The 56,326-nt window shown below is 68.0% G+C and carries 57 protein-coding genes (2 of these 57 only partly in view); 21 read left to right on the top strand and 36 right to left on the bottom strand.

From position 1 onward, the window contains the following. Positions 1–556, top strand: partial view of an MFS transporter gene (locus AWC17_RS17465; RefSeq protein ID WP_244193501.1) — the 3' end only. It extends 1,058 nt beyond the left edge of the window; 556 of the gene's 1,614 nt are visible here — the last part of the coding sequence; its start codon lies beyond the left edge, outside the window; its stop codon occupies positions 554–556. Positions 557–634: 78 nt separating this feature from the next. On the opposite strand, the gene AWC17_RS17460 is transcribed toward AWC17_RS17465, so the two are convergent. Beyond that, complete coding sequence (locus AWC17_RS17460; RefSeq protein WP_046185328.1) at positions 635–1,078, bottom strand: hypothetical protein; 444 nt, start codon at positions 1,076–1,078, stop codon at positions 635–637. 62 nt (positions 1,079–1,140) lie between these two features. Between AWC17_RS17460 and AWC17_RS17455 the strand changes: the two genes are divergently transcribed. Together AWC17_RS17455 and AWC17_RS17450 are read left to right on the top strand one after the other, a co-directional pair. After that, complete coding sequence (locus AWC17_RS17455; protein ID WP_046185329.1) at positions 1,141–1,986, top strand: patatin-like phospholipase family protein; 846 nt, start codon at positions 1,141–1,143, stop codon at positions 1,984–1,986. 48 nt (positions 1,987–2,034) lie between these two features. After that, positions 2,035–3,633, top strand: coding sequence for a purple acid phosphatase family protein (locus AWC17_RS17450; RefSeq protein WP_046185330.1), 1,599 nt, complete (start codon positions 2,035–2,037; stop codon positions 3,631–3,633). Position 3,634: 1 nt separating this feature from the next. Here AWC17_RS17450 and AWC17_RS17445 read toward each other — a convergent pair whose 3' ends face one another. Beyond that, positions 3,635–4,666, bottom strand: a complete 1,032-nt coding sequence (locus tag AWC17_RS17445) for an Rv2578c family radical SAM protein (RefSeq protein WP_046185331.1) — start codon at positions 4,664–4,666, stop codon at positions 3,635–3,637. Positions 4,667–4,763: 97 nt separating this feature from the next. On the opposite strand from AWC17_RS17445, the gene AWC17_RS17440 reads away from it, so the two are divergent. Together AWC17_RS17440 and AWC17_RS17435 are read left to right on the top strand one after the other, a co-directional pair. Continuing rightward, positions 4,764–5,249: an SRPBCC family protein gene (locus tag AWC17_RS17440; protein ID WP_046185332.1), complete on the top strand. Its 486-nt coding sequence runs from the start codon at positions 4,764–4,766 to the stop codon at positions 5,247–5,249. Positions 5,250–5,377: 128 nt separating this feature from the next. Beyond that, on the top strand, positions 5,378–5,602 hold the full coding sequence (locus AWC17_RS17435; RefSeq protein WP_046185336.1) for a hypothetical protein: 225 nt from the start codon (positions 5,378–5,380) through the stop codon (positions 5,600–5,602). Positions 5,603–5,628: 26 nt separating this feature from the next. Here AWC17_RS17435 and hisS read toward each other — a convergent pair whose 3' ends face one another. Together hisS and AWC17_RS17425 are read right to left on the bottom strand one after the other, a co-directional pair. Beyond that, positions 5,629–6,900: a histidine--tRNA ligase gene (gene hisS, locus AWC17_RS17430; RefSeq protein ID WP_046185333.1), complete on the bottom strand. Its 1,272-nt coding sequence runs from the start codon at positions 6,898–6,900 to the stop codon at positions 5,629–5,631. Beyond that, entirely contained in the window at positions 6,897–7,571 is a 675-nt protein-coding gene (locus tag AWC17_RS17425; protein WP_046185334.1) for an MBL fold metallo-hydrolase, read from the bottom strand. The genes hisS and AWC17_RS17425 overlap by 4 nt, the downstream gene beginning before the upstream one ends. Before the next feature lie 117 nt (positions 7,572–7,688). On the opposite strand from AWC17_RS17425, the gene AWC17_RS17420 reads away from it, so the two are divergent. Beyond that, a complete protein-coding gene (locus tag AWC17_RS17420; RefSeq protein ID WP_046185335.1) occupies positions 7,689–8,585 on the top strand; it encodes a peptidylprolyl isomerase in 897 nt (298 codons plus the stop codon). A 77-nt stretch (positions 8,586–8,662) separates the two neighbouring features. Beyond that, positions 8,663–10,423, top strand: coding sequence for a protein kinase domain-containing protein (locus tag AWC17_RS17415; protein WP_047323948.1), 1,761 nt, complete (start codon positions 8,663–8,665; stop codon positions 10,421–10,423). Between the two features lie 18 nt (positions 10,424–10,441). Here AWC17_RS17415 and AWC17_RS17410 read toward each other — a convergent pair whose 3' ends face one another. From AWC17_RS17410 to yajC, 6 genes are all read right to left on the bottom strand, one after another. Continuing rightward, positions 10,442–12,832 carry a RelA/SpoT family protein gene (locus AWC17_RS17410; RefSeq protein ID WP_046186878.1) on the bottom strand — a complete coding sequence of 797 codons (2,391 nt, stop codon included), beginning with the start codon at positions 12,830–12,832 and terminating at the stop codon, positions 10,442–10,444. Positions 12,833–12,966: 134 nt separating this feature from the next. Next, positions 12,967–13,524 carry an adenine phosphoribosyltransferase gene (locus AWC17_RS17405; protein WP_047323947.1) on the bottom strand — a complete coding sequence of 186 codons (558 nt, stop codon included), beginning with the start codon at positions 13,522–13,524 and terminating at the stop codon, positions 12,967–12,969. Next, the gene (locus AWC17_RS17400) at positions 13,506–15,119 is read right to left on the bottom strand and encodes an ABC transporter substrate-binding protein (RefSeq protein ID WP_372517400.1); all 1,614 of its coding nucleotides are present in this window, start codon (positions 15,117–15,119) and stop codon (positions 13,506–13,508) included. The genes AWC17_RS17405 and AWC17_RS17400 overlap by 19 nt, the downstream gene beginning before the upstream one ends. Positions 15,120–15,172: 53 nt before the next feature. Next, entirely contained in the window at positions 15,173–16,462 is a 1,290-nt protein-coding gene (gene secF, locus AWC17_RS17395; protein WP_046186681.1) for a protein translocase subunit SecF, read from the bottom strand. A 4-nt stretch (positions 16,463–16,466) separates the two neighbouring features. Beyond that, positions 16,467–18,164 carry a protein translocase subunit SecD gene (gene secD / locus AWC17_RS17390; protein ID WP_085164885.1) on the bottom strand — a complete coding sequence of 566 codons (1,698 nt, stop codon included), beginning with the start codon at positions 18,162–18,164 and terminating at the stop codon, positions 16,467–16,469. Positions 18,165–18,275: 111 nt separating this feature from the next. After that, positions 18,276–18,617: a preprotein translocase subunit YajC gene (gene yajC / locus AWC17_RS17385; RefSeq protein WP_047323522.1), complete on the bottom strand. Its 342-nt coding sequence runs from the start codon at positions 18,615–18,617 to the stop codon at positions 18,276–18,278. A gap of 208 nt (positions 18,618–18,825) precedes the next feature. Here yajC and gabT point away from each other — a divergent pair, with 208 nt between their 5' ends. Both gabT and car read left to right on the top strand, forming a co-directional pair. After that, positions 18,826–20,175, top strand: coding sequence for a 4-aminobutyrate--2-oxoglutarate transaminase (gene gabT / locus AWC17_RS17380; RefSeq protein WP_046185349.1), 1,350 nt, complete (start codon positions 18,826–18,828; stop codon positions 20,173–20,175). A gap of 152 nt (positions 20,176–20,327) precedes the next feature. Then, complete coding sequence (gene car, locus AWC17_RS17375) at positions 20,328–23,834, top strand: carboxylic acid reductase (RefSeq protein WP_046185345.1); 3,507 nt, start codon at positions 20,328–20,330, stop codon at positions 23,832–23,834. A gap of 62 nt (positions 23,835–23,896) precedes the next feature. On the opposite strand, the gene AWC17_RS17370 is transcribed toward car, so the two are convergent. From AWC17_RS17370 to ruvC, 6 genes are all read right to left on the bottom strand, one after another. Then, positions 23,897–24,592 carry a hypothetical protein gene (locus AWC17_RS17370; protein ID WP_046185346.1) on the bottom strand — a complete coding sequence of 232 codons (696 nt, stop codon included), beginning with the start codon at positions 24,590–24,592 and terminating at the stop codon, positions 23,897–23,899. Between the two features lie 129 nt (positions 24,593–24,721). Further along, on the bottom strand, positions 24,722–25,108 hold the full coding sequence (locus AWC17_RS17365; RefSeq protein ID WP_046185347.1) for a DUF1304 domain-containing protein: 387 nt from the start codon (positions 25,106–25,108) through the stop codon (positions 24,722–24,724). A 148-nt stretch (positions 25,109–25,256) separates the two neighbouring features. Continuing rightward, positions 25,257–25,934: a hypothetical protein gene (locus AWC17_RS17360; RefSeq protein ID WP_046184622.1), complete on the bottom strand. Its 678-nt coding sequence runs from the start codon at positions 25,932–25,934 to the stop codon at positions 25,257–25,259. A gap of 236 nt (positions 25,935–26,170) precedes the next feature. Then, positions 26,171–27,217 carry a Holliday junction branch migration DNA helicase RuvB gene (gene ruvB, locus AWC17_RS17355; RefSeq protein ID WP_046184619.1) on the bottom strand — a complete coding sequence of 349 codons (1,047 nt, stop codon included), beginning with the start codon at positions 27,215–27,217 and terminating at the stop codon, positions 26,171–26,173. Positions 27,218–27,275: 58 nt separating this feature from the next. Continuing rightward, positions 27,276–27,875, bottom strand: coding sequence for a Holliday junction branch migration protein RuvA (gene ruvA, locus AWC17_RS17350; RefSeq protein WP_046184618.1), 600 nt, complete (start codon positions 27,873–27,875; stop codon positions 27,276–27,278). Beyond that, a complete protein-coding gene (ruvC, locus tag AWC17_RS17345; protein ID WP_046184617.1) occupies positions 27,872–28,426 on the bottom strand; it encodes a crossover junction endodeoxyribonuclease RuvC in 555 nt (184 codons plus the stop codon). The genes ruvA and ruvC overlap by 4 nt, the downstream gene beginning before the upstream one ends. A 180-nt stretch (positions 28,427–28,606) precedes the next feature. Here ruvC and AWC17_RS17340 point away from each other — a divergent pair, with 180 nt between their 5' ends. The 5 genes from AWC17_RS17340 to AWC17_RS17320 are packed head-to-tail and all read left to right on the top strand — an operon-like array spanning position 28,607 to position 32,242. After that, the gene (locus tag AWC17_RS17340) at positions 28,607–29,218 is read left to right on the top strand and encodes a DUF4178 domain-containing protein (RefSeq protein WP_046184616.1); all 612 of its coding nucleotides are present in this window, start codon (positions 28,607–28,609) and stop codon (positions 29,216–29,218) included. 8 nt (positions 29,219–29,226) lie between these two features. Beyond that, on the top strand, positions 29,227–29,739 hold the full coding sequence (locus AWC17_RS17335) for a DUF2617 family protein (RefSeq protein WP_046184615.1): 513 nt from the start codon (positions 29,227–29,229) through the stop codon (positions 29,737–29,739). Continuing rightward, a complete protein-coding gene (locus tag AWC17_RS17330; RefSeq protein WP_046184621.1) occupies positions 29,736–30,167 on the top strand; it encodes a DUF4247 domain-containing protein in 432 nt (143 codons plus the stop codon). Before AWC17_RS17335 ends, AWC17_RS17330 begins: the two co-directional genes overlap by 4 nt. A 27-nt stretch (positions 30,168–30,194) precedes the next feature. Next, positions 30,195–30,650 carry a DUF350 domain-containing protein gene (locus AWC17_RS17325; RefSeq protein ID WP_046184614.1) on the top strand — a complete coding sequence of 152 codons (456 nt, stop codon included), beginning with the start codon at positions 30,195–30,197 and terminating at the stop codon, positions 30,648–30,650. Beyond that, positions 30,647–32,242, top strand: a complete 1,596-nt coding sequence (locus tag AWC17_RS17320; protein WP_046184613.1) for a polyamine aminopropyltransferase — start codon at positions 30,647–30,649, stop codon at positions 32,240–32,242. Before AWC17_RS17325 ends, AWC17_RS17320 begins: the two co-directional genes overlap by 4 nt. 7 nt (positions 32,243–32,249) lie before the next feature. On the opposite strand, the gene AWC17_RS17315 is transcribed toward AWC17_RS17320, so the two are convergent. The 4 genes from AWC17_RS17315 to pdxS all read right to left on the bottom strand — a co-directional run bounded on the left by AWC17_RS17315 (position 32,250) and on the right by pdxS (position 35,527). After that, the gene (locus tag AWC17_RS17315; RefSeq protein WP_046184612.1) at positions 32,250–33,005 is read right to left on the bottom strand and encodes a YebC/PmpR family DNA-binding transcriptional regulator; all 756 of its coding nucleotides are present in this window, start codon (positions 33,003–33,005) and stop codon (positions 32,250–32,252) included. Positions 33,006–33,219: 214 nt separating this feature from the next. Next, positions 33,220–33,816 carry a pyridoxal 5'-phosphate synthase glutaminase subunit PdxT gene (gene pdxT / locus AWC17_RS17310; RefSeq protein ID WP_046184611.1) on the bottom strand — a complete coding sequence of 199 codons (597 nt, stop codon included), beginning with the start codon at positions 33,814–33,816 and terminating at the stop codon, positions 33,220–33,222. Between the two features lie 7 nt (positions 33,817–33,823). Continuing rightward, complete coding sequence (gene tesB / locus AWC17_RS17305; RefSeq protein WP_046184610.1) at positions 33,824–34,669, bottom strand: acyl-CoA thioesterase II; 846 nt, start codon at positions 34,667–34,669, stop codon at positions 33,824–33,826. Between the two features lie 9 nt (positions 34,670–34,678). Continuing rightward, the gene (gene pdxS / locus AWC17_RS17300; RefSeq protein WP_231588599.1) at positions 34,679–35,527 is read right to left on the bottom strand and encodes a pyridoxal 5'-phosphate synthase lyase subunit PdxS; all 849 of its coding nucleotides are present in this window, start codon (positions 35,525–35,527) and stop codon (positions 34,679–34,681) included. 290 nt (positions 35,528–35,817) lie between these two features. On the opposite strand from pdxS, the gene AWC17_RS17295 reads away from it, so the two are divergent. Further along, complete coding sequence (locus tag AWC17_RS17295; protein WP_046184608.1) at positions 35,818–36,960, top strand: PPE family protein; 1,143 nt, start codon at positions 35,818–35,820, stop codon at positions 36,958–36,960. Positions 36,961–36,984: 24 nt separating this feature from the next. After that, positions 36,985–38,262, top strand: a complete 1,278-nt coding sequence (locus AWC17_RS17290; RefSeq protein ID WP_276038521.1) for a PE family protein — start codon at positions 36,985–36,987, stop codon at positions 38,260–38,262. 13 nt (positions 38,263–38,275) lie between these two features. Here the strand turns inward: AWC17_RS17290 and AWC17_RS17285 are convergent, their stop codons facing one another. The 8 genes from AWC17_RS17285 to AWC17_RS17250 form a co-directional block, all read right to left on the bottom strand. Further along, on the bottom strand, positions 38,276–39,301 hold the full coding sequence (locus AWC17_RS17285) for an NUDIX hydrolase (RefSeq protein WP_085164881.1): 1,026 nt from the start codon (positions 39,299–39,301) through the stop codon (positions 38,276–38,278). Beyond that, positions 39,301–40,425: a glycosyltransferase family 4 protein gene (locus tag AWC17_RS17280; protein WP_046185459.1), complete on the bottom strand. Its 1,125-nt coding sequence runs from the start codon at positions 40,423–40,425 to the stop codon at positions 39,301–39,303. Before AWC17_RS17280 ends, AWC17_RS17285 begins: the two co-directional genes overlap by 1 nt. Further along, on the bottom strand, positions 40,425–41,354 hold the full coding sequence (locus AWC17_RS17275; protein WP_046185462.1) for a phosphatidylinositol mannoside acyltransferase: 930 nt from the start codon (positions 41,352–41,354) through the stop codon (positions 40,425–40,427). Before AWC17_RS17275 ends, AWC17_RS17280 begins: the two co-directional genes overlap by 1 nt. Before the next feature lie 8 nt (positions 41,355–41,362). Continuing rightward, complete coding sequence (gene pgsA, locus AWC17_RS17270; RefSeq protein ID WP_046185458.1) at positions 41,363–41,995, bottom strand: phosphatidylinositol phosphate synthase; 633 nt, start codon at positions 41,993–41,995, stop codon at positions 41,363–41,365. Positions 41,996–42,017: 22 nt separating this feature from the next. Beyond that, positions 42,018–42,587, bottom strand: a complete 570-nt coding sequence (locus tag AWC17_RS17265; RefSeq protein ID WP_046185457.1) for an ATP adenylyltransferase — start codon at positions 42,585–42,587, stop codon at positions 42,018–42,020. Positions 42,588–42,590: 3 nt separating this feature from the next. Next, positions 42,591–44,645: a threonine--tRNA ligase gene (thrS, locus tag AWC17_RS17260; RefSeq protein WP_046185456.1), complete on the bottom strand. Its 2,055-nt coding sequence runs from the start codon at positions 44,643–44,645 to the stop codon at positions 42,591–42,593. 117 nt (positions 44,646–44,762) lie between these two features. After that, positions 44,763–45,386 carry a PaaI family thioesterase gene (locus AWC17_RS17255; protein ID WP_046185455.1) on the bottom strand — a complete coding sequence of 208 codons (624 nt, stop codon included), beginning with the start codon at positions 45,384–45,386 and terminating at the stop codon, positions 44,763–44,765. 36 nt (positions 45,387–45,422) lie between these two features. Beyond that, positions 45,423–46,307, bottom strand: coding sequence for an aldo/keto reductase (locus AWC17_RS17250; RefSeq protein WP_085164879.1), 885 nt, complete (start codon positions 46,305–46,307; stop codon positions 45,423–45,425). Between the two features lie 57 nt (positions 46,308–46,364). On the opposite strand from AWC17_RS17250, the gene AWC17_RS17245 reads away from it, so the two are divergent. Beyond that, positions 46,365–46,865: a DUF1990 family protein gene (locus AWC17_RS17245; RefSeq protein ID WP_046185461.1), complete on the top strand. Its 501-nt coding sequence runs from the start codon at positions 46,365–46,367 to the stop codon at positions 46,863–46,865. 8 nt (positions 46,866–46,873) lie between these two features. Here AWC17_RS17245 and AWC17_RS17240 read toward each other — a convergent pair whose 3' ends face one another. Beyond that, positions 46,874–47,311 carry an Rv2617c family stress response/phage resistance protein gene (locus AWC17_RS17240; protein ID WP_046185453.1) on the bottom strand — a complete coding sequence of 146 codons (438 nt, stop codon included), beginning with the start codon at positions 47,309–47,311 and terminating at the stop codon, positions 46,874–46,876. Between the two features lie 90 nt (positions 47,312–47,401). Between AWC17_RS17240 and AWC17_RS17235 the strand changes: the two genes are divergently transcribed. Next, positions 47,402–48,097 carry a helix-turn-helix transcriptional regulator gene (locus tag AWC17_RS17235; protein ID WP_046185452.1) on the top strand — a complete coding sequence of 232 codons (696 nt, stop codon included), beginning with the start codon at positions 47,402–47,404 and terminating at the stop codon, positions 48,095–48,097. 81 nt (positions 48,098–48,178) lie between these two features. Here the strand turns inward: AWC17_RS17235 and AWC17_RS17230 are convergent, their stop codons facing one another. Genes AWC17_RS17230 through fdxA form a run of 5 tightly spaced genes read right to left on the bottom strand, consistent with a single transcriptional unit; the run spans position 48,179 to position 50,968 of the window. After that, positions 48,179–49,120 carry an NAD(P)H-dependent flavin oxidoreductase gene (locus AWC17_RS17230; RefSeq protein WP_085164877.1) on the bottom strand — a complete coding sequence of 314 codons (942 nt, stop codon included), beginning with the start codon at positions 49,118–49,120 and terminating at the stop codon, positions 48,179–48,181. A 4-nt stretch (positions 49,121–49,124) separates the two neighbouring features. Next, the gene (locus tag AWC17_RS17225; protein ID WP_046184934.1) at positions 49,125–49,469 is read right to left on the bottom strand and encodes a cupin domain-containing protein; all 345 of its coding nucleotides are present in this window, start codon (positions 49,467–49,469) and stop codon (positions 49,125–49,127) included. Between the two features lie 32 nt (positions 49,470–49,501). After that, complete coding sequence (locus AWC17_RS17220; RefSeq protein WP_046184933.1) at positions 49,502–49,927, bottom strand: hypothetical protein; 426 nt, start codon at positions 49,925–49,927, stop codon at positions 49,502–49,504. After that, complete coding sequence (locus AWC17_RS17215) at positions 49,924–50,604, bottom strand: helix-turn-helix transcriptional regulator (protein WP_046184932.1); 681 nt, start codon at positions 50,602–50,604, stop codon at positions 49,924–49,926. The genes AWC17_RS17220 and AWC17_RS17215 overlap by 4 nt, the downstream gene beginning before the upstream one ends. Positions 50,605–50,611: 7 nt before the next feature. Then, positions 50,612–50,968 (bottom strand): ferredoxin, encoded by a 357-nt coding sequence (fdxA, locus tag AWC17_RS17210; protein ID WP_046184931.1) that lies wholly within the window; start codon positions 50,966–50,968, stop codon positions 50,612–50,614. Positions 50,969–51,143: 175 nt separating this feature from the next. Here fdxA and AWC17_RS17205 point away from each other — a divergent pair, with 175 nt between their 5' ends. Next, entirely contained in the window at positions 51,144–51,965 is an 822-nt protein-coding gene (locus AWC17_RS17205) for a class I SAM-dependent methyltransferase (RefSeq protein WP_046184930.1), read from the top strand. 16 nt (positions 51,966–51,981) lie between these two features. Here the strand turns inward: AWC17_RS17205 and AWC17_RS17200 are convergent, their stop codons facing one another. Beyond that, positions 51,982–53,142, bottom strand: a complete 1,161-nt coding sequence (locus AWC17_RS17200) for a site-2 protease family protein (protein ID WP_046184929.1) — start codon at positions 53,140–53,142, stop codon at positions 51,982–51,984. Positions 53,143–53,274: 132 nt separating this feature from the next. After that, complete coding sequence (locus AWC17_RS17195; protein ID WP_046184936.1) at positions 53,275–55,380, bottom strand: adenosylcobalamin-dependent ribonucleoside-diphosphate reductase; 2,106 nt, start codon at positions 55,378–55,380, stop codon at positions 53,275–53,277. 136 nt (positions 55,381–55,516) lie between these two features. Between AWC17_RS17195 and AWC17_RS17190 the strand changes: the two genes are divergently transcribed. Continuing rightward, positions 55,517–55,948 carry an Hsp20/alpha crystallin family protein gene (locus AWC17_RS17190; RefSeq protein ID WP_046184928.1) on the top strand — a complete coding sequence of 144 codons (432 nt, stop codon included), beginning with the start codon at positions 55,517–55,519 and terminating at the stop codon, positions 55,946–55,948. Between the two features lie 198 nt (positions 55,949–56,146). After that, positions 56,147–56,326: the 5' portion of a hypothetical protein gene (locus tag AWC17_RS17185; RefSeq protein WP_197083447.1), read on the top strand. 36 nt of this gene lie beyond the right edge of the window; the window shows 180 of its 216 coding nt (coding positions 1–180); it begins with the start codon at positions 56,147–56,149; the stop codon falls past the right edge of the window.

The following is a 56,326-nucleotide window of genomic DNA, read 5'->3' as shown; positions in this document are numbered from 1 at the left end:
GGCCCGCGGATTGGCGATGTACCTGCTGGTCTTCACGGGATCTCAGGCGATCGGCTCGTATCTTTGGGGTGTCGTGGCCACGCGGGAAGGGCTTGGCGTGGCGCTGACGCTGTCGGCGGTGTTGCTGGGCGTCACCGCCCTCAGCGTCGTCCCGCTCGGGTTGCGGCCGGAAACAGGGAAGCTGAGCCGCGACATCTCGCGGGCATGGCCGACACCGATGGTGGTGTTCGAGCCCTGCCCGAACGATGGACCCGTGCTGGTGACCTTCCATTATCGAGTGGCGACGGACACCCTCGAAGACTTCGTCGAGGCGATGAGCGCGGTCAGGCGCTCGCGGCTGCGAACGGGGGGCCACAGCTGGGGGCTGTATCACAGCCTGGAACATCCCGACACGGTCCTCGAGAGGTTCACCGTGCCGTCGTGGACCGAATTCGAACGCCAGCACACCGAGCGCTGGTTGGAGTCCGACCACGATGGGGTGGCGAAGGCGGTGGGCTACACCCTCGACCGCACCCGGCGGCACGAGTACTACCTCGCATTGCGGGTGCACCGATGAACGGCGGCACGGTGTTTGCTTTCAGCGAAACCTGCGCCGGGTGCGAAGACCGCTGGCCCTACGTGTTCGCCGGCCGACTCACCAGGGCCGCGTCGAGCAGGTGACCCCGGTGGTGGCGCTCTGCGTCACCACGACCTGGCCGTCGACGGCGATCTGGCATTGGATCTGCGGCGTGTTCGACGAATCGCAGTCCGGCCAGTGACATCCACCGCTCGCGTTCACGAACGCCCACTGGTTCGGGTCGGCCAGGGTCGTGTTGTACACCAGCGGCTGCCCCGCGGTGAACGCCGTCTGCACGCTGTTCAAGTACTGCGACGAGTTGGCGTTGAAGGCCGCCTGGCTGGGGGGATCGGTGTTCATGTAGCGGACGTTGCCGGTGAGGTTGCCGGTGGTGGTGATGGTATAGGTCACCTGGTGGCCGGCGGGATCCGCAGATGAGGTCGCGGGCGTGACGGCCACCGCTGCGGCCGCCGCAAACGTCGCCACCGCGACCCCCGTCGTCACTATTCGCACGTTCGTCATATCGAAAACGCTACCCAATTCGTTACGGCGCTACGCGTAGAAAAGGCCCCTACTATGCATGTGTGCCCACAGCCTTCGTGTTGTCCGGCGGGGCCAGCCTCGGCGCGATCCACGTCGGGATGCTGCTCGCCCTGGTCGACGAGGGGGAACGCCCCGACCTCATCGTCGGTACATCCGTCGGCGCGGTCAATGGCGGATGGATCGCCTCCCGGCCCGATCGCGCGGGGATCCGCGGACTCGCCGACCTGTGGACGTCGTTGTCGCGAAAGGACATCTTCCCCGCTCACCCGATCGCCGGCGCGATGGGCATGTTGGGCCGCCGGTCGCACCTGGTCCCCAACATCGGGTTGCGACGGATGCTGGCCGACAAATTGGAGTTCACCAAGCTCGAGGATGCGCCGATCCCGCTGCATGTGGTGGCCACCGACGTGATCTCCGGCGGCGATGTCCTGCTGTCGTCGGGAAACGCCATCGACGCGATCACGGCCAGCGCCGCCATTCCCGGCGTGTTCCCGCCGGTGCGGGTCAACGGGCGCGACCTGATGGACGGGGGTGTCGTGAACAACGCGCCGGTATCGCACGCCGTCGCGTTGGGCGCCGACCGGGTCTGGGTGCTGCCGACCGGCTACTCGTGCGCCCTGCCCGCATCGCCGAAGACGGCGGTCAACATGGCGTTGCACGCCATGACCCTCGCCGTGAATCATCGCCTGGCCGTCGACGTCGAGCGCTTCGAGCAAGCGGTCGACCTGCGCGTCATCAGGCCGCTCTGCCCGGTCGCCATCTCCGGGGCTGACTTCTCGCACGCCGCAACGCTTATCGCGCGATCGCACGAGGCCACCCGCGAGTGGCTGGCGGGCCGTCCCCCGTCCACCGGCCAGGCCGGATTGCTCGAGCCGCACCGCCACTAGCGGGAGCCCGTTCCGCGGACGTTCACCCCACTCGGGTATGAAGCAGGAGTGGTCGACGATCCCGCACACTCCCGCGGCGGTGATGCGTCCCCCGGCATCAGCCGCCGCAGGTTGTTGACGACCAGTGCGGTCTCGGTCGCCCTCGGCGCGGGCGTGGGGGGCGGGGCCGCCATGGTGTGGTCCCATCCCCGTGCGCCCGCGCTCTGGTACCAGCCGAGCCGCAACGGCGCACCGCCGGTGACCGGGCTGCACCTGCAGTTCGGCCGGCATGCCGGCTCCGAGGTGGTGGTGTCCTGGCACACCGTCGACGCCGTCCGGAATCCGCGCGTCGTCTTCGGCACGCCGACGTCGGGCCTCGGACGGACCGTCGCGGCCGAAACCCGCACCTACCGCGACGCCAAGTCCAACACCGAAATTCGGGTGAACCACGCCCGTCTGTCGAACTTGACCCCGGACACCGACTACGTGTACGCGGCGGTGCACGACGGCGCGCAGCCCGAGATGGGCACCATCCGCACCGCACCGTCGGGACGAAAGCCGTTTCGCTTCACCAGTTTTGGCGATCAGTCCACGCCGACGCTGGAGCAGTTGCCCGACGGCACGTACGGCACCGACAACATCGGGTCGCCCGCGTCCGCCGACACGACCCTGGCGGTCGAGCGCATGGCGCCGCTGTTCAACCTGGTCAACGGCGACCTGTGCTACGCCAACCTGGCCCAAGACCGGATCCGCACCTGGTCGGCCTGGTTCGAGAACAACACCCGCTCGGCGCGCTACCGGCCGTGGATGCCGGCGGCGGGCAACCACGAAAACGAGTTGGGCAACGGCCCTATCGGTTACGGCGCCTATCAGACGTACTTCGCGGTTCCCGACTCGGGATCGAGCCCCGAGACTCGCGGACTGTGGTACTCGTTCACCGCCGGCTCGGTGCGGGTGATCAGCCTGAACAACGACGATGTGGCGTTTCAGGACGGCGGCAATTTCTACGTGCACGGCTACTCCGGTGGGGAGCAAAGGCGTTGGCTGGCAGCCGAACTCGCCGCTGCGCGGCGCGATCCGGATATCGATTGGATCGTCGTGTGCATGCACCAGACGGCGATCTCCACCGCCGGTGGGCCTGCCAACGGGGCCGACCTGGGGATCCGCGAGGAATGGCTCCCGCTGTTCGACCAGTACCAGGTCGACCTGGTGGTGTGCGGCCACGAACACCATTACGAGCGGTCGCACCCGCTGCGCGGCACGCTGCAGACCGACACCCGAACGCCGAGACCGGTGGACACCCGCAACGACGTCATCGATTCCACCAAGGGAACGGTGCACGTCGTCATCGGCGGCGGCGGCACGTCCGCGCCCACCAACGGGTTCATCTTCCCCGAGCCGCGCTGCCGCGTGTTGACCGGTGTCGGCCCGTTCGACCCCGGGCTCGGCCATAAGGCGCCGGTCTACGTCATGGAGGACGCGCCCTGGTCCGCCTTCCGGGATCGGGACCATCCCTACGGCTTCGCGGCGTTCGACGTGGACCCGGGCCAGCCCGGCGGCAACACCTCGATCAAGGCCACACACTACGCGCTGAGCGGGCCGTTCGGCGCCGTGACGGTGGTGGACCAGTTCACGCTGACCAAGCCGCGCGCCGCGTTGCCGGCTTAGCTCAAAACAGCGTCGCCTGAACGGGTTGGGGCTCCGCCCGGGTCGCCGCGAGAGGCTGCCGGAACGAGCGCTGATCGCCACCCAGCCGATATTTCGCGATCAGCGGCGCGGCCCGTCCCCGCAACATCTCGCGGTAGCCGGGCGGCAGGTACGCCCCGCGCCGGTACAGCTCGCGGTAGTGGCCCACGAGCTCGGGATGCGAGCGGACCAGCCAGGACATGAACCAGCCGCGGGTCGAACCGCGCAGGTGCAGGCCGAAGACCGTGACACCGGTGGCGCCGGCCGCCGCGATCTGGCCCAGCAGTCGATCGAGGTGCTCGACGGAGTCGGTCAGCTGCGGCAGCACCGGCGCCACCATCACGTGACAGTCCAGGCCGGCCTCGCGGATCGCGGCGATCAGTCCCAGCCGCGCCTGCGGCGTGGGCGTGCCGGGCTCGACGTCTCGATGCAGGTCCGCGTCACCGACGGCCAGCGACACCGCCACCGACAGCGGAACCCGTTCCGCCGCATCGGCGATCAACGGCAGGTCGCGCCGCAGCAGCGTGCCCTTGGTCAGGATCGACAGCGGTGTACCGGATTCGGCGAGGGCACCGATGATGCCCGGCATCAGCGCGTAGCGCCCCTCGGCCCGCTGGTAGGGGTCGGTGTTGGTGCCCAGTGCGACGGTCTCGCGCCGCCACGACGGCCGGCGCAACTCGCGGCGGAGCACCTCGACCACGTTGGTCTTGACGATGACCTGACTGTCGAAGTCGGTGCCGCAGTTGAAGTCCAGATATTCGTGGGTGGGCCGGGCGGAGCAATAGCGGCACGCGTGCGAGCAGCCGCGGTAGCCGTTGACGGTGTACCGGAAGGGCAGCACGGAAGCGTCCGGCACCTTGTTGAGCGCGGACTTGCACAGCACCTCGTGAAACGTGATCCCCTCGAACTGCGGTGCGCGCACGCTTCGGACAAAGCCGATCCGCTGCAGCCCCGGCAGTGCCCCGTCCTCGACGGGCTCCCCGTTGACCGCGACGGCCTGGCCCGCCCAGCGCATGATCTATTCGAACAATAGTTCGATTGGTTGTCAAGCGCCCCGAAGGGGCGGAGAGTAAGCGACGATCGTGTCCCATCTACGCCGGCTGTGAGGGCTCATGACCGAACGGATCGAGACTCAGCGCACAATCGCGGCGGCGGCGCCGGAGATCTTCGCCGTGCTGTGCGACCCGCAGGGCCACGTCGCGATCGACTCGTCCGGGATGCTCCAGGACGCGGAAGGCGACCCGGTAAGCGGCGTCGGCGACCGGTTCGTCGTGCACATGGATCGCGAGGCGTTGAACGACTTTCCGCAATTCGGCAAATACGACGTCACCGTCGACATCACACAGTTCGAACCGGATCGCCTGATTGCATGGACGGTTCTCGGCCAGATCCAGCCGCCGATCGGCCATGTCTACGGTTATCAGCTCCAGCCGACCGAAGACGGCTCGGCCACCGTGGTTACCTCGTTCTACGACTGGTCGAACATCGACCCGAAGTGGCGGGAAGCCGGAATCTTCCCGATCCTGTCCGAAGGCGCATTGCGCGCGACTCTGGGAATTCTCGACCGTACGGTGCGCCGCGGTTATCCAAGGGGATAACTCGCCGGCAAAACGGTCGTCGCTCGCGGTGTTTCTTCCCGGAACATGTGACCCTGTCAATCTTGGGTGCGGTTTTATCGCGCATTCGGGCGGGTATGACCTCAGGGCCCCTCACGAAAGGACCTGACATGTTGCACCAAGTGATTTTGGCGAGTTCGGACCCACTCGCGGCGGGCTTTATCCTTCGCGGTATCAAGGGAATCTTCGTCGCCATCGGCAGCGTAATCGCCGCAATTGTGTGCGCAATCATCGCAATGACGAAGGGCCGCAACCCGCTGGGCTGGGGAATTCTTGGGCTGTTCTTTTCTATCCTCACATTGATCGTCGTTATCGTCATTCCGAGCAAGAAATAACACGACGACGAATTCCGCAGGCCGGACTACCGGTCTAGTCGTGAAAGAACTTCGGCGACAACAGAATCCATGACCACGGGCACCTGCTCGCCCGTCGTGAGATCCTTCACCCCGACCGTGCCGGATTCGATGTCCCGGTCGCCGAGCACCAGCGCGATGCGGGCACCGGAACGGTCGGCCGCGCGCATCGCGCCCTTGAGGCCGCGGTCGCCGTAGGCCATGTCGACGCGGACGCCGGCGGCGCGCAGCTGCGCGGCCAGGATCGCCAGCTGGAGCTTGGCCTGCTCGCTCAGCGGGACGCCGAACACGTCGCAGCGGGTGGTCTCGCCCACGCTCTTGCCCTCGGCGCGCAGCGCCAGCAGGGTGCGGTCCACGCCGAGCCCGAACCCGATGCCGGACAGGTCCTGTCCACCAAGCTCGTGCATCAGGCCGTCGTAGCGGCCGCCACCGCCGATGCCGGATTGCGCGCCCAGACCGTCGTGCACGAACTCGAAGGTGGTCTTGGTGTAGTAGTCCAGCCCGCGCACCATGCGCGGGTTGATGACGTACGGCACGCCGAGCGCGTCGAGGTGGGCCAGCACGGTGTCGAAGTGCTGCTTGGCGACGTCGGACAGGTGGTCGAGCAACACCGGGGCCTCGGCCGTCATGGCCCGCAGCTTCGGTCGCTTGTCGTCGAGCACCCGCAGTGGGTTGATCTCGGCGCGCTTGCGCGTCTCGTCGTCGAGGTCGAGCCCAAAGAGGAAATCCTGCAGCAGTTCCCGATACTGCGGGCGGCAGCTGTCGTCGCCCAGCGAGGTGATCTCCAGGCGGAATCCGTCCAGCCCCAGCGAGCGGAAGCCGGCGTCGGCGACGGCGATCACCTCGGCGTCCAGCGCCGGGTCGTCGACGCCGATCGCCTCCACACCGACCTGCTGCAGCTGCCGATAGCGGCCGGCCTGTGGACGCTCGTAGCGGAAAAACGGCCCCGCATAACAGAGTTTGATCGGCAACGCGCCGCGGTCCAGTCCGTGCTCGATCACCGCGCGCACCACCCCCGCGGTGCCCTCGGGCCGCAACGTGACCGAGCGGTCGCCGCGGTCGGCGAACGTGTACATCTCCTTGGACACCACGTCGGTGGATTCGCCGACACCACGGGCGAACAGGGCGGTGTCTTCGAAGATCGGCAACTCGATGTCGCCGTAGCCGGCCCGGCGGGCGGCGCCGAGCAATCCGTCCCGCACGGCCACGAACTGCGCCGAGTCCGGCGGAACGTAGTCCGGCACCCCCTTGGGCCCGGAAAACGCGGAGAACTCCGTCATGGGCTCAGGCCTTCGATGAACGGATTGAAACGCCGCTCGGCGCCGATGGTGGTGGCGTTGCCGTGCCCCGGCAGGACCACGGTCGCGTCGTCGAGCACCAGAAGTTTGTCCACGATCGAGGTCAGTAGGTCGCGGCCGCTGCCGCCGTGCAGGTCGGTGCGGCCCACCGAGCGTTCGAACAGGGTGTCGCCGGTGAACACGAGATCTTTTCCGTCCTTCGTCCCCCCTGCCACCCGGAAGACCACCGACCCGCGGGTGTGCCCGGGGGTGTGATCGACGTTGACGGTCACGCTGCCCAGGTCGAGCTTGTCGCCGTCGCGGTCCAGCTCGACGACCTGCTTGGGCTCGCGGAAGAAGGCACCCGCCACCAGCTGCGCCATCCGCGGGCCCAGGCCATAGATCGGGTCTTTCAGCATGAACCGGTCCTCGGGATGGATGTAGGTCGGGCAGCCGTAGGTGTCGGACACCTTCTGCGCGGACCACATGTGGTCGATGTGCCCGTGGGTGAGCAACACCGCGGCCGGGGTGAGCCGATTCTCGTCGAGGATGCGCCTCAACGAGCCCATCACCCGCTGCCCCGGATCCACGATGACGGCGTCCGCCCCAGGCCGCTCGGCCAGCACATAGCAGTTGCACTGCAACACGCCGGCGGGAAATCCGGTGATCAACACGGTTCCCAGTTTCCCACGGGCCCCACTTGACACCGGTCGCGGCGCCCACATTAGCCTGAGCTGGCCACTGACGCCTATTGCGGGCCCCCGACTTACCTACCATGGAGGCATACGGCCGTGCCGACCAATGAACAGCGACGTGCCAACGCCAAGCGCAAGCTCGAGCGACAACTGGAGCGCCGCCAGAGGCAAGCCAAGAGGCGCCGGATCGTGTTGATCGCCGCCGGCTCGATCGTGGCCGTGGCCGTGGTGGTCGCGGTGGTGCTCGCGGTCATCAACACCAAACACGAGAAGAAGAGCAATACCGCGGCGAGCACCACCTCCGCCGCCCCGAGCAGCTCCCCGGAGTCCACGTCCGCCGGACCGACGCCGCCGGTTCCGCCGTTGCCGGCGTTCAAGCCGGCGGCCGATCTGGGTGCCAACTGCCAGTACCCGGCGTCACCGGAAGCGGCCGCCAAGCAGGTCAAGCCGCCGCGCACCGGCAAAGTGCCGACCGATCCGGCCCAGGTGAGCGCCAGCATGGTGACCAACCAGGGCCGCATCGGATTGATGCTTGCTAACAACGAATCACCTTGCACGGTAAACAGTTTCGCGAGCCTGACCGGCCAGAAATACTTCGACAACACCAAATGCCACCGGCTGACGACTTCGCCGGACCTGGGCGTCCTGCAATGCGGCGACCCCAAGGGCGACGGCACTGGTGGTCCCGGCTACCAATTCGCCAACGAGTACCCGACCGATCAGTACCCGCCGAACGACCCGAAGGCGCAGCAGCCCGTCCTCTACCCGCGCGGCACCCTGGCGATGGCCAACGCCGGTCCCGGCACCAACGGCAGCCAGTTCTTCATGGTGTACAAGGACTCGCAGCTGCCGCCCCAGTACACCGTCTTCGGCACCATTCAGCCGGACGGGCTGGCCACGCTGGACAAGATCGCCAAAGCCGGCGTCGCCGGCGGCGGTGAGGATGGCGCCCCCGCCTCCGAAGTCACCATCACGTCGCTGTTGCTCGACTAAAGCCAAGCAGCGCAACACAGCCGCCGATTGGTGAGAATCGCACGACCTGCGGGCGGCCCACCGCTTAAGGTCGTGGCGTGGGGTCGGAGTCTTTCGGGCAATACCAATTGCTGGACGTTTTGGGGCGCGGCGGCATGGGCCAGGTCTACCGGGCCTACGACGCGGCCACCGATCGGGTCGTCGCACTGAAGGTCCTGCCCCCGAATGTGGCCGAGGATCAAGAATTTCAGCAAAGATTCCGCCGGGAGGCACGCATCGCGGCGAGCCTCAACGACCCGCATGTGGTGCCCATCCACAGTTATGGCGAGATCGACGGTCGGCTCTATGTCGACATGCGGCTGATCGAGGGCCGCGACTTGTTGCAGTACATCGACGAAAACGGTGGGCGGCTCAGCCCCGAGCGCGCGGTCGCGGTGATCGAACAGGTTGCCGCGGCACTGGATAGCGCTCACCAGGAGGGGCTGATCCATCGCGACATCAAGCCGAAGAACATCTTGGTCACCAAGGCGCGCGACTTCGTCTATCTGATCGACTTCGGCATCGCCCGCACCCTCGCCGACACCTCGCTCACGCAGACCGGGCACACGATGGGCACCGTCGCCTACATGGCACCCGAGCGGTTCAGGGGCACAACGGATCACCGCGCCGACGTGTATTCGTTGGCCTGCGTGCTGCACGAGTGCCTGACCGGCCAGCGCCCCTACGCCGGCGACAGCCTCGAGGAACAACTCAACGCGCACCTCAACACGCCGCCGCCGCGACCGTCGACAGTCTCAGCCGGCGTGCCCCCGGCCCTCGATGCGGTGGTCGCCCGCGGGATGGCCAAAGACGCCGAATACCGCTACCAGTCGGCAATGGAGCTCGCCGAAGCCGCCAGGGCGGCACTGGCCGACGTGCCAACGCCGGGCCCGCCGCCGCCGGCATCGTCTGGCCCGCCGCCAACGCAGGACTTCCCCCCGACGGGCGACAATCCCGAGCCGCGGCCGTCCAACCGCCCGCCAACGCAATCCAGACGTCTGCTGTTGGGTATCGTCGGCGCGTCGGCCGTGGCGCTGGCCGCGGTGGCGGCGTTGGTCATCGCACTGGTGACCCAGGACGACGGGTCCGCCAACGGCGCGGCATCGACCACCCCGACCCGCGCCCGGGTGCCGGGGAGGCCGGGATCGAATGCCGGACCGACCGCGCAGGCAACGGCGACGGTGCCCCCGCTGCCGGCATTTGCGCCGCCGGCCGATTTGGGCGCCAACTGCCAATACCCGAGCGCGCCGGACACCATCGTCAAGCCCGTCAGCCCGCCCCCGTCCGGCAGGGTCGCCACCGATCCCCCGCAGATCCCGGCCACCATCTCCACCAACCTGGGTGATATCGGCATCGAGCTTGCCAACTCCGAATCACCCTGCACGGTGAACAGTTTTGTCAGCCTCGCCAAGCAGCAATTCTTCGACAACACCCAGTGCGCCCGGCTGATCAACGCCACGGACGGGGGATCGCTGCTGTGCGGCGGTCCCGAGACCGACGGGTCCGGGGGCCCCGGCTATCAATTCGCCGACGAATATCCCACCAACCAGTACCCGGCCGGGGATCCCGCGCTCAGGGCGACCGTGGTCTATCCGCGTGGCACCGTGATCATGGCCACCGATGGCCCAAACACCAACGGCAGCCAGTTCTCCCTGGTTTTCCGGGATTCGGAGTTGGATCCGCAGAGCACGGTGTTCGGCACCATCACGCAGGCGGGCCTGGCGGTCCTCGACAAGATCGCCCAGGCGGGCATCGCCGGCAACCGTCAGAGCGGCTCTCCCACCAACCCGGTCACCGTCAACTCGGTCCACGTCGACTAGCCGGGACCGTCAGGCCCCTTAAGCCGCGGACGTCACACGATAGACGTCGAAAACGCCTTCGACGTTGCGCACCACGTTGAGCAGATGCCCGAGGTGCTTCGGGTCACCCATCTCGAAGGTGAACCGGCTGATCGCCACGCGGTCACCGGAGGTGGTGACCGACGCCGACAGGATGTTGACCTTCTCGTCGGCCAGCACCCGGGTGACGTCGGAGAGCAACCGGTGCCGGTCGAGCGCCTCGACCTGGATGGCCACCAGGAACACCGACGACGGCGACGGCGCCCAATGCACCTCGATGATGCGCTCGGACTGCTGCTGCAGCGACGCGGCATTGGTGCAGTCGGTCCGGTGCACGCTCACTCCCCCGCCTCGGGTGACGAACCCCATGATCTGGTCGCCGGGCACCGGCGTGCAGCACTTGGCGAGCTTGGACAGCACGCCCGGGGCCCCGGGGACCGAGACCCCGACGTCGTCGCTGCTGCGCGGGCGCCGCAGCATGGTCGTCGGCGTGGACCGCTCGGCGAGATCCTCTTCGGCCTGGTCGATCCCGCCGAGTTCGGCGAGCAGCCGCTGCACCACGTGCCGCGCGGACACGTGGCCCTCGCCGATCGCGGTGTAGAGCGCGGACACGTCGGCGTAGTGCAGTTCGCGGGCCACCGCGGCCATGGATTCCCCGTTGACCAAGCGCTGCAAGGGAAGTCCGCCGCGGCGCACCTCGCGGGCCATCGCCTCCTTGCCGGTATCCAGCGCCTCCTCACGCCGCTCCTTGGCGAACCACTGCCGGATCTTTGCCTTGGCGCGCGGCGACACGACGAACTGCTGCCAGTCGCGGGACGGCCCGGCGTTGGGCGCCTTCGACGTGAAAACCTCGACGACCTCCCCGTTTTCCAGCTTTCGTTCCAGCGCCACCAGCCGCCCATTGACCCTGGCGCCGATGCACCGGTGGCCAACCTCGGTGTGTACGGCGTAAGCGAAGTCCACCGGCGTCGAACCGTTCGGCAGGGTGATCACATCACCCTTGGGGGTGAACACGAAGATCTCTTGCACCGCAAGGTCGTAGCGCAACGACTCCAGGAATTCTCCCGGGTCGGCGGCCTCCCGTTGCCAGTCGAGCAGCTGACGCATCCAGGCCATGTCGTCGATCTCGGCGGTGTTGTGGGGATGCGGAACGCCGTTGCGGCCCTTGGTTTCCTTGTAGCGCCAGTGCGCGGCGATGCCGTATTCGGCGGTGCGGTGCATGTCGCGGGTGCGGATCTGGATTTCCAGCGGCTTGCCCTCCGGGCCGACGACGGTGGTGTGCAATGACTGGTAGACGCCGTATCTGGGCTGGGCGATGTAGTCCTTGAACCGCCCCGCCATCGGCTGCCACAACGAATGCACCACGCCGACAGCGGCATAGCAGTCGCGGATCTCGTCGCACAGGATCCGGATGCCGACCAGGTCGTGGATGTCGTCGAAGTCGCGTCCCTTGACGATCATCTTCTGATAGATCGACCAGTAGTGCTTGGGCCGACCCTCCACCGTCGCCTTGATCTTCGACGCGTTGAGCGTATTGGTGATCTCGGCGCGGACCTTGGCCAGGTAGGTGTCGCGGGACGGCGCGCGGCCGGCGACCAGCCGAACGATCTCCTCGTACTTCTTCGGGTGCAAGATCGCGAAGGACAGATCTTCGAGTTCCCACTTGACGCTGGCCATACCCAGCCGATGCGCAAGGGGCGCAATGACTTCCAGTGTCTCGCGGGCCTTGCGCGCCTGCTTTTCCGGCGGCAGGAAGCGCATGGTGCGCATGTTGTGCAGCCGGTCGGCGACCTTGATCACCAGCACCCGGGGGTCGCGGGCCATCGCGGTGATCATCTTGCGGATGGTCTCGCCCTCGGCGGCGGTGCCCAGCACCACTCGATCCAGCTTGGTCACGCCGTCGACGAGGTGGCCCACCTCCTCGCCGAAGTCCTCGCTCAACGCCTCGAGCGTGTAGCCGGTGTCCTCGATGGTGTCGTGCAGCAGCGCGGCCACCAAAGTGGTGGTGTCCATGCCCAATTCCGCCAGGATGTTCGCGACGGCCAGAGGGTGGGTGATGTAGGGATCACCGGAATGGCGCAACTGCGTGGCGTGCCGCTGGTCGGCGACCTCGAAGGCGCGCTGCAGCAACGACACGTTCGCCTTCGGATAGATCTCCCGGTGCACCGCCACCAGCGGTTCCAGCACCGGGTTGAGCGTGGTGCGCTGGGAGGTCATCCGGCGGGCCAGCCTGGCCCGGACCCGGCGCGACGCGCTGCTGGAGGTTTTCAGCGTCTCGGTCGGCGGCTCCGGCGGCTCGGCTTGCGCCGTGACCGGCTCCCCGACCAGCAGGGTGTCAGCGACTTCGGTGGGCGCGTCAAGCGCCTGCGCCGCGCTCTTGTCGTCTGCCACCTTGATTACCTCCGACCTCGAGGATATCGCGCAGTGGGCCGGGCTCGGTTTGATCGCCCAGTTCGCCCCTCGCCGCTTCGCGGCTGGGTGGTGCCCCCACCTCACGCCGCGTGGCGGCGTGCATCGTCACCGGGCTAGACGCGACTCAGGCTGTGCAGCGGCAAGTCCGCGACCGCCTCGCGGCCCCCGAGCCCGGTCAGTTCGAGGACTACCGCCGCCGCGATCACGGTGGCCCCCGTGCGTTCCAGCAACCGGACCGCCGCGGCCAGGGTGCCGCCGGTGGCCAGCACGTCGTCGATGATCACGACGTGGCGTCCGCGCAGGTCGATGCCGTCGGCGGGGATCTCCAGCGTGGCGCTGCCGTACTCCAGGTCGTAGTGCTCGGCGTGCACCGGCGGCGGCAGCTTTCCGCCCTTGCGAATGGCCAGCACACCCGTGCGCAGCCGGTCGGCGACCGCCGCCGCCGCCAGGAACCCGCGGGAGTCGATCCCGGCCACCAAGTCGGCGCCGGACGCGATCTCGGCCAGCGCGTCGGTGATCGCCGTCAGCCCCTCCGGGTCGGCGAACAACGGGGTGAGGTCCTTGAACTGGACCCCCGGCTTGGGAAAGTCCGACACCTCACGCAGGAGCGAGGCGATGACCTTCGCCACCGACGCGCCCCCGCCGACGCTCGTCACTGGACCAGGGCCCATCGGTCCATGTTCCAGCCCGCGCCCCAGCGAGTCGGATTCTTGCTCACGGCGTACATCTTCTTCGACATCAACAACGTGCGTTGCTGCCGGTAGAGGGGCAAAGTGGGCATGTCGCCCCACAGTACCGGCGCCGCTTCACCCAGCAGCCGGGCGCGCTCGGCGGGGTCGGCCGAAACCGCCAGCGCCCCGATCGTGCTGTCGATCTGCGGGTTCGAGTAACCCGACAGGTTGTTGCCATTGCCGCTGTGCAGGTCGTAGGCGTCCATCGCCGACGACCCCGTCGACCCGCTGCCCGTGGCTCCGCCGGTGCTGGCCAGCAGCACGTCGATCTTCCCGTCCCTGAGCGCTTGCGGGCCCGAGGTGTCCAGGGGGACGTTGGCGACGGTGATACCGGCCGCGGCGCAAGCTTTGGTGATCACCCCGACGTTGACCGCGAGCCGCGCGTTGGGCCCCTGGTAGCCGATCCGCACCGTTATCGGCGCACCACCGAGTGCGTCGCGGGCGGCGCCCAGGTCCGACTTGCCGAACGGGCCGGCCTCGGCGGCGCCGTCAGCGGCGGTGATGGGGTCGTCGGCGGCCGGGTTCAGGCGTGAATTGGCGATCGGCACCCCGGCGTCGCGCGCGAGCGTGTCGCGCGGCGTGCACAGGGCGAGCGCGCGCCGGGCCTTGGGCTGCGAGAGCGGCCCCTGCGGCGCGAAGATCAGCTGCTCGATGCCGGCCGACGGCGAATCGGCACGGCTGTAATTGTCCGGGGTCGTCAGCGTTCCCGAGGAGCCCGCCGCCACGTCGACCACGTCGACGCTGCGGTTGTTGACCCGGTCCTGGATGTCGGGCCCCTGGGGCCAGACGGTGACCCGCTTGGTGACCGCCTTGGGGCCCCACCAACGGTCGTTGGCGACGAGCACCACCGCGCCGCCGTCCAGGACGCGTTCGATCTTGTACGGCCCCGACGACGGGAAGCGTTTGAGGGCATCCCCGGGTTTGAGGCCGGGCTTGAGGTCCCAGGTCGTGTTCCACAGCTTGGCGATCTGCTGCACGAGTTGGGCGTTGTTGCTCAGCAGGGCCGCGGTCACATCGACGTGGAGCTGGTCGGCGATGACGTGCGACGGCATCAGCGACGTGGCGGTGAACAGCTGGTTGTAGTCGACGACGCCGCGGTCCGGGATGAACGACACCCGGGCCTTCTTCTGCCCGGGCAGGCACTCGACGTTGGCGATGTCGAGGTAACCGGCCTGGGTGGCGGCGTTGAAGTCGGGATACCGCCCGGACTGCGCCGCCCAGGTCAGTACCAGGTCGTCGCAGGTCACCGGCTTGCCGTCGGAATAGACGGCGTTGTCGGCGATCTGGTAGTCCAGCACCAGCGGCGAACCGCTCACCACCGAGACGGCGCCGAAGTCACGATCGGCGACGGTCTGCCCGTCCGGGCCGTGATAGCTGAAGCCGGCGAGCGTGCGGGCGAACGCCTGCGCCCCGGCCGACGCGGCGCCCACGACCGTGTTGGTGTTGTAGGTGACCAGCGGGCCGTCGACCACATAGTCGACCTGGGACGCGGTGCTGCCGGAACACGCGGTCAGCGTGACGGCCGGCAAGAGCATTGCGGCCACACCGATAACGCCCCCAGCGAGGCGATACCTGCCGGCCATGGCGACTACCGCCGGCCGGCGTTTCGCTTGCCGCTCGGACGCCGGGTCCCGGCCGGCCGCACCGGGCGCGCACCCGGCGCCGGCTTGTTCGGTGCGGGCTTGTCGGACGGTGCGGACGCGGTCGCGGTCGTCTCCGACGACGCCGATTCGTCCTCGGTGGACGTCGCTTCCTTGGCGGGCTCGGGCCCGGCCTTGCGGCGCCGCGAGACGCGGCGGGTGTGCGTGCGCACCAGCTCGGTGCGCTCGCGCAACGTGACCAGCAGCGGCGTTGCGAAGAAGATCGACGAGTAGGTCCCGACCAAGATGCCGACCAGCTGTACCAGCGCCAGGTCCTTCAGCGTGCCGACGCCCAGCAGCCACACCGCCACCACCATCAGCGCCAGGACCGGCAACACCCCGATCAGGCTGGTGTTGATCGAGCGCATGAACGTCTGGTTGATCGCGAGGTTGGCCTGCTCGGCGAAGGTGCGCCGAGTGGTGTGCTGGAAGCCGTGCGTGTTCTCCTCGACCTTGTCGAACACGATGACGGTGTCGTACAGGGAGAAACCGAGAATCGTCAGCAAACCGATGACGGTGGCCGGCGTGACTTCGAAACCGACGAGCGAGTACACCCCTGCGGTCACGGTCAGGTCGAAAACCATGGTCGTCAGCGCGGAGACGGCCATGTATCGCTCGTACCGCACCGTGATGTACAGGCTCACCAACGCCAGGAACACCACCAGCGCGATCAGCGCCTTGTCGGTGATCTGATCACCCCAGGTCTCGGACACCGCCGCGTCGCTGATGGCCTGCTTACTGGGCTTACCGTCCGCGCCCTTTGGCTGGAACGCGTCGAACAGGGCGTTGCGCAGCTTGGACGTCTGGTCGTTGGACAGCGTTTCGGAGCGGATCTGCACCGTGGCCGAGGCGCCGTTGCCGACGATCACCACCGATTCCGGGTCTCGGCCGATGGCCTTCCGGAAGACGTCGGACACGGAGGCGGTCGTGACGGTGCCCGACGAGCCGGCGGTGGGCATCGACACGGTGGTGCCGCCGTTGAAATCGATCCCGAACGTGAAGCCCCGCAAGATGATGCTGATGAGGGCGATCGCGACGATCGCGCCGCTGATCCCGTACCAGAGGCGGCGCCGGCCGATCACCTCGAACGCACCGGTGCCGGTGTAGAGCCGGGAGATGAAGCTGTGGTGGGGCTGTGCGGCGGCGGTGTCGGTCGTCAGCTCCGCTGCGCCGTCGCTGGCTTCGGTGATCTCGGTCGCTTCGGCTGCGCCTGTTTGGGCCTTGCCTTCAGAGGCCATCACGCTATCCCCGTCCCGTCTTGACATGCGACGAAGCCCGGCGCTCGCGGGCGACCTGCTGTATTGCGCCCAGGCCGTTGTATGCGGGCTTCGCCAACGTCGTCGACTTGGATGCCAAGTAGACCAGCGGCCAGGTCACCAGGAACACCACCACGATGTCGAGGATCGTGGTGAGGCCCAGCGTGAAGGCGAATCCCCTCACCTGGCCGATCGCCAGGGCGTATAGCACCGCGGCGGCCAGGAAGGTGACGGCGTTACCCGACACGATCGTCTTGCGGGCCCGCACCCAGCCTCGGGGCACCGCCGATCTAAACGAACGGCCTTCACGGATCTCGTCTTTGATGCGTTCGAAGAACACCACGAACGAGTCCGCCGTGGTGCCGATACCGATGATCAGACCCGCGATACCCGCAAGGTCCAGGGTGTAGTTGATCTGACGGCCCAGGATCACCAAGATCGCGAAAATCATTGCGCCGGAAGCGGTTAGCGATAGCGCCGTAAGCAGGCCCAGCACCCGGTAATACAGCAACGAGTACAGCAACACCAACACCAAGCCGATCGCACCCGCGATCAGCCCCGCTCGCAGCGAGGTCAATCCCAGTGTCGCCGAGACGGTTTGGGCCTCCGAAGATTCGAAGGACAGCGGCAACGAGCCGTATTTCAGGACGTTGGCCAGCTGCTTGGCGGTTGAGGCGGTGAATGGCGGATCGCCACCCGTGATCTGGGTCCGGCCACCGGGGATGGCTTCCTGGATCATCGGGGCGCTGACGACCTGGGAGTCCAGCGTGAAGGCGGTCTGGGTGCCGATATGGGCGGCGGTGAAGTCCGCCCAGGTGTTCGCCGCCCCCGGCTTGAACTGCACATCCACGACGTAACCGATGCCGCGCTGATTCATGCCCGAGGTGGCGTCCTGGATCTGGTCGCCGCTGATGATCGACGGCGCCAGCAGGTACGCCACCTTGTGGTCGGTCGAACACGTCACCAGTGGCAGATTCGGGTCGTCGTTGCCGGCCAGGATGTCCTCTTTGTCGCAGCGGGTGGCCTGGAACTGCAGCGCGAGGAACTGAACGCCCTGACGGGTGCTCTGGCGCCACTTCTTCTCATCGGCGATCCGATCGGCGAGTTCCTTGCGCGGGTCCTGCGGATACGGCCGTGGCTGGGCCGGCGGTCGGCCGCCCGGCGGCGCGGGCTGAGCCGGTGCGGGCTGGCCCGGCGGCGGCGCTTGGCCCGGGGGTGGCGCCAGGCCGGGCGCAGGCTGGCCGGGGGGCGGCGCCTGGCCCGGCGGGGGCGCCTGCGGGGCGGGCTTGGGCTGGATCACCTGCGCGGGCATCGAGTTGAGCACCGGGCGGATGTACAGCCGGGCGGTCTGTCCGAGGTTGCGGGCCTCGTTGCCGTCGTTTCCGGGCACGGTGATGACCAGGTTGTCGCCGTCGACCACGACTTCCGAACCGGAGACGCCCAATCCGTTGACCCGCGCACTGATGATCTGTTGCGCCTGGGCCAGCGCGTCGCGGCTCGGGCGCGAGCCGTCCGGGGTGCGTGCGGTCAACGTGACGCGGGTGCCGCCCTGGAGGTCGATGCCGAGCTTGGTCGCGGCGCGCTTGTCCCCGGTCAGGAAGACCAGCAGATAGACGCCGACGAGCAGCAACAGGAAAACCGAAAGGTAGCGGGCAGGGTGCACCGGCGCCGAAGACGATGCCACGTTCCTTCTATCTCCTCGAGTATCGGTTCTTACCCGGACAGAGCCTACGTGTCGCGCACGCGCCCTTTGCGCAAGCGGTCCGCCGCCGCGGCGTTCGGGCGGGATTTGCCGTCAGGAATCCTTGGTCACCCGGCCCTCGTCGGATTCTGCCAAGTCGTCGGAGTCGTCACCGTCGGCCAGGTCTTCGTCGTCCTCGGGCAGGATCCGGTCGCGAATGGCCAGCTTCATCCAGGTGGTCACCACGCCGGGCGCGATCTCGAGGTCGACGGTGTCGTCGGTGATCGCGACGACCGTCGCCTGCAGGCCGGACGTCGTGTGCACGCGGTCACCCGGCTGCAATGACTCGTGCAGGTCGATGGTGGCCTGCATCGCGCGCTTCTGTCGCCGGGAGGCAAAGTACATGAACCCGCCCATGATGAGCAGGAAGGGCAGGAACAGGATCAAACTCTCCATGAACGGGCCTGTCTTTTCGTAGTGGCATGCGGGGCATTTGTTATCGCGTGGGTGCCGGGACGACCCGCAGGCCGCGCACCCCTTACCGGCCAGTGTGCCATTGCCGCAGGTCGCACCCGAGCGTCGCGGTGCACGGGAGGCCCGTCGGCGCCGAGCCGGATAGGCTTTAGTGGCGACGTGACACGTGCGCCGCGGTGAGGAGGAAATCGTGGCCGGCCTCGAGCAGACTCGCCAGCTGGTCACCGAAATCCCCGGTCCCGCTTCACTGGAACTGACCAAACGCCGCGCCGCGGCGGTGTCTCGCGGGGTGAACGTCTCGTTGCCGGTGTTCGTCGCGCGCGCCTTCGGCGGCATCATCGAGGACGTCGACGGCAACCGGCTCATCGACCTGGCTTCCGGCATCGCGGTGACCACCATCGGCAATTCCTCGCCCCGGGTGGTGGAGGCTGTGCGCGCGCAGGTCGCCGAGTTCACCCACACCTGCTTCATGGTCACGCCGTACGAGCGATACATCGCCGTGGCCGAGGAGCTCAACCGGATCACGCCGGGCTCCGGCGAGAAGCGCTCGGTGTTGTTCAATTCCGGTGCCGAGGCGGTCGAGAACGCCGTCAAGGTCGCGCGGTCGTACACCCGCAAGCCCGCCGTCGTGGCGTTCAACCACGCCTACCACGGCCGCACCAACCTGGCGATGGCGCTGACCGCCAAGTCCAAGCCGTACAAGAGCGGCTTCGGCCCGTTCGCGCCGGAGGTCTACCGGGCCCCGATGTCCTACCCGTACCGGGACGGCCTGATCGACAAGGAGCTGGCCACCGACGGGGAGAAGGCCGCCGCCCGGGCGATCGACGTCATCGAGAGCCAAGTCGGCGCCGACAGCCTCGCCGCCGTCATCATCGAGCCGATCGCCGGCGAAGGCGGGTTCATCGTGCCCGCCGAGGGATTCCTGCCCGCCCTGCTCGACTGGTGCCGCAAGAACGACGTGGTGTTCATCGCCGACGAGGTGCAGACCGGGTTCGCGCGCACGGGCGCGATGTTCGCCTGCGAGCACGAGGGCCCGGGAGGTCTAGAGCCCGACCTGATCTGCACGGCCAAGGGCATCGCCGACGGGCTGCCGCTGTCCGCGGTCACCGGCCGCGCGCAGATCATGGACGCCTCGCACGTCGGCGGTTTGGGCGGCACATTCGGCGGCAACCCGATCGCTTGTGCGGCAGCACTGGCCACGATTACCACGATCGAAAGTGACGGGCTGATCGAGCGAGCCCAACAGCTGGAACGGCTGATCACCGAACCGTTGTTGCGTCTGCAGGCCAGCGATGACCGGATCGGCGATGTGCGCGGGCGCGGCGCCATGATCGCCATCGAGTTGGTGAGGTCGGGGACCGCCGAGCCCGACGCGGAGCTGACTCAGAAGCTGTCCACCGCGGCCCACGCGGCCGGGGTTGTCGTGTTGACCTGCGGCATGTTCGGCAACATCATCCGGCTGCTGCCGCCGCTAACCATCAGCGACGACCTGCTGACCGAGGGTCTCGACATCCTGGGCCGGCTGCTGGCCGACCTCTAGACCCCGGGACACGACCGGCCCACGTGGGCAATCTCACAACCTCCGCTGTGGCGCGGCCGTGGTGGAATACCGTTACTTTAGCTAACGTTCTAATCGTCAGCGCACCGTCGCCAAAATTGACTCACTATCTTTCATTGCAAGGGAATTGCCTGATGTCGACCATCAATCACGACGAGCGGCTCGAGCGCCGTATCGAGAACCTGCGCGCAACCGACCCCCAGTTCGCCGCCACCCGCCCCGACCCGACGGTCGAAGCGGCCCTCGAGAAGCCCGGGCTGCGACTCCCCCAGGTAATCCGGACCGTACTCGAGGGGTATGCGGACCGCCCGGCGCTCGCGCACCGCGTGGTGGAGTTCGTCGAGGACCCGGCGACCGGGCGCACCAGGCTGGAGCTGGTCCCCCGATTCGAGACCATCACTTACCGTCAGCTGGGCGATCGGGTCGGAGCGCTTGGCCGCGCCTGGGCCAATGACGAGGTGCACACCGGTGACCGGGTCTGCGTGCTGGGCTTCAACAGCGTCGACTACGCGACCATCGACGTGGCGCTGGCCACGATCAGCGCGGTGTCGGTTCCTCTGCAGACCAGCGCGTCGCTCGCGTCGCTGCACCCGATCGTGACCGAGACCGAGCCCACCGTGATCGCGGCGAGCGTGAACCAGCTGCCCGAGGCCGTGGAGCTGATCCTGAGCGGCCACCGGCCCGCCAGGCTGGTGGCGTTCGACTACCACCCCGAGGTCGACGACGAGCGTGAGGCAGTGGAAACCGCGCGCACGCGGCTGGCAGACGCCGGCGTGGTGGTGGAGACGCTGGCCGAGGTGCTCGAGCGCGGCAAGGCGCTGCCGGACACGCCGATCCCGGCAAGCGCGGAGTCCGACCCGCTGGCCCTGCTGATCTACACCTCCGGCAGCACCGGTGCACCCAAAGGTGCGATGTACCCGCAGAGCAACGTCGCCAAGATTTGGCGTCGGGGCAGCAGGAATTGGTTCGGGGAAAGCGCCGCGTCGATCACCCTCAACTTCATGCCGATGAGCCACGTCATGGGCCGCGGCATCCTGTACGGCACCCTGGGCAACGGCGGCACCGCCTACTTCGCGGCCAAGAGCGACCTCTCGACGCTGCTGGAGGACCTTGAGCTGGTGCGGCCCACCGAGCTGAATTTCGTGCCGCGCATCTGGGAGACCCTGTTCGGGGAATTCCAGCGCCGGGTGGAGCGGCGGCTGTCCGACGGCGCCGACCGCGCGGGCCGCGCGGCCATTGAGAAGGAGGTTCTGGCCGAGCAGCGGCAGTACCTGCTGGGCGGGCGGTTCATCTTCGCGATGACGGGTTCGGCCCCCACCTCCCCTGAGTTGCGCACCTGGGTCGAGTCCCTGCTCGAGATGCACCTGACGGACGGCTACGGCTCGACCGAGGCCGGGATGGTGTTGTTCGACGGCGAGATCCAGCGCCCGCCGGTCATCGACTACAAGCTCGTCGACGTGCCGGACCTGGGCTATTTCAGCACCGACCGGCCGCACCCGCGCGGTGAGCTCTTGCTGCGGACCGAGAACATGTTCCCCGGCTACTACAAACGGGCCGAGACCACCGCCGGCGTGTTCGACGAGGATGGCTACTACCGGACCGGCGACGTCGTCGCCGAGGTCGGCCCCGACCGGCTGGTCTACGTCGACCGCCGCAACAACGTGCTCAAGCTCGCGCAGGGCGAATTCGTCACCGTCGCGAAGCTGGAGGCGGTGTTCGGCAACAGCCCGCTGGTCCGGCAGATCTACGTCTACGGCAACAGCGCCCACCCCTACCTGCTGGCCGTCGTGGTGCCCACCGAAGAGGCGTTGGCGGGCAACGACATTCAGTCGCTCAAGCCGCTGATCGCCGACTCGCTGCAGAACGTCGCGAAAGAGGCCGGCCTGCAGTCCTACGAGGTGCCGCGCGACTTCATCATCGAGACAACGCCTTTCACGCTGGAGAACGGTCTGCTCACCGGCATCCGCAAGCTGGCGTGGCCAAAGCTGAAGCAGCACTACGGCGAGCGCCTGGAACAGATGTACGCCGAGCTGGCCGAGGGCCAGGCCAACGAGCTGAGCGAACTGCGCCGCAGCGGCGCCGAAGCGCCGGTCCTGCAGACGGTGAGCCGCGCCGCGGCCGCCATGCTTGGCACCGCGGCCACGGATCTATCGCCGGACGCCTACTTCACCGACCTGGGCGGAGACTCGTTGTCCGCGTTGACATTCGGCAACCTGCTGCACGAGATATTCGACGTCGACGTGCCGGTGGGGGTGATCGTCAGCCCGGCCAACGACCTGGCGGCGATCGCCGACTACATCGAGGGCGAGCGCAAGGGCACCAAGCGGCCCAGGTTCGCCTCGGTGCACGGCCGCGAGGCGACCGAGGTGCACGCCGGCGACCTGACGCTGGACAAATTCCTCGAGGCGTCGACGCTGGCCGCCGCGCCCGGCCTGCCCAAGCCCACCTCCGAGGTGCGCACGGTATTGCTCACCGGCGCAACCGGTTTCCTGGGTCGCTACCTGGCCCTGGAATGGCTCGAGCGGATGGACCTGGTGGACGGCAAGGTGATCGCGTTGGTGCGGGCCCGCTCCGACGAAGAGGCCCGCGCGCGGCTCGACAAGACCTTTGACAGCGGAGACCCCGAGCTGCTGGCCCACTACCAGGCGCTTGCGGCCGACCACCTGGAGGTCATCGCGGGCGACAAGGGCGAGGCCGACCTCGGCCTGGACCGGCAGACCTGGCGGCGGCTGGCCGACACCGTCGACCTGATCGTCGACCCCGCGGCGCTGGTCAACCACGTGCTGCCCTACAGCGAGCTGTTCGGCCCCAACGCGTTGGGCACCGCCGAGCTGATCCGGCTCGCGCTCACCACCAGGCAGAAGCCGTACGTCTACGTGTCGACGATCGGCGTGGGCGATCAGATCCAGCCGGGCAAGTTCGTCGAGGACGCCGACATCCGGCAGATCAGCCCGACCCGGTCGATCAACGACGCCTACGCCAACGGCTACGGCAACAGCAAGTGGGCGGGCGAGGTGCTGCTGCGCGAGGCCCACGACCTTTGCGGCCTGCCCGTGGCGGTGTTCCGGTGCGACATGATCCTGGCCGACACCACCTACGCCGGCCAGCTCAACCTGCCGGACATGTTCACCCGGATGATGCTGAGCCTGGTCGCCACCGGCGTCGCGCCCGGCTCGTTCTACGAACTGGACGCCGAGGGCAACCGGCAGCGCGCGCACTACGACGGCCTTCCAGTCGAGTTCATCGCCGCGGCGATCTCCACGTTGGTGGCCACCGAAGGCTACGAGACGTACCACGTGATGAACCCCTACGACGACGGCATCGGCCTCGACGAATACGTCGACTGGCTCATCGACGCCGGTTACCCGATCCAGCGCATCGCCGACCATGGCGAATGGTTGCGCCGGTTCGAGGGGTCGATGCGGGGCCTGCCGGAGCGGCAACGCCAGTACTCTCTGCTGCCGTTGCTGCACAACTACCAGAAGCCCTCAGTGCCGATCAACGGATCGATGGCACCGACCGATCGCTTCCGCGCCGCGGTGCAGGAGGCGAAAATCGGCCCCGACAAAGACATTCCACATGTCTCGGCGCCGATCATCGTCAAGTACGTCACCGACCTGCAGTTGCTCGGACTGCTGTAAGCGCAAGACAGCAATCGCCCAGTCCGGTCAGGACTGGGCGATTGCTGTTCTATCTGCGCGAGTTACTGCTGAGGGTGCGGCCAGCGCAGGTACGCGGCGTTGGCACCCGTCGCCGAGCGTTGGCGGCGCCATCCCCGTTTCGGCTCCGGGTCGGAAGCCGTACGTGGCTTGGTCAGCGCGCCCGATGACACCTCGGCGGGGGCGTATCCGGCTTCGCGGTACGGCAAGACGCCCGGCTCTTCTTCGCCTTCTGCAGGTCCCACGGGCACCAGAGGCTGCACATCACGCGCCAGGCGCACGGCCGTACGCGCCAGCGCCACGCCGCCCACGAAGATGATCAGCGCACCCAATCCGGAGAAATAGGTGACCTCGAGCACCGCACGCTTGCGCTCAGTGGCGGCGATCGGGTCACCGGCGGAGCCGATTCCCAGCAACGGCGCGAGTTGACCACCGACGACGAACCAGGCGCCGGCCAGCACCGCCAGCCAACCGCCCAGCATCGCCGCCACGCGGTTTCCGGCGACGATCAACAAGAGACCGCCCAAGACGGTCGCGGCTCCCGGCAAGACCTCGAGCCACCCTCGAGCCGAACTCCACGCCCACTCACGATCGGGTGTGTAGGCGAAATTGAAGCGCGGTCCGACAAACGGTATTAACGCCCCCCACGCTCCCAGAATGACCAGGAGCAATCCGCTGACCGCGCCACGCGAACGCGGCATACTCAGCCCGCGGGTTTGGCCGTCTTCTGCGTATTTCATGACATCCCCTCGTTAATTACCGGGCCTATTTCCGGCCCGGGGTGGGTACCCCGGCGACTACCACTCGTAACCCATCGGGCGCGCGAAAGCCACCGCGCCCCGTCGCTATTGGGGCTGGTGAGGCTGGTGTTACTGCTGAAGGCCGATCAGCAACAGTACGATCGCGATGGCCGGAAACGTGCCCTGCGTCACCGCGGCCCGCGCCTTGTCCGGCGCGGACAACAGCAGCACCACCGCGGCCGCGGCCATGGACCCGACCCCGGCGAAAATCAGTGCCGCGCCAACCGCATTGTGCCGCAAGACAATCGCGACAATCCCCACGCCGCTGACCACCGCCAGGAACAAGTTGTAGAAGCCTTGGTTGAAGGCGAGCAGTTTGGTGGTCTCGGCCTCCTCGGCCGTGGTGCCGAACGTCGCACGGGTGCGCGGCGAGGTCCAGGTCAACGATTCCATCACGAAGATATAGACGTGCAATAACCCCGCAAGTCCGGCGAATACCAACCCGGCAGTGATCATCGCTCCTCCTCGTTGATCGAGGCCTGCGCGGTCGCGCCGCATGTCCGCGCCGGTGACTTTACCGACCTGCGGTTGGCCGGAGTGCCCGAACGCGCAACGGCGCCGGTAGCCAAGGGCTACCGGCGCCTCCCGCGGTACTAGCTACGCCCTAAACGCCGGCGTGGTGGTGCCGGTGGAATAGGCCGCCGGAACGCCGACCGAATAAGCCCCGTCCGCGGTGCTCCGGCTCGGCCGCCGATCGGTCCGTCCGCGCCCGTGGCACGCCGCGAGTCTCGTCGTACATGGCCGGTTCACCCGCCGGTACGGCGTCCCCTGCCACTGGCGCCGGTTCCCTCACCACTACGTCTCGCGCATGCCGAACGGCCAGGCGCGCCACGGCAGCCCCGCCCAGGAACACAATGAGGGCACCCAGGCCGGTGAAGTAGGTGATCTCGAGCAGGGCTCGTTTCAGGTCCGTCGACGCCGCCGGTAGACCGACGTCGCCGATACCCAGTGTCGACGCGAACGCGCGGCCGACCACGAACCAGGCGCCGCCGGCGACCGCCAACCAACCCCCGAGCACGGCGCTGGCGCGATTACCGGACAAGAGCACCAGCAGGCCACCCACTGCCGCGGCGGCCCCGGGGAGCACTTCCAGCCAACCTTTGGCCGTGGTCCACGTCCATGCCGGATCGGCCGTGTAAGCCCAATCGATGTTGGGTCCGAAGAACGGCACCAATGCGCCCCAAGCACCCAAGAGGATCAGGAGTAGCCCAGTCAGCGCGCCACGCGTCCGTGGCATGTACAGCGCGCGAGGGCGTTTGTAGTCGTAGCGCGTGGTCCTCATCAGAATCTCCTTCAACAGGTATTGCTGCTGTGAGCCTGGTTACCCGACGACGCGGGCGTGTAACCGACTGCGGGCCGCGCAAGCCGTTTGCTGTGCCCGTTGAATTGGGTGCGTCTGGCGTTGGCGGCGGTCTGAGCAGGCCGTAGCCCGGGCCAGGGAACCGTCGCGCAGCGGCTCAGCAGAAAGGTCACAATTTGGTGGCGACCCGCTTCGGCTCGCCGCGCTCGCGATCGCCGCTAGTCGAACAGACCGGGCTGCCCGAGCCCGACCGCCCCCGGCGGCGGACTCATGCCCAGGTGCGTCCACGCCTGCGCGGTGGCCACCCGGCCGCGGGGGGTCCGCGCGACCATCCCGGCGCGGACCAGGAAGGGCTCGCACACCTCCTCGACGGTGGCGGCTTCCTCCCCCACGGCTACAGCAAGCGTCGAAACCCCGACCGGCCCGCCGCCGAAGCTCCGAGTCAGCGCCGTCAGCACCGCCCGGTCCAGCCGGTCCAGACCAAGTTCGTCGACGTCGTAGACCGCCAGCGCCGACTTGGCGACGTCGCGGGTGATCACCCCATCGGCGCGGACCTCGGCGAAGTCCCGGACCCGGCGCAGCAGCCGGTTGGCGATGCGAGGCGTGCCGCGCGAGCGCCGGGCGATCTCCTCGGCCGCCTCCGCGCCCAGCTCGATACCCAGGATGCCGGCGGAGCGGGCCAGCACCAGCTCCAGCTCGGCGGGCTCGTAGAAGTCCATGTGTGCGGTGAAGCCGAACCGGTCGCGCAGCGGGCCGGTCAGCGCGCCGGACCGGGTGGTGGCGCCGACCAGGGTGAAGGGGGCGACCTCGAGGGGGATCGACGTCGCCCCGGGACCCTTGCCGACCACCACGTCGACCCGGAAGTCCTCCATGGCCAGGTAGAGCATTTCCTCGGCGGGCCGGGCGATGCGGTGGATCTCGTCGATGAAGAGCACGTCGTGCTCGATCAGGTTGGACAGCATGGCGGCCAGGTCACCGGCGCGTTCCAGCGCGGGACCGGACGTCACCCGCAGCGACGACCCGAGCTCGGCGGCGATGATCATGGCCAGCGACGTCTTGCCCAGCCCGGGTGGCCCCGACAGCAGGATGTGATCCGGTGTGCTGCCGCGGTTCTTGGCGCCCTCGATGACCAGCTGTAGCTGTTCGCGCACCCGCGGCTGGCCGATGAACTCGCCCAGCGAGCGGGGCCGCAGGCTGACGTCGACGTCGCCCTCGCCGACGGTCAGCGCCGGTGAGAGGTCGCGGTCGGCGTAGTCGTCGGTCATTTGCGCCGCTCTCCCCCGTAAGCGGGCGGTACCCCCACTGCATCGTCGCCGGCGCGGGTCATCGGGACTTACCCAGCAGCGACAGTGCGGCGCGCAAGGCGCCGGACGTCGTCGCGGCCTGCTCGGTGGCCAGCACCTTGTCGGTGGCCTCTTCGGCCTGCTTGACGGCGAAGCCCAGTCCGACCAGGGCCTCCACCACCGGCCCCCGCACCGCGTGCCCGTTCACCACGGATGCGCCGCCCGGTGCGCCCGCCGCGACGGCGCCGACCTTGTCGCGCAGCTCGAGCACCATCCGTTCGGCGCCCCGTTTGCCGATCCCGGGCACCCGGGTCAGCGCGGTGACGTCGCTGTCGTGCAGCACCTGCCGCAGCGCCGCAGCGTCGTGAACCGCCAGCGTCGCCATCGCCAGCCGGGGCCCGACCCCCGACACCGTCAGCAGCGTCAAAAACAGGTCGCGGGTGTCGGAGTCGGGGAACCCGTACAGCGTCATCGAGTCCTCGCGGACCACCATCGCGGTGATCAGGCGGGCCTCGCTCCCGGTGCGCAGCGTCGCCAGCGTCGACGGTGTCGCGTTCACCCGGTAGCCGACGCCGGCGGCCTCGATCACCGCGTGATCGAGTGCCACCTCGAGCACCTCGCCGCGCACCGAGGCGATCATCGCGCGGCCTTCAGCTTGGCCAGATACGCGTGACGCTGTTGCGCGGCCATCGCTTCGGCCGCGGCCATCCGGGCCATCATCGGCGCCCTCCAGCAATGACAGATCGCCAACGCCAGTGCGTCGGCGGCGTCGGCCGGCGTCGGCTTAGCTTGCAGCGCAAGGATTTTGGTTACCATCGCAGTGACCTGAGCCTTGTCCGCGGCGCCGTTGCCGGTCACCGCGGCCTTGACCTCGCTGGGGGTATGGAAGTGCACGTCGATGCCGCGCTTGGCCGCCGCCAGCGCAACCACCCCACCGGCCTGCGCGGTGCCCATCACCGTCGAAACGTTCAGCTGGGAGAACACCCGCTCGATGGCCACGACGTCCGGTTGATGGGTGGCCAGCCAATGCTCGACGGCATCACTGATGGCCAGCAACCTTTTGGCCAGCGGTGCATCCGACGGGGTCCGCACCACGTCGACGTCGAGTGCAACCACGTTTCGCCCGCGCCCACTTTCCACGACCGACAGTCCGCATCGGGTCAGCCCGGGGTCGACGCCCATTACGCGCATTGCCCGCTCCCACCTGTAGAACAGCTGTTCGATACCCTAGCGGCCGGGACCGACCCGCACGCGGAGGACACGCGGCGGCTCCGCCAATTCCCGCGACGGGAAGTACAACGCCGAATCCACGCAAAAGCTGTTAGCTTTAGCCGACGTTCGCTCAAGCAATGTGGCAACGGAAGGGTTCGCGTGGGATCACTGCTGGTCATTATCGCGATCGTGCTGTTCGTCGCGTCCATCGTGGTGCTCGTCATCGCTTTGCGACGCCCGAAGCAAGCTGGCCCACCCCGCGGACGCCAGGATCCCCTCTCGTTCAACGCGATGCCGGAGTTCGGCCCGCGACAACTCGGCCCCGGCGCCATCGTCAGCTACGGCGGCGTCGACTACGTGGTCCGCGGATCGGTGACGTACCGCGAGGGCCCGTTCGTGTGGTGGGAACATCTGCTGGAGGGCGGCGACCAGCCCATCTGGTTCAGCGTCGAGGAGGACGACGGGCGACTCGAGCTGGCGATGTGGGTCACCCGCAAGGACATCGGGCTGCAGCCCGGCGAACAATACGTCGTCGACGGAGTGACGTTTCAGGAGTCCGAACGCGGTCGCGCCTCGTTCACCACCGAGGGCACCACGGGCCTGCCGGCGGGCGGCGAGATGGAGTTCGTCGACTGCGCCAATTCCGACAAGTCGGTGCTGCTCTCGTTCGAGCGCTGGGCGCCGAGCATGCCGTGGGAGGTTTCGACCGGCAAGCCCGTACTGACCGGCGAGCTGACCGTGTATCCGGCACCCCCGCCCTCGTCCCCCTAGGCGCGTCGGTGCCGCTTCATCAGCTTGCCGTAGCTCCGTCGGACGTATCCGGGCAGAAGCTTGGACTCGCGCTCAACGCGCCCGCACCGCCACCGCTGGCGACCTGCCTGCTGCTCCACCCCGACGGCGGCGCCCTGCTGCTCGGGGTCCTCGGCGCATCGCACGTCATCACGGTCGAGCACGCCGCGGGCCGGTTCTCCGAGGAGGTCTCCTGCACGGCACGCGGCTCCGGGGTCGACCTGCCGGAGCGCACGGCCGCGCCCGGGTACTCCCTGGAATCCCGCACCGACGCGTACGACGAGGCGACCTTTCGCCGCATGGCGCGCGACCTTCGTGACCGGTGCGCGCGCGAAAAGGGTTGGCTCGGCGGCGCGTTCCCCGGCGATGACGCCGCGCTGACCGTCCTGGCCGCCGAACCCGACGGCGCCGGCTGGCGCTGGCAGACCTGGCACCTCTACCCGCGCAGCCCTTTGAGGTCCGGCGGCGATGTGGTCCACACAGTCAGCCGGTGGCGCCCGTGAGCCGCAATCGCCTGTTGGTAATCGCCGGTGCGCTGGCGGTCGCCGCCGTCGCCTGCCTGGTGCCCGGAATCATCTTGCTGCAGAAGAATATTGGGTCGTATATCGCCAGCCACTATCACGAGTACTCCCGCGATGCGAACGGGACGCGTTACGAATGCAGCGGACCTCCCGACGACGTGGCCGACACGCTCGCCGAATATGCCGCCCCCGAGGCGCGTGCCGCCAACGGCGACAGCGAGTACCTGCGCTACAGCAACAACATCGTGATCGTCGGCCCGGACGGCAATCGCCCCTGCAGCATCCGTCTGGAAAGCCTGAACGCCGGATACACCCACGGCGCCTTCATCTTCCTCGGGCCCGGCTTCACACCGGGATCCCCGTCGGGCGGCGCCGGAGGGACGCCCGGCGGACCCGGCGGAACCAAGTGACGGCTCACCACCACAAAGGAGAGAACTATGTACCTCGCCGTCGAGATCGGCACCGTCGACCTCAATCCCGTGCTGAAAGGCGCAGTCGCGACCATCCTGTACTTTCTGGTCGGCATGGCCGTACTCCTCATCGGGTTCTACGCGGTCGACGTGTTGACCCCGGGCAATCTGCGCCGACTGGTGTTCATCGACCGCCGCCCCAACGCCGTCATCGTCGCGGGCGCGATGTACATCGCCCTGACCGTCGTCATCATCACCGCCATCGCGAACAGCTATAGCCAGTTGGGCCAGGGGCTCGTCGGCGTCGCGGTGTACGGACTGATGGGAGTGATCCTGCTCGGGATAGCGCTGCTCGCGATGCACCTGCTGATCCCGGGCAGTTTCCACGAGCACATCGACGAGCCTGAGCTGCATCCGGGATCGTTCGCGGTGGCGCTGATATTGCTCGCCGTGGGAGGGGTCACGGCCGCTGCGGTGTCATGACATCAGTTGATCTGCCGCTCCCAGAGGTAAGCAGGCCCGAGCCTTCGGTGCGCTGGCGGGCCGTGCTGCTGGCCGCCGTCGCGGCATGCGCGGCGTCCGGCATCATCTACGAGCTCGCGCTTCTGACGCTGGCGGCGAGCCTCAACGGCGGCGGCATCGTCGCCACGTCACTGATCGTCGCGGGCTACATCGCCGCGCTCGGGGTGGGCGCCCTGGTGGCCAAGCCGCTGCTGGCGCACGCGGCCTTCGCCTTCATCGCGGTGGAGGTGCTGCTCAGCATCGTCGGCGGCTTGTCCGCCGCGGCGCTGTACACGGTGTTCGCTTTCATCGACGACGAGTCGATGTGGATGCTGGCGGTGGGCACGGCCCTGATCGGTGGGCTGGTCGGCGCCGAGGTGCCGCTGCTGATGACCATGCTGCAACGCGGCCGCATGGCCCCCGATGTGGATCAGGCGGCCGATACCGGTCGGACGCTGGCCAACCTCAACGCGGCCGATTACCTCGGCGCGCTGCTGGGCGGGCTGGTGTGGCCGTTCCTGCTGCTGCCGCACCTGGGCATGATCCGCGGCGCGGCGGCCACCGGCATCGTCAATCTGCTGGCCGCGGCCGTCGTGGCGATCTTTGTGCTGCGCCGGGTCGTTTCGACCCGACAACTGGTGACGGCGCTGTGCGCACTCGCCGCGGCACTCGCGCTCCTGGCCACGCTTCTGGCGCGTTCGGCCGACATCGAGACGACGAGCAGGCAACGGCTCTACGCCGACCCGATCATCGCCTACCAGCACTCTGCCTACCAGGAGATCGTGGTTACCGAGCGCGGCAACGACATGCGCCTTTACCTCGACGGAGGGCTCCAGTTTTCCACCCGGGACGAGTACCGCTACACCGAAAGCCTGGTCTACCCCGCGCTCGGGGCCAGCGCTCGATCGGTCCTCGTCCTCGGGGGCGGCGACGGGCTGGTGGCCCGCGAACTGTTGCGTCAGCCGGGCATCACCAAGATCGTGCAGGTGGAGCTCGACCCCGCGGTGATTCAGCTCGCGCGCACCACCATGCGCAGGGCCAACGGCGGTTCGCTGGACAGCCCGCGCGTCAAGGTGGTGATCGACGACGCGATGCGCTGGTTGCGCTCGCCGCACCCGGACATCGTCCCGCCCGCAGGCTTCGACGCGATCATCGTCGACCTTCCCGACCCCGACACCCCGGTCCTGGGGCGGCTGTACTCGACGGAGTTCTACGGGCTCGTCGCGCACGCGCTCGCCGCCGATGGACTCATGGTCGTGCAGGCGGGCAGTCCGTTCTCGACGCAGACGGCGTTCTGGCGCACCGCCTCGTCAATCCGCGCCGCCGGCTATGCGGTGACGCCCTACCACGTGTACGTGCCGACGTTCGGTGACTGGGGTTTCGCGCTGGCGCGCCGCGGGGGCAGCGCGCCGACCCCCGTCGTGCCGCCCAACGCACCCCCGCTGCGCTTTCTCAACCAGCACGTCCTCGACGCCGCGACGGTGTTTCCCGACGACACCCGGCCCGGCCCGCTCGAGCCCTCGACACTGGACAATCCGCGCATTGTCGAGGACATGCGGCACGGTTACGACTAGGGCTGGCTCACTCCTCGTCGAGAGCGGCGAGCACCTCGTCGGACAGGTCGACGTTGGTCCAGACATTCTGCACGTCGTCGCTGTCCTCTAGCGCGTCGACCAGCTTGAACACCTTTCGGGCACCGTCGACGTCGACCGGCACGCTGACCGACGGCTGGAAGCTGGCCTCGGCCGACTCGTAGTCGATGCCGGCGTCCTGCAACGCGGTGCGCACCGCGACCAGGTCGGTCGGCTCGGAGATGACCTCGAAGCTGTCGCCGAGGTCGTTGACGTCCTCGGCACCCGCGTCCAGCACCGCCGTCAGCACGTCGTCCTCGGTCAGGCCGTTCTTCTCCAGCATGACCACACCCTTGCGGGTGAACAGGTAGGACACCGACCCCGGATCGGCCATGTTGCCGCCGTTGCGGGTCACCGCCACCCGGACCTCTCCGGCGGCGCGGTTGCGGTTGTCGGTCAGACATTCGATCAGCACGGCCACGCCGTTGGGCCCATAGCCCTCGTACATGATCGTCTGGTAGTCGGCGCCACCGGCTTCCTCACCGGCACCCCGCTTTCGGGCGCGCTCGATGTTGTCGTTGGGCACCGAGGTCTTCTTCGCCTTCTGGATGGCGTCGTAGAGCGTGGGGTTGCCCGCCGGGTCACCACCGCCGGTACGGGCGGCGACCTCGATGTTCTTGATCAGCCGGGCAAACTCCTTGCCTCGGCGCGCGTCTTTGACGGCCTTCTGGTGCTTGGTGGTCGCCCACTTGGAATGGCCGCTCATCGGTGTTTCTTACCTCTTCTGTCTTCGAAAGTTCGCCAGACGAGTCTACGTGCACGCTCGGCGCCGACCGTCCGCTCCCCTACGGCCCAGCCGCCCCAGCAGTCACAAGAACCGAGGGATATGCGCATCCGCGAACGTGATATCGCATGCGCTATCACTTTCGGGGATCGCATCATCCTCGAAAGCTGGTGCTGATGTGACTGGTGCGTCAGGGTCAGGCGACGCCGTTGACGATGTCCACGAAGAGTTGGTGCACGCGACGGTCGCCCGTCATCTCGGGGTGAAACGCCGTCGCCAGCTTCGCGCCTTGCCGCACTGCGACCGTGTGCCCCGACGCTTCGGCCAGCACCTGCACGTCGTCGCCGGCCCGCTCGACCCAGGGGGCGCGGATGAACACCGCGCGCACCGGACCGTCCAACCCGGCGAACGGTATGTCGCCCTCGAACGAGTCGACTTGCCGCCCAAAGGCGTTGCGCCGCACGGTCATGTCGATCGCACGCAGGGGCAGCGCCTCCCGGCCGCCCGCCCCGGCGTCGAGGATCTCGGTGGCGAGCAGGATCATGCCGGCGCACGCGCCATAGGCGGGAAGCCCGTCGGCCAGCAGCCCGCGCAACGGCTCCAGCAGGTCGAGGTCGAGCAGCAGGTGGCTCATGGTGGTGGACTCCCCACCGGGGATGACCAGCCCGTCGACCTTCTCGAGCTCGCCGCGGCGCCGCACCGGCATCGAATCGGCCCCGGCTTCGCGCAGCGCGGCCAGGTGCTCACGGGTGTCACCCTGCAGCGCCAGCACGCCGATGCGCGGCGCGCTCACTGCGCTCTCATTGTTTGGGGGGCTGGAATCCGCGCTGGAAGCGGGTCAGCCCCTCCTGCATGACCGCAGCCACCATCTCGCCCGACTGGGTGAAGATCTTGCCCTGGCACAGGGAGCGACCGCCGCTGGCCGACGGCGACGACTGGTCGTAGAGCAGCCACTCGTCGGCCCGGAACGCCCGCATGAACCACATCGCGTGGTCCAGCGACGCCACCTGCAGGTGCTCGCGGACGTCGAGGTGGTTGACCTGCGCCGATCCCAGCAGCGTGAGGTCGCTCATGTAGGCCAGCGCGCAGATGTGCAGCACCGGGTCGTCCGGCAGCGGGTCGCGGTGGCGGAACCACACCTGCTGCTGGGAGGCCTTGCCGGGCGACAGCTGCAGTCGCTCGCGCGGCACGATGCACACGTCCCACTCCTCGAACTGCTTGAAGCCCGCGTCGTCGAACACCTTGATCGAGTCCAGGCCGGGCAGCCCGTCGGGTGGCGGCGCGGCGGGCATCACGTCCTGGTGGTGGATGCCCTCCTGGTCGGTCTGGAAGGACGCCCCCATGCTGAAGATGATTTCCCCGTGCTGGATGGCGTTGACGCGCCTGGTGGCAAACGAGCCGCCGTCGCGGGTGCGCTCGACGATGAAGACGGTGGGCTCGTTGGCGTCCCCAGACCGCAGGAAGTAACCGTGCAGCGAGTGGACCTGGTAGTGCGGGTCGACGGTGCGGACCGCCGAGACGAGCGACTGCCCCGCCACGTGACCGCCGAACGTTCGCTGGAAATATCCCGACTCCGGGCTGAACACCCGACCGCGGTAGATGTTGACCTCGAGTTGCTCGAGATCAAGGATCTCTTCGATCGCCACGGACTGTTTTTACCAGCCGCGTTCGGCCAGGCGATGCGGCTGCGCGACCTGCTCCACGTTGATGCCCACCATCGCCTCGCCCAGCCCGCGCGATACCTTGGCCAGCACGTCGGGGTCGTCGTAGAACGTGGTGGCCTTGACGATCGCGGCGGCGCGGTGCTCGGGGGCACCGGACTTGAAGATGCCCGAGCCCACGAACACGCCCTCGGCGCCGAGCTGCATCATCATCGCCGCATCGGCCGGCGTCGCGATGCCGCCGGCGGTGAACAGCGTGACCGGCAGCTTCCCGGCCCGGGCCACTTCCACGACAAGTTCGTAGGGCGCCTGCAATTCCTTTGCCGCCACGTACAATTCGTCCTCGGACAGCGACGTCAGCCGGCGGATCTCGCCGCTGATGGCGCGCATGTGCGTGGTGGCGTTGGAGATGTCACCGGTGCCCGCCTCGCCCTTGGAGCGGATCATGGCCGCGCCCTCGCTGATGCGCCGCAGCGCCTCGCCGAGGTTGGTCGCGCCGCAGACGAACGGCACGGTGAATTTCCACTTGTCGATGTGGTGAGTGTAGTCGGCGGGGGTCAGCACCTCGGATTCGTCGATGTAGTCGACGCCGAGGCTCTGCAGGATCTGCGCCTCGACGAAATGCCCGATGCGCGCCTTGGCCATCACCGGGATGGTCACCGCGGCGATGATGCCCTCGATCATGTCGGGGTCGCTCATCCGCGACACCCCGCCGTGGGCTCGGATGTCGGCCGGCACCCGCTCCAGCGCCATCACGGCGACGGCGCCGGCGCCCTCGGCGATTCGGGCCTGCTCGGGGGTGACGACGTCCATGATGACGCCGCCCTTGAGCATCTCGGCCATGCCGCGCTTGACGCGGGCGGTTCCGGTTCGTCCGCTGCCGTTGGGTGAAGCGGCGGTATCCACTGCTGATCTCCTTCAACTGTCGTCGACCCAGTCTAGTGGGGGACGGGAAACGAGTTTTCCAACTGAAGGACTCACAAAGGGCCTATTGGCCCTAGGCCCGGAAATTGACCCCTTGCTAGACACTTCATCGTTAGTTTGCTCACACCGTTGACACGGAAGCGACTTTTAGCGTGGCCACCTCGTTGCGGGATGGCGGCCGCCGACCTGGCTGAGGAGGAGGAGTCGGGATGGTGCCGGATTTTGGGCTGTTACCACCCGAGATCAATTCCGGTCTGATGTATGCCGGTCCGGGTGCGGGGTCCATGCTGGCCGCCGCGACCGCATGGGGCGGGTTGGCCGCCGAGTTGGCGTGGGCGGCGTCTTCGTATGCGACGGTCATTTCGGGACTGATCAGCGGGCCGTGGCTGGGCCCGTCGGCGGTGGCGATGGCGGGCGCGGCCAGCCCCTATGTGACGTGGCTGGCGACCACCGCGACGCAGGCCGAAGAAGCGTCGACGGAAGCGATGGCCGCGGCGGCAGCCTATGAGGCGGCGTTCGCCATGACGGTGCCCCCGCCGGCGATCGCGGCCAACCGCGCTCAGCTGATGAGCCTGATCGCGACGAACTTCTTCGGTCAGAACACCCCGGCGATCATGGCCACCGAGGCGCAGTACACGGAGATGTGGGCCCAGGATGCCGCCGCGATGTCTGGATACGACGCCGGCACGTTGGCGCTGGCATCGCAGTTGGCCCCCTTCAGCGAGCCGCCCAGCAGCCTGGGCGCGGCGCCGGCGGCCACGAACAGCGCCCCCGCCGCCGCGGCGCCGGCGGCCACCCAGGCGCAGTCGGTGATGTCGGACGCGCAGCTGCTGTCGGAGCTGTTCCGGTCGTTCGGGCTCTCCCCATCGTCGACGACCTCGGGGCTGTCGCCACTCGAGATGCTCTCGATGAGCGGCGAGTTCGCGATGCAACCCTTGAGCATGGTCGTGAGTCAGCTCGTGGGCCAGTTCATGGGTGGCGCCAATCCGTTAATGAGCGGTGCTGTCGGCGGTCTGCCGACGATGGGTTCGGCCCTGGCTTCCGCCGGTTCGGCTATCGGGGCGACGAGCCCGTCGCAGCTGGGCGGCCCCACGGTGTTGGCCGATGTGGGGCGGGCGGGTTCCGTTGGGGCGCTGTCAGTTCCGCCGAGTTGGACCACCGAGGTGCAGGCGACCACGCCAACCGCTCCGGTCGCCGCGTTGCCGACCGGCGGTGCAAATCAAGTGGCGGCCAACGTGCCGAGAATGCCGTTCAAGCCCGCGATGACCGCGAGTGGCCGCGGCGCGGGCGGTGTCGCTCCAGCGGTCGAGGCGTCGCGCTCCGCGGTGCTACCGCGCACGGTGGTCGGCTAGTCAGGCGGCTAAACGATGTCGTTCATGGTCACCGCCCCAGATACGTTGGCAGCGGCCGCCGGTGATTTACAGGGAATCGGTTCGGCGATAGCCGCCGCGGACGGGGCCGCGGCGACCCCAACGACCGTCGTCTTCCCGCCGGCCGCGGACGCGGTATCACTTCGCACCGCGGCGCTGTTCGCCGCGTACGGCCAGCGCTACCAGGAGATCAGCGTGCGCGCGGCGGCGTTTCATGACCAGTTTGTGCAAACGTTGATCTCCAGTAGTGATTCGTATGCCGAAACCGAGGCCTCGAACACGGCCGCCACGCAACTGACACCTGCGCTTCCCTCGCAGCAGACGGTGTCTGGAACCTTGAGCCTGGCCAGCCAAGCGCAAAGCACTCCGACGACGACGACGACGACCAACGTGGCGTTGATCATGGGCGGCACCGGAAACCCCCAACCCACCCCCGGCTATGTGACTTCCGTATACAACACCTACATCGCCCCGCACTATCCCGGCTATACCCCGACGGGCCTGACTACGCCGGAGGACTTCTGGCCCGTCACCGGCCTCACCAGCCAAACCTTCGGACAGTCGGTCCGACAGGGCGTCGCGATACTCAACAACGCGATCCTCACCGAAACCGGCGCGGGCAACCACGTTGTCGTATTGGGCTATTCGCAGAGCGCCACCATCGCCACCCTCGAAATGCGCTACCTCGACGCCCTGCCCGCCGCCATCCGACCGAGTTCAGACCTGCTGTCGTTCGTGTTGCTCTCTGACCCGAACGTTCCCAGCACCGGCATTCTCACGCACTTCATCCCCGGCTTCGGCGCATTTCACGTCGTGACTCCGGTGGACACCCTCTACCAGACCGCGATCTACACAATCCAATACGACCCGATCGCCTACTTCCCGCGGAGCATTTTCAATCTCCCGGCGGACCTCAACGCGATTTTGGGCTTCTACTATCTGCACTCCACATATCCGAACCTCACCCTCGCGCAGCTTGCGACCGCCATCCAGACGCACATCGGCGTGACCACCTACTACCTCATTCCCACCCAAAACCTGCCGCTGCTGGATCCGCTGCGCCTGATCCCCGTCCTGGGGAACCCGCTGGCCGACCTGCTCCAGCCCTTCGTCCGGCCGTTCGTCGATTTCGGCTACGCCACCGGCCTTCCCGGGCCGTTCCAGTCCATCTCGATCGCCGCTGCCGGCGGCCTGACTCCGGTTGCCGCGCAAGCAATCCCGGAACCACTCGTTGCGGCGTTGAACCCGCCACCCGACTTCCATGCGTCCTTTGACCGGCTTTAGCTCGCGGTCCGATTCAGCGGATGGACAGCAGCGAGCCCGGCGCCTGGCCGCCGGCCAGCGCGGCAGCGGCGGTGAGCAGTTCGGATAGCTGCATCGGGTACACCGTCTCGCCGACCGCTGCGAGTCGGTTGATGTCAGCAGAATCACACCAGCGGTGGCCGTGGATGTAGCTGTGCTCCAGGTCGGTTCGGCCGGCGCCGGACGGCTCGAACCGGCGGGTCCGGCAGACGAAATAGAACTCTTCGCTATCGATCAGGGCGCCGTTGAACTCGAACACTTCGTCGCGCCGCCAGACCGGGCCCACCATCTCGCCCGGCGCGACCCGCAGCCCGGTCTCTTCGGCCAACTCTCGGGCCGCGGCCTCCGCCAACCGCTCCCCCTTGCGCACCTCGCCGCCGACGGTGATCCACCATTTTGGCGCGTCATCGCGGCTGATCGCCGGGTCCGAGCCGCACAGCAGCAGCACTGCGCCCGTCTCGTCGAGGAGTACCACGCGCGCCGACGTACGGTGGTTGAGCACCCCGTGGTCACCGTGGGCCAACGCGTGGGGCCGCTCGACGATCTCGAAATAGCTTGGTAGCGATGCGGTTCCGCCGAGCCGGAGGGTGCGCACCAGGAATCGCTCGCGCAGTGCCAGGGTGTCGCGGACCGCATCATTGTGGAAGCGGCGGGCCAGCAGCACGCGGGCCTCGGCGTCTGCCAGCTCGGCGATAAGTCCCGCCGGCAGCGACGCCGGATCGACGATCGCCAGCGCGGCCGAGAGCTCGTTCTCGCACGACTCGCGCGCCTGCCGCGGCGCGCCCTCGGCAGCGTCGGCCAGCGCGGCCAGCCGCCTGCCCTCGGAGGCACCGCCGTACGCGTCGATGGCGACCGCGCGCGCGACCACGGCGCGGCGCGCCAGGGCACCGTCGAGCGCCTGCCATGACAGGTCGTAGCGGACGTGCAGCCGGTCCAGCCGGTTGGCCGTCTGATAGGCCCAGGCGCCCAGGATCGCCAGCAGCCCAACGAGCACCGCGATGGCGACGATCAACCATGTCATCAGCTGGCCACCTGAACTTTGGCGCCGGACCCGGCGACCGTCTCGTAGACCCGCATGATCTGGCTGGCCACCACCGACCAGTCGTAACACTGGACCGCCGCTGAACCGGCCGCCACATATCGTTCGCGCAGCACATCGTTTTCTAGCACCGAAACAAGGGCATCCGCGAGCGCGGCGCCGTCGCCGACCGGCACGAGACGCCCGACTTCGCCGTCGCACAGCACGCGCCGAAAGGCGTCCAGGTCGCTGGCCACCACCGCGGTGCCGGCGGCCATGGCCTCGACCAGGACGATGCCGAAGCTCTCTCCTCCGACGTGGGGCGCGCAGTACACGTCGGCGCTGCGCATCGCCGACGCCTTCCCAGCGTCGTCGACCTGTCCCAAAAACCGCAGATGCTTCACCAATTCGCCTGCCTGGCTGCGTAATTGGTCTTCATCGCCGCGCCCGACGATAAGCAGCTGCACATCCGGGAAGCGCTGGACCACCCCGGGCAGCGCCTCGAGCAGGACCGACATGCCCTTGCGGGACTCGTCATAGCGGCCCAGGAACAGCACCGTCTTGCCCGGCCGGGGGTAGCCGTCCAGCGGCGGGGCCGAGGCGAACGAGTCGACGTCGACCCCGTTGGGGATCTCGACCGCATCGGTGCCCAACGCCTCCATCTGCCAGCGGCGGGCGAGGTCGGAGACCGCGATCCGGCCCACGATCTTCTCGTGCATCGGCCGCAGGATGCCCTGAAAGACCGTCAGCGTCAGCGACTTGGTGGTCGAGGTGTGAAACGTCGCGACGATGGGTCCCTCGGCGATGTTGAGGGCCAGCATCGACAGGCTCGGTGCGTTGGGCTCGTGCAGGTGCAGTACATCAAAGTCACCCAGCATGAGCCACCTCTTCACCTTGCGGTGGGTCGCCGGACCGAACCGCAGCCGGGCCACCGAGCCGTTGTAGGGAATGGGGACGGCTTTGCCGGCGGACACGACGTAGTCGGGCAACACCGCGTGCGGCGAAGCCGGCGCCAGCACGCTCACCTCGTGCCCGCGCCGGCGCATCACCTCGGCCAGCTGCAGGACATGCGACTGCACCCCGCCCGGCACGTCGAACGAGTATGGGCAGACCATCCCGATTCGCATCAGGTCTCCCTGAGCCGCGCCTGCTTGGCCTCGGACAGGTCGGTCAGCCACTGCGGTTGCAGCATGTGCCAGTCCTCGGGGTGCGCGGCGATGTTCTTTGCGAACTGATCGGCCAGCGCCTGGGTGATGGCACCGACGTCGCCGCTGCTGCAATCCAGCGGCGGCTGCATCCAGACCCTCGAGCGGTCGCCCTCGAACCAGCAATGCGACGGCAGCAGCGCCGCCCCGGTCTCGATCGCGAGCTTCGCCGGGCCCGCTGGCATCCGGGTCGGTTCGCCGAAGAAGTCGACCTGGACCCCGGTGCGGGTCAGGTCACGCTCGGCCATCAGGCACACCACTCGGTTGGCCCGCAGCCGCTCGCACAGCACCTCGAAGGGGGGCCGTTCGCCGCCGGACAGCGGCAGCACCTCGAACCCGAGGCGTTCGCGGAAGGCGATGAAGCGCCGGTACAGCGACTCCGGGTTGAGCCGCTCGGCAACCGTGGTGAAGGTGCCGTGTGTCTGCGCGAGCCACACCCCGGCCATATCCCAATTGCCGCTGTGTGGCAACGCGCATATCGCGCCGCGGCCCGCGGCCAGCGCCGCCGCCAGATTGTCTTGCCCATCGACCGACTCGTCGAGCTGGCTCGCGAGCTTGCGGTGGTCCATCGTGGGCAGGCGGAACGCCTCCCGCCAATAACGCGCATAGGACGCCAGCGAGGCCCGCATCAGGGCGTCGGGCACCTCGGCGGGCGGCACGCCAATGACGCGGGCCAGGTTCTTGCGCAGTTGGTCCGGGCCGCCGCCGCGGGCGGCGTAACGCGCTCCGGTCTCGAACACGGTGCGCGCCGCGAACTCCGGCATCGCCCGCACGGCCATCCAGCCGGCCGCGTACGCCCAGTCGCTCGCGGTGCCGGATGCCAGGCGGCGGGGGGTGGCGATCAAACCCATGCCCGGGATCACGACATGCGCTCCGTCGCGCCGGGCGAGGTCCACACGGTGCGCAACCGCTGTACGCAGGTGACCACGCTGGCCGCGGCCAGCAGCCACATCGCCACCGGCAGGGCCGGCGGCCAGGCAACAAAGGGGAAGTCCGACACGCCGGCACCTACTAGCACGATGATGAGCCTTTCGGGTCGTTCGATGATGCCGCCGTCGCCGCGCAGGCCGCTGGCTTCGGCCCGCGCCTTGATGTAGGAGATGACCTGCGAGGTGACGAGGCAGATCAACGTCGCCACGGCCAGCAGCTTGTCGTGCAGGCCGAAGGCGGCCCACCACAGCAGGCCGCAGAACACCGCGCCGTCGCTGAGCCGGTCGCAGGTGGCGTCGAGCACGGCGCCGAAACGGGTACCACCCCCGCGCTCGCGGGCCATGGCGCCGTCGAGCATGTCGAACAGCACGAAGAACCACACCACGCAGCCACCGGCGAACAGCTTGCCCATTGGGAAGAGCGTGAGCGCCCCCGCCACAGATCCGGTGGTGCCCAAGACGGTGACGACGTCCGGCGTCAGTCCCAACCGCAGACATGCCCTGGCGGTGGGGGTGGTGAGCCGCGCGAACGCCGCCCGCGACAGGAACGGCACCTTACTCATGGCTCGCGTCTTCCTTCGCGGCTCACGACTGCTTTGCCCACTCCGTGGCCAGCAGCTGGCGGGTTTCGCGCAGCAACTGCGGAATCACCTTCGACCCGCCGATGATGGTGATGAAGTTCGCGTCGCCGCCCCAGCGCGGCACCACGTGCACGTGCAGGTGTTCGGCCAGCGACCCACCCGCAGACGTGCCCAGATTAAGTCCGACGTTGAAGCCGTGCGGGCGCGACACGTTCTTGATCACGCGAATCGCCTTCTGCATGAAGGCCATCAACTCCGCGCTCTCCTCCTCGGTGAGGTCCTCGAGTTCGGACACCCGCCGGTACGGCACCACCATCAGGTGCCCGGGGTTGTACGGATAGAGGTTGAGGACGGCATAGACGAGTTCGCCGCGGGCGACCACCAGGCCTTCCTCGTCGGACAGTTGCGGGATGTCGGTGAACGGCTCCTCGGTCTTGCCCGAAGCGTTGGGGTCGCGCTTCAGCGGCGCTTCGGCCAGATAGGTCATCCGGTACGGCGTCCACAGCCGTTGCAGGTGGTCACTCTGGCCTACACCCCTGTCGAGGATGGTGTCGTCGCGTTCCTCTTCGGTCACTGTCTACTCACCGCCGGTTACCTTCACGAGTTCGGCTGTGGGGGCGGCGTTCTCACGGTCGGCGATCCAAGCCACGATCGCGTCGACGGCGCTGTCACGGGGCACACCGTTGATCTGCGTGCGGTCGCCGAAGCGGAAGCTCACCGCCTTCGCCTGGACGTCGCGGTCGCCGGCCAGCAACATGAACGGCACCTTTTGGCCGGTGTGGTGGACGATCTTCTTGGCCATCCGATCGTCGCTGCTGTCCACCTCCACCCGAACACCGTGCGATTTCAGCTGCGCGGCAATGCTTTCCAGGTAGGGCACGTGTTCGTCGGCGACGGGGATGCCGACCACTTGCACGGGCGCCAGCCACGCCGGGAACGCCCCCGCGTAGTGCTCGGTGAGGATGCCGAAGAACCGCTCGATGGACCCGAACAGCGCCCGGTGGATCATCACGGGCCGCTGCCGGGACCCGTCGGACGCGGTGTATTCCAGCTCGAATCGGTCCGGCATGTTGAAGTCGAGCTGGATGGTCGACATCTGCCAGCTGCGGCCCAACGCGTCCTTGACCTGCACCGAGATCTTCGGACCATAGAACGCCGCGCCACCGGGGTCAGGAACGAAATGCAATCCCGAAGCCACGGCCACCTCCCGCAAGACAGCGGTGGCCTCGTCCCACATCTCGTCGGAGCCGGAGTACTTCTCCGGGTCTTTGGTGGACAGCTCCAAGTAGAAGTCGTTGAGCCCGTAATCGGCCAGCAAGTCGAGCACGAAGCGCAGCAGCGAGGTCAGCTCGTCGCGCATCTGCTCTCGCGTGCAGTAGATGTGGGCGTCATCCTGAGTCATGCCGCGCACCCGGGTCAGCCCATGCACCACACCCGACTTCTCGTAGCGGTACACGCTACCGAACTCGAAGAGCCGCAACGGAAGCTCTCGGTACGAGCGGCCGCGTGACCGATAGATCAAATGGTGCATCGGGCAGTTCATCGGCTTGAGGTAGTAGTCCTGCCCGGGCTTCCGCACCGTCCCATCGGCGTTGAACTCCGCGTCCAGGTGCATCGGCGGGTACATGCCGTCGGCGTACCACTCGAGGTGGCCCGACGTGATGTACAGTTGCTCCTTGGTGATGTGCGGGGTGTTGACGAATTCGTACCCGGCCTCGATGTGCTTGCGCCGCGAGTACTCCTCCAGTTCCCTGCGCACGACGCCGCCCTTGGGGTGGAAAACCGCCAGCCCGGAACCGATTTCATCGGGGAAGCTGAACAGGTCCAGCTCGGTGCCCAGCTTGCGGTGGTCGCGGCGCTGGGCCTCCGCGAGCAGCTCGAGGTGGCGGTCCAGCGCCTCCTGCGACTCCCACGCGGTGCCGTAGATGCGTTGCAGGCTGGCGTTTTTCTGGTCGCCCCGCCAATAGGCGGCGGAGCTTCGAGTCAGCTTGAACGCGGGGATGTGCTTGGTGGTCGGGATGTGCGGCCCGCGGCACAGGTCGCCCCAAACCCTTTCCCGGCTGCGGGGATTGAGGTTGTCGTAGGCGGTGAGCTCGTCGCCGCCGACCTCCATGATGTCGGGGTCGCCGGACTTGTCGTCGACGAGTTCGAGCTTGTAGGGCTCGTTCGCCAACTCCGAGCGCGCCTGGTCCTTGGACTCATAGACGCGGCGCTCGAACAGCTGCCCCTCTTTGACGATCTGGCGCATCCGCTTTTCCAGCGCCGCCAGGTCTTCGGGGGTGAACGGCTCTGCCACGTCGAAGTCGTAATAGAACCCATCGGTGATGGGCGGCCCGATCCCCAACTTGGCTTGCGGGAACAGGCCCTGGACGGCCTGGGCCAGCACGTGCGCGGCCGAATGCCGGATGACGCTGCGGCCCTCATCGGTGTTGGCAGCGACCGGGACGACCTCGACGTCGGCGTCGGGCACCCAACTCAGGTCGCGCAGCTTGCCGTCGCCGTCGCGCACCACCACGATCGCGTCCGGGGCGCCCCGGCGCGGCAGCCCGGCCTCGCCGACCGCGGAGGCCGCGGTAGTACCAGCAGGAACCCGGATCGGGGTAGCTGGTGTGGGCTGTGCGGGGGCGCTCATCGCGTTGGGTCTCCAAGGCTCAGTTATCTGGGGAGTGACTAATGATCTGTGAATAGTCGTTGCCATGCTATCGGGGCGGGCGTTCATAGGCCCAAGCCATTAGCGGTGCGGGGCGATTCAGGGCTGACCGGGCTTGAGCCGCACGAACAGGGCGTCGGCTTCGGTCAGCAGCGTGTCGCCGTCGGTCAACCGGCCGGACACGAAGATCTTGCGCCCGTCCACCCGGTCGATGCCCGCGTCGAACTGCAGCTCCTTTTCGATCGGCACGACATGGCGGTAGTCGATCTTCAAGTACGCCGTGCGCTGGTAGGGGCCCCCGGTGAGCACCGAGGACGTCAACCCGAGCACGCTGTCGAAGAGCATCCCCAGGCACCCGCCGTGCACGGCGCCGTTGCGGCCCAGATGGAACCGGGCGAACCGGGCCGAGCCCTGGATGCGGCCCTCGTCGGTCTTGCGCGCCGACATGGGCACGGTCAGGATGTTGCCGCGCATCGGCAGGTCCATCCGGCGCCCTGACGGGGACTCCCATTCGTCGGCGTCGAACGGGCTCAGCAGTGCCGACACCTTGTCCAGCAGGTCGGCGGCCTCGGTGATCACCGCGTCAGGTGCGTCGACGGCGCGCGCGTGGTCCTGCAGGGTGCGCACGGCGTCGATGAACCTGCCGTAGTCGGGGCCGCCCTTGGTCGTCGGCTCCGGCGGGTTGAACCCACCGCCGCGATGCTGCTGTTCCGCCACCACCACACCGTATTGCCCGGCAGAACGCGCGGCGCGGGGCGGTCACACCGTCCGTTGAGCCCCAACCACCGACAGGGTTTCGAACTCGTCGTCGGACAGCGCGATCTCGGCGGCGGCGACGTTCTCCTCCAGGTGCGCCACCTTCGATGTGCCCGGAATCGGCAGCATCACCGGCGACCGTTTCAGCAACCAGGCCAGCGCCAGTTGCGACGGACTCGCGTGGTGCTCGGCGGCGATGCGCTGCAGCGGGCCGTCGGGGGCGGCGAGCGGCCCGGCGGCCAGCGGGAACCACGGGATGAAGCCGATGCCCTGACGGGTCGCGGCGTCCAGCAGCGGCTCGGCGCCCCGGGCGGACAGGTTGTACATGTTCTGCACCGACACGATCTCGGTGGTCCGCTGAGCCTCCGTGAGCTGGTCGACGTTGACCTCGGACAGGCCGATGTGGCGGATCTTGCCCTCGTTCTTCAGCGTCAGCAGCTCGCCCACCTGATCGGCCAGCGGGAAGTCGGGGTCGATGCGGTGCAGCTGGAACAGGTCGATGGTGTCGACGCCGAGGCGGCGCAGGCTCATCTCGCATTCCTGGCGCAGATAGCTCGGGTTGCCCAGCGGGATCCAGACGTCCGGTCCGGTGCGCAGCAGCCCCGCCTTGGTCGCGATGACCAATCCGTCGTACGGGTGCAGCGCCTCCCGGATGATGTCCTCGGATATGTAGGGGCCGTAGGAGTCCGCGGTGTCGATGAAGTTCACACCGAGTTCGACGGCGCGGCGCAACACCCGGACGCATTCGTCGCGATCGGCGGGCGGGCCCCACACGCCCTTACCGGTAAGGCGCATGGCGCCGAAGCCGAGCCGGTTGATGGTCAGGTCGCCGCCGAGGGCGAACGTTCCGGACGCTGAGGCAACGGTTTTGGAGTTTTGTGCGGTCACTTTTACGACCGTACGCCGGAAATGTCGGCGTGCATCTCGGCGTGGCAAGCTGGGCAGGTGGACTTAGCAGCGCTCGAGGAACTCCCGTTGACGTACACCGAGGTGGGGGCGACCGCATCCGGCAAGCTGCCCGCGGGGTACGGCCACCTGCACACGGAGAAACAAATCGGGACGGGACAACAGCGCTTCGAGCGGGCCGCCGACGCCGTCATGCGCTGGGGCATGCAGCACGGGGCCGGGCTGCGGGTGCGGGCCAGTTCCGAGGTCGCGGAGGTCGACACAGTTGTGGTGGTGCGCATGGGTTTTCTGCCCGCGCCGTGCCGGGTGGTGTACGTGATCGATGAACCCGACATACGCGGATTCGCCTACGGCACCCTGCCGGGACATCCGGAGTCTGGCGAGGAACGCTTTGTCGTCCGGCGCGACCCCGTCACCTCCGCGGTGTTCGCGGAGGTGACGGCGTTCTCCCGGCCGGCGACCTGGTGGAGTAAGGCCGCCAGGCCGGCGGTGTCGGTGGCCCAGCGCGTCATCGCGAAACGCTATCTGCGCGGGGTCTGAGCGACCGGTTATCGGCGCGCGATGCTGCCGCTGTGTACGCCCTGCGCCAGGCGGGCGAGCGCGATGGCGCCGACCAGCAGACCGAAGTCGCGCAGTGCCACGTCGTAGAAGCCGGGCCCGGTGACCAGGTCGATAATGATTCCGGCCAGCCAGGCCGCGACTACCCAGGCACCGAATCGCGGGGCGACGGCGACCAGCACACCGGCCACGATCTCGATGACGCCCACCAGATACATGCATTGATCGGCGGTGCCGGGCACCAGATCGTTGATCCAGCCGGCCAGGTACATGCTCCAGTGATGCGGGTGGGTCAGCACGTTGAAGAACTTGTCCAGCCCAAAGACGATGGGCGCGATGGTGAAAACGGTGCGAAGGGCGTAGTACGCCGACAGCGCCGGATCCTTCAACTGGGCTGTGAGCGTGGGGGTTGCGTTGGTGGTGCTCATAGTTGCCTCCTTCTAACAGATAGTAATTTGAACGTTAGATTCTGTAGACTGTAGCGTCAAGAGTTTTATCTGTTAGAAACGGTTGTTGACGTGAACGACGACTCCCTCGAGCGCGACGCCGCCGGCATCGGGGCGCTCGCCGACCCGGTGCGCCGCGAGCTCTACCGGTTCGTGTGCGCTCAATCCGCGCCGGTGAGCCGCGATCAAGCGGCCGACGCCGTCGGGATTCCACACCACCAGGCCAAGTTTCACTTGGATCGGTTGACCGCCGAGGGCTTGCTGGAAAGCGAGTACGCGCGCTTGGCGGGCCGATCCGGCCCGGGTGCGGGACGGACATCCAAGCTCTACCGCAGGGCGGGCCGCGACATCGCGGTCAGTCTCCCCCAGCGCGAATACGAACTGGCGGGACGGCTGATGGCAACGGCGATCGCGAAGTCGTCCTCCAGCGGTGAGCCCGTTGTCGAGGTCCTCAACGGGGTCGCGCATGACTACGGACGGACCATCGGTGCCACGCCGCGGCGGCCCGCCAACGCAGCGGCGGGGCTCAAGCTCGCCGTCAAGGTCCTGAGCAGGTACGGCTACGAACCCCACACCATCGGTCGCAGAATCGAACTCGCCAACTGCCCATTCCACGCGCTCGCCCAGGAGCAGACCGAGCTGGCCTGCAACATGAACCACGCGCTCATCACCGGCGTGGCCGATGCCCTGGCGCCGCACGGTCCCGACGCCCAGCTATGTCCCGGGCCGGATCGCTGTTGCGTTGTGCTCACCCCGAGCGACACGTAGCCCGGAGCACCCAGTTCGTCGCCGAGTGTCACGCTGGCGTCACGACGGCCGTCGAACGTCACGCGAGCGTGGCGGCTGGCGCTACGAACCCCAGCCGGCCAGCAATCGCTCTGCGCCCGAACACATCTCGTCGATCACCTCGGCCACCGACGCGTCGTCACGGATCATCCCGACGCCCTGACCGGCGTCCACGGGGGCGACCCGGCGATCGTCGGCGGCGATGGAGGCCGCGAGTTCGTCGCAAGCCTGCGGGTTGAGCGCGTCCTCTTTGCCCGTCCAGCGCTCGACGAAGTCGTTGGTCAGCACCCGCGACGGGAAGCGCGCGGGCCACGGCCTTGCCTGGGCCACGTCGAAGGCCCGGGTGACCGCGGTGTCGGTGGCGCGGGCCGCGATCAGTGCGCGGCGGCTGCCGTCGCCGGAGAGCGCCTCCGGACACGCGGCCAGGCGCGTGCCCACCCACGCCCCGCTCGCACCGGCGGCCAGCACGGCGGCCAGGCTGCGCGCCGATGCGACGCCGCCGCCCGCGAGCACCGGGACCGAGACGGCGTCCAGCACGGTGTCGAGCAATGGCAGCGTCGCGAGCTTGGTCTCACCGTGCCCGCCGCCCTCGGAACCCCGGGCGACCAGAATGTCGACGCCGGCATCGGCCGCCCGGCGCGCCCCGACACTGTCGTATACCTGCGTGGCGGCCGGGATCCCGGCGTCGTGCGCCTTGGCGACCCACGACCAGTCGGTTCCGAAACTGACCGACAGCAGGGCCGGCCGTGCGGCCAGGGCATCCTCCAGCAGCCCCGCCTCGGTGCGCATCACCCAATCGACCAGGCCGATGCCGAACGTTCCCCGCACGTGCTGCAGCTGGGCTTGAAGCAGTTCCCTCGTCGCGACGCTGCCCATGCCGACCATGCCCAGACCGCCGGCCGCGGTGACCGCCGCGGCCAGCCGGCCACCGGCGACCCCGCCCATCGGCGCGTTGACGATCGGTACCCGCAGCCCGAATTCTCTCGACCAAGCCGTGGAAAGCATCCGGCTAGTGAGCCGACGGAATGCTCTTGAGCACGGTCAGCATGACCACCGAATCCTCGACCGCGTGCAGGGCGTGCCGTTCGGGCGGAATCGCGACATAGTCGCCGGTTTCGCCGTCCCAGGCGTCACCGCCGGTGGTCAGCTGCACGTGGCCCTGCAGCACCTGCAGCGTCGACTCACCGGGGCTGTCGTGTTCGGAAAGCTCATGGCCGGCAAGCAATGCCAGCACCGTCTGCCGAAGTTCGTGGGTGTGGCCACCGTGGATGGTATGGGCGGCCCGCCCGCTGTGCGATTCCTTGGCCTCGGCCAACTTTTCGGATGCGAGGCTGGTCAACGAGATCGATTCCATAGCAGAGTCCCTTTGCGGTTGGGCGGACGCGGTCAGAACGTCAATAGCAGTATCCCCGCCACAATTAGCGCGATTACCTTGACCACCTCGAAGCCGACGTACACGTAGTGGGCTCGGGAGCGCGGCCCGTCCGATCCCGCGAGCACGCTGTCGGATCGGCGCGTCAATCGGGGACGCACCGCGATCAACTGCGCGGCCAGCGCGCCGACGGCGACCAAAATCGCCGCGGTGATGCCCGCCGTCGTCGGGCCGGCGACCACGATCGCCACGACGACCAGGGCGAAGCAGACCTCGACGGTATTGAGGGCCCGAAACACCAGCCGCCCGATGCCGAGCCCGATCTGCAGCGTCACGTTGGGCGCGCGGAACTTCAGCGGGGCTTCCAGGAAGGAGATCGCCAGCACCATGCCGAGCCACACGAAGGTGACCGCGACGGCGATCGCCGGTCCGGTACTCATTTGACCGCATCCTGCAGTGCCAGGTGCGCCACGCACAGATCCGGTTCGACGAACGCGTCGAGCCGGTCGACGGCGACCGGCGCTCCCCACGCCTCCATGGCTCCCTGCATGAGGCCGAGGTGCACCGGGCAGACGACGGTCGTCCGGTTTTCGGCCAATTCCAGGAACGGACAGTGGCGCAGGCCGACCTGTTGCTCACCGTCGGCCGCCCGGCGTTCGGGCGCGAAGCCAAGTTCGTCGAGCATGTTGACCAAGTGGTCGATGGCGTCGTCGGCGCTGGCCGGGTCCGTGAGCACCGGTTCCAGGCTGGAATCCAGCTTTTGCCCCCAGGCCCGGCCCGCGGCCAGAGCCTTGGTGCTGGCATCGCGCTCTCCCGCGAACGCCACGGCCAAGATCTCGGCGAGCAGGCGATAGTGCCGCGTGCCGCCCCGGTCCATCTGCCGGACCGCCCGGAACATCAGCGGCGGGCGGCCGGGCCCCTTGCGGTCGAGCTCGACGTGCTCCACTTGTCCGTCGCCGACCAGGCTGTCGAGGTGGAAGCGGACGGTATTGGGGTGCACGCCCAGCACGTCGGCGATCGCGACGATGCTCATGGGATCGGGCGACGTGCGCAACACCCGTAGCACCTCGCGGCGGCGGCTGGCGGATTCCCCGATCGACGTGGGCGGCAACTTCACGGGACCCTCACGCTCCTTCCGCCTGGTCGGCCCTCGGCTGAGCGGCCACCAAAGGCGTGTCTACACCGAGCGGACCCAGCTTGGCCGCCCCACCCGGGGATCCCAAGGGCGCATCGCGGCCCGGCAGCGTTTCAGCGAAGAACGCCTCATTGTCGGCCAGGTACGGCTTGAGCTCCTCGGGCAGGTCGTCTTCGTAGTAGATCGCGTCGACCGGGCACACCGGCTCGCACGCGCCGCAGTCCACGCATTCGTCGGGATGGATATAGAGCGCCCGGCCGCCCTCGTAGATACAGTCGACGGGACACTCGTCCACACAAGCGCGGTCCATCACGTCGATGCATGGCTTCCCGATCACGTAGGTCATGCGTTAGAGTTTACACAAGGCAACTTGTAAAAACGAGAGGGTTGGGAGAACCAGTGCGACGTTCGCAGCGGCAATTCACCGCCGGCCCGGATGGGCTGCGCTACAGGACCGTGCACCAGCGGCGCCAAGCGCTGGTCGTGGATCCCCTGAAAAGCGCTGCGCGGCAGGCGGTCTGGTGATCAAGCCACGGGCCGATTCGCGGCCTCCCCTGCCGTCAGCCAGTCGCGGCGACGACGCCGTCGCGGGCCATTGGCTGCTGGCCAGGCTCGGCAAACGCGTCCTTCGCCCCGGCGGCGTCGAGCTCACCCGCACACTGTTGGCCCGCGCCGAGCTGGCCGACGCCGACGTGGTCGAGCTGGCCCCGGGCCTGGGCCGCACCGCCACCGAGATCCTGGCCCGTCACCCTCGGTCGTACGTCGGCGCCGAGGGAGATCCCGACGCGGCCAACGTGGTTCGCGGCGTGCTCAAGGACCTCGGTGCCGAGAATGGCGACGTCCGCGTCGCCGACGCAGCGGCCACCGGATTACCGGACGCCAGCACCGATGTCGTCATCGGGGAGGCGATGCTGACCATGCAGGGCGACGCTGCCAAGCACGCCATCGTCGCCGAGGCGTCCCGAGTGCTGCGGCCGCGGGGCCGCTACGCGATCCACGAATTGGCCCTCACACCGGACACGGTCCCGGAGGAGGTCAGCACCGACATCCGCCAATCGCTGGCCCGCGCGATCAAGGTGAACGCGCGACCGCTGACGATCGCGGAATGGTCGCGGCTGCTGGCCGATCACGGGCTGGTGGTCGACCACGTCGCGACCGCGCCGATGGCCCTGTTGCAACCGCGCCGACTGGTCGCCGACGAAGGGCTGCTCGGGGCGCTGCGGTTCGCCGGGAACGTGCTCGTCCACCGGGACGCCCGCAAGCGGGTCCTCACGATGCGCCGCACGTTCCGCCGGCATCGCAAGCAACTGGCCGCCGTCGCCATCGTCGCGCACAAACCCTGACGTCGAGCGGCTTAAGCTAAATGCTTTGTGCCGAAGCCGGTTTCGTGCCTTCCGGGTGGGCGAGCCGGTAAACCTCGATGAGCCGCGCCACATCGGTGGGCGTGACGATGCCGACGACCTGGTCACCGTCGAACACCAGGGCACGGCTGCGAAGCCCGGCGGGTGCCATCCGCTCCAGCAGGGCGGTCAGCGGCTCCTGCGGCGTGCCGGACGGCACGTCGTGCAGCGGTTGCGCGACCTCCCCGACGGTGGTGGTGGCGCGTTGCCCGGGCGCGACATCACGCAACTGCCGCAACGTGATCAGACCTGAAATCGACCCGCTCCGGTCCACGACCGGGTACGCCGAGTGCCGGTCACCGAGCACATAACGCTGGACGAAATCGTCGACGGTGATCCATCCGGGAGCGGTATGCGGCCCGGCGGTCATCGCGTCGGCGACGCGCACCCCGGAAAACATCTGCTGCGTCGATATCCGCATCTCCTCTTCGCGACTGGCCGCGAAAATGAACCACCCGATGAAGGCCAACCAGACGCCGCCGACCAGGCCGCCCAACAAGAATTCCGCCAATCCCAACGCAATCAGGATGAATGCGACCACTCGTCCGGCATGCGCGGCTCCGATGCCGGCGCGCACGCTGTCCCCGTGGCGGCGCCACAGGAAGGCACGCAGCACCCTGCCGCCGTCCAAGGGTGCGCCCGGCAGCAGGTTGAACAGGCCCAGCAGCAGGTTGATGCCCGCCAACCAGGAAGCGACGCCGACCGCGATGGGGGCGGCGCCCACGGTCGACAGGGCAGCAACCAGGCCACCGAAGATGGCCGCCAGCGCAAGGCTGGTGGCCGGGCCGGCGATCGCGATCCGGAAGGCCGCCTTGGGTGTCTTCGCCTCCCCGCCCAAGGTGGTCACACCGCCGAACAGCCAGAGCGTCACACTCCCCACGGCCACTCCGGCGCGGCGGGCGACGACGGCATGCGCCAGCTCGTGGGCCACCAACGAGGCCAACAGCACCAGCGCCCCGCACGCTCCGGCCAACCAGTAGGCACCGTGCGAATACCCTTTGACCGTGCCGGGCAGCGTGCTCGCCAGGCTCCAGGTGAACAACCACAGAATGACCAGCACGCTCCAGTGGACGTTCACCGGAAAGCCGGCGATCCGCCCGATCGGGATCGCATCACGCACCTTGAACCTCCAAAATCGTTGAAACGAGGCGGTTCGACTGCCGCCTCTTACCCGAAAGTAGGGCGACGCCGTGGTGGCCACTAGGGTCGTTGGACCCCGCGCCGGCGGCCAATCGGCCTACTTTGGACCCAGTCAAAACTCGCACCGACGTCCCAGGCAGCCGCCGCTGAACGTGGCGTCGGCGGCGAGCAGCGCCTGGTCGGAACCGACGTAGCTGAGTACCTGCCCGGCCCGCGTGCCGTAGCGGTACACGGTGATGCCTTTGACCTTCGCCTTCCACGCGGCCAGATAGATCGCGCGGACGTCGTCGACGGTCGATTCCGCCGGCAGATTCACGGTTTTGGACACCGCGGCGTCGACGTGCCGCTGCACCGCGGCCTGCATCCGCAGGTGCCAATCCGGGGTGATTTCCGCCGCGGTGGGGAACGCCGCCCGAACCTCGGCGGGCACATATGGGTCCTCGCGTACACCGCCGCACCGGGCGATTTCGGCGATCAGGTCGGGATGGTAGAAACCGCGGTCGCGGGCGAGCCGGTCGAAACACGGGTTGACTTCGAGCAGGCGTCGCCCGATGACGGCACGCACGTAGGCGATCGCAAACATCGGCTCGATCCCCGCACTCGTCCCGGCGATCAACGAAATGGTGCCGGTGGGGGCGATCGAGGTGAGCTGGGCGTTGCGCCGTGGCACCGAACCCGCAAACCGGCTGTCCGGGAAGGCCGGAAACGCTCCGCGCTCCTCGGCCAGCCGCTCCGAGGCGGCATGCGCGACCCGGTTGACGGTGCGGGCGATCCGCCCGGCCAGGCGAACCCCGCGCTCGCTGTCATACGGAATGCCCAAGCCGGCCAGCATCTCCGCCAGGCCCATCACGCCCAGCCCAATCTTGCGGGTGGCCTGGGTGGCCGCCTCGATTTCGGGGAAAGGAAAACGGCTGACGTCGATGACGTCGTCCAGAAAGCGCACGGCCAGTTCCGCCACCGCTGCGAGCCGATCCCAGTCGACGCCACCGCCGTTCACCATCCGGGCAAGGTTGATCGAGCCCAAGTTGCACGACTCGTAGGGCAACAGCGGGACTTCCCCGCACGGGTTGGTGGCCTCGATCCGGCCCAGCGCGGGCGTCGGATTGGCGCGGTTGATCGTGTCGAGGAACACCAGCCCGGGGTCGCCGCATCGGTGTGCCGCCTCGCAGATCGCGGTGAACAGATCGGCGGCGGGCACCGTCGCGACCGTCGCGCCCGTCCTCGGGTTGACCAGCCGGTGGCTGCCGCCGCGCCCGACGGCGCGCAAGAACTCGTCCGTCACGCCCACCGACAGATTGAACTGGTTGAGCTCGCTCGGCGAGCCGGATTTTGTGGTGACGAAGTCGAATATGTCGGGATGCGATACGTCGAGTACCGCCATCGACGCACCGCGTCGGCGACCGCCCATCGAGATGACCGCGGCGGCGTAATCGAACAGCCGGAGAAACGACAGCGGCCCACTGGCCGTCCCGCCGGTGCGGGCCACTGAATCACCGGCGGGTCGGAGGTGGGTGAACGTGTAGCCGGTCCCTCCCCCGGCCTGGTGGATGTCCGCGCTCTGCGCGAGCGTGGTGAAGATTGAGTGCAGCGAATCGTCCACTGGCAGAACGAAACATGCGGAAAGCATCCCGAGTTCGGTACCGGCGTTCATCAGCGTCGGCGAGTTGGGTAAGAACTCGAGGCCGCGGAGCAGCGCCGAAAACCGTTGGGCCCACACCGCCGAGGACCCGGGACGGAACTTCTCTTCGGCCCCCGCGACATGGTTCGCGACGCGGTCCATCATTTCCCCGGTCGATTCAACAGGCCTGCCATGGTCGTCTCGCAGCAGATACCGCTCGCCGAGCACCGTCACGGCGGCCACGCTCAATTTCAATTCGTCGCGCACGCCGATCAGCTCTTTGGTCGCGCGCAGCTCGGCATGCTGCCGGCGGTAGACGACGTATGCGCGGGCAACGTCGTCCAGGCCGGCAGCCGCGAGCTGCGCCTCGACCAGGTCTTGGATGTCCTCGACCGTCGGAATTCCGCCGCGGGCCCGACCCGCCAGCGCGTCGGCGACCGACTTGGCCAGCACGGCGGGCAGGCCCGGGTCGCGGTGTCCGACCTCACGGGCCGCCCGGGCGATCGCCGTCTTGATGCGGCCCAAGTCGAAAGGCACTAGGCGCCCGTCCCGGCGCCTGACGCTTGACGGCCACCGTGCGGACCGCGCTGTCCCGACCATCATTCGAGTATCCCCGTCGCGGCCAAAGGTCGTCGCCCAAAACGTGACAAGGACTTCCGCCCCTATCGTGGCGTCGGCTGGAGTGGTCGGATCGAATACGTCCCGTTTCAGGCAACAGACATCTCAGGAGAAGACAATGACCACCACCTTGCCCGCGACACAGAAGCCGCACATGCTGTTCCCCGAGTTCTCCGAGTTCTTCTCGGCGTTCCCGTCGTTCGCCGGAATCCGTCCGATGTTCGACACCCGGCTCATGCGGTTGGAAGACGAGACGGTTGACGGCCGCTACGAGCTGCGCGCCGAGATCCCCGGCATCGACCCGGCCAAGGACGTCGATATCACCGTCCGCGACGGTCAGCTCACCATCAAGGCCGAGCGCAGCGAGAAAAAGGAATTCGACGGCCGATCGGAATTCTCCTACGGCTCGTTTGTCCGCACCGTGTCACTGCCGTCCAACGCCAACCAAGACGACATCAAGGCCACGTACGACAAAGGCATTCTGACTGTCTCCGTGCCGGTTTCGGAACCCGCACCCGAGGAGAAGCACGTAAAAGTCGCCGCAAAATAGCCGGCTGAAGCGCGGACCCGGGCATCGTTGCCCGGGCCCGCTCTGGGCCGTTGCGGGTGCGGGCCCCGGTGATGACTTTGGGCCCTATCCGCAATCTGCGCGTGACGGAATAATGGCGTCGTCTGACGTAACTTGGCTGGTGCGGTTGCGGCTGAACAAAGGAGCATCACGACTATGGGTGGTAGCCCAACGTTGTTGTTGACCGACTCTGACGTGGACGCCCTGGCATCGGAATTCCTGCAATCGCGGTATCTCGGCCAGATTTATGCCGACTGGTCGCCCGATCGACGCCTCGACACGTTCCTGCGGCGCCGCGGCCTGTCTCGCGTTGCCGACGACGGCGACCTGTCCAATACCGTCTTGGAACGGATCATGGCC

The organism is Mycobacterium nebraskense (assembly GCF_002102255.1).
Taxonomy (GTDB): domain Bacteria; phylum Actinomycetota; class Actinomycetes; order Mycobacteriales; family Mycobacteriaceae; genus Mycobacterium; species Mycobacterium nebraskense.
The sequence above is the reverse complement of the archived record's forward strand: the minus strand, read 5'-3'. Positions and strand labels throughout refer to the sequence as shown.

What these genes read in the sequence shown, in the direction of transcription:
- AWC17_RS17460 (WP_046185328.1), bottom strand. Translation starts at nt 1,078, where the DNA reads ATGACGAACGTGCGAATAGTGACGACGGGGGTCGCGGTGGCGACGTTT.
- AWC17_RS17445 (WP_046185331.1), bottom strand. Translation starts at nt 4,666, where the DNA reads ATGCGCTGGGCGGGCCAGGCCGTCGCGGTCAACGGGGAGCCCGTCGAG.
- AWC17_RS17440 (WP_046185332.1), top strand. Translation starts at nt 4,764, where the DNA reads ATGACCGAACGGATCGAGACTCAGCGCACAATCGCGGCGGCGGCGCCG.
- AWC17_RS17435 (WP_046185336.1), top strand. Translation starts at nt 5,378, where the DNA reads ATGTTGCACCAAGTGATTTTGGCGAGTTCGGACCCACTCGCGGCGGGC.
- hisS (WP_046185333.1), bottom strand. Translation starts at nt 6,900, where the DNA reads ATGACGGAGTTCTCCGCGTTTTCCGGGCCCAAGGGGGTGCCGGACTAC.
- AWC17_RS17405 (WP_047323947.1), bottom strand. Translation starts at nt 13,524, where the DNA reads ATGGGCCCTGGTCCAGTGACGAGCGTCGGCGGGGGCGCGTCGGTGGCG.
- AWC17_RS17400 (WP_372517400.1), bottom strand. Translation starts at nt 15,119, where the DNA reads ATGCTCTTGCCGGCCGTCACGCTGACCGCGTGTTCCGGCAGCACCGCG.
- secF (WP_046186681.1), bottom strand. Translation starts at nt 16,462, where the DNA reads ATGGCCTCTGAAGGCAAGGCCCAAACAGGCGCAGCCGAAGCGACCGAG.
- yajC (WP_047323522.1), bottom strand. Translation starts at nt 18,617, where the DNA reads ATGGAGAGTTTGATCCTGTTCCTGCCCTTCCTGCTCATCATGGGCGGG.
- car (WP_046185345.1), top strand. Translation starts at nt 20,328, where the DNA reads ATGTCGACCATCAATCACGACGAGCGGCTCGAGCGCCGTATCGAGAAC.
- AWC17_RS17370 (WP_046185346.1), bottom strand. Translation starts at nt 24,592, where the DNA reads ATGAAATACGCAGAAGACGGCCAAACCCGCGGGCTGAGTATGCCGCGT.
- AWC17_RS17365 (WP_046185347.1), bottom strand. Translation starts at nt 25,108, where the DNA reads ATGATCACTGCCGGGTTGGTATTCGCCGGACTTGCGGGGTTATTGCAC.
- AWC17_RS17360 (WP_046184622.1), bottom strand. Translation starts at nt 25,934, where the DNA reads ATGAGGACCACGCGCTACGACTACAAACGCCCTCGCGCGCTGTACATG.
- ruvB (WP_046184619.1), bottom strand. Translation starts at nt 27,217, where the DNA reads ATGACCGACGACTACGCCGACCGCGACCTCTCACCGGCGCTGACCGTC.
- ruvA (WP_046184618.1), bottom strand. Translation starts at nt 27,875, where the DNA reads ATGATCGCCTCGGTGCGCGGCGAGGTGCTCGAGGTGGCACTCGATCAC.
- ruvC (WP_046184617.1), bottom strand. Translation starts at nt 28,426, where the DNA reads ATGCGCGTAATGGGCGTCGACCCCGGGCTGACCCGATGCGGACTGTCG.
- AWC17_RS17325 (WP_046184614.1), top strand. Translation starts at nt 30,195, where the DNA reads ATGTACCTCGCCGTCGAGATCGGCACCGTCGACCTCAATCCCGTGCTG.
- AWC17_RS17320 (WP_046184613.1), top strand. Translation starts at nt 30,647, where the DNA reads ATGACATCAGTTGATCTGCCGCTCCCAGAGGTAAGCAGGCCCGAGCCT.
- AWC17_RS17315 (WP_046184612.1), bottom strand. Translation starts at nt 33,005, where the DNA reads ATGAGCGGCCATTCCAAGTGGGCGACCACCAAGCACCAGAAGGCCGTC.
- pdxS (WP_231588599.1), bottom strand. Translation starts at nt 35,527, where the DNA reads ATGGCCGAGATGCTCAAGGGCGGCGTCATCATGGACGTCGTCACCCCC.
- AWC17_RS17295 (WP_046184608.1), top strand. Translation starts at nt 35,818, where the DNA reads ATGGTGCCGGATTTTGGGCTGTTACCACCCGAGATCAATTCCGGTCTG.
- AWC17_RS17290 (WP_276038521.1), top strand. Translation starts at nt 36,985, where the DNA reads ATGGTCACCGCCCCAGATACGTTGGCAGCGGCCGCCGGTGATTTACAG.
- AWC17_RS17285 (WP_085164881.1), bottom strand. Translation starts at nt 39,301, where the DNA reads ATGACATGGTTGATCGTCGCCATCGCGGTGCTCGTTGGGCTGCTGGCG.
- AWC17_RS17280 (WP_046185459.1), bottom strand. Translation starts at nt 40,425, where the DNA reads ATGCGAATCGGGATGGTCTGCCCATACTCGTTCGACGTGCCGGGCGGG.
- AWC17_RS17275 (WP_046185462.1), bottom strand. Translation starts at nt 41,354, where the DNA reads ATGGGTTTGATCGCCACCCCCCGCCGCCTGGCATCCGGCACCGCGAGC.
- pgsA (WP_046185458.1), bottom strand. Translation starts at nt 41,995, where the DNA reads ATGAGTAAGGTGCCGTTCCTGTCGCGGGCGGCGTTCGCGCGGCTCACC.
- thrS (WP_046185456.1), bottom strand. Translation starts at nt 44,645, where the DNA reads ATGAGCGCCCCCGCACAGCCCACACCAGCTACCCCGATCCGGGTTCCT.
- AWC17_RS17240 (WP_046185453.1), bottom strand. Translation starts at nt 47,311, where the DNA reads ATGAGCACCACCAACGCAACCCCCACGCTCACAGCCCAGTTGAAGGAT.
- AWC17_RS17230 (WP_085164877.1), bottom strand. Translation starts at nt 49,120, where the DNA reads ATGCTTTCCACGGCTTGGTCGAGAGAATTCGGGCTGCGGGTACCGATC.
- AWC17_RS17225 (WP_046184934.1), bottom strand. Translation starts at nt 49,469, where the DNA reads ATGGAATCGATCTCGTTGACCAGCCTCGCATCCGAAAAGTTGGCCGAG.
- AWC17_RS17220 (WP_046184933.1), bottom strand. Translation starts at nt 49,927, where the DNA reads ATGAGTACCGGACCGGCGATCGCCGTCGCGGTCACCTTCGTGTGGCTC.
- fdxA (WP_046184931.1), bottom strand. Translation starts at nt 50,968, where the DNA reads ATGACCTACGTGATCGGGAAGCCATGCATCGACGTGATGGACCGCGCT.
- AWC17_RS17195 (WP_046184936.1), bottom strand. Translation starts at nt 55,380, where the DNA reads ATGGTCGGGACAGCGCGGTCCGCACGGTGGCCGTCAAGCGTCAGGCGC.
- AWC17_RS17190 (WP_046184928.1), top strand. Translation starts at nt 55,517, where the DNA reads ATGACCACCACCTTGCCCGCGACACAGAAGCCGCACATGCTGTTCCCC.